The 55695-nt window shown below is 73.5% G+C and carries 52 protein-coding genes (1 of these 52 running past the window's edge); 25 read left to right on the top strand and 27 right to left on the bottom strand.

Annotated elements, in window-relative coordinates:
• Positions 1–309, bottom strand: the beginning of a protein-coding gene (locus tag AC1UE5_RS14110; RefSeq protein ID WP_482924460.1) for a Na+/H+ antiporter. The gene continues 1272 nt to the left of window position 1, outside the view; the window shows 309 of its 1581 coding nt (coding positions 1–309); the start codon lies at positions 307–309; its stop codon lies off the left edge, out of view.
• Positions 288–1244 carry a COX15/CtaA family protein gene (locus AC1UE5_RS14115; protein ID WP_482924462.1) on the bottom strand — a complete coding sequence of 319 codons (957 nt, stop codon included), beginning with the start codon at positions 1242–1244 and terminating at the stop codon, positions 288–290. Before AC1UE5_RS14115 ends, AC1UE5_RS14110 begins: the two co-directional genes overlap by 22 nt.
• Positions 1245–1318: 74 nt before the next feature.
• On the opposite strand from AC1UE5_RS14115, the gene AC1UE5_RS14120 reads away from it, so the two are divergent.
• Positions 1319–1867 (top strand): hypothetical protein, encoded by a 549-nt coding sequence (locus AC1UE5_RS14120; RefSeq protein WP_482924464.1) that lies wholly within the window; start codon positions 1319–1321, stop codon positions 1865–1867.
• A 263-nt stretch (positions 1868–2130) separates the two neighbouring features.
• On the top strand, positions 2131–4077 hold the full coding sequence (locus AC1UE5_RS14125; protein ID WP_482924466.1) for a hypothetical protein: 1947 nt from the start codon (positions 2131–2133) through the stop codon (positions 4075–4077).
• 69 nt (positions 4078–4146) lie between these two features.
• Here AC1UE5_RS14125 and AC1UE5_RS14130 read toward each other — a convergent pair whose 3' ends face one another.
• From AC1UE5_RS14130 to AC1UE5_RS14160, 7 genes are read right to left on the bottom strand one after another with little or no spacing between them, the layout of a single operon-like run.
• Positions 4147–4884 carry a nucleotidyltransferase family protein gene (locus tag AC1UE5_RS14130; protein WP_482924468.1) on the bottom strand — a complete coding sequence of 246 codons (738 nt, stop codon included), beginning with the start codon at positions 4882–4884 and terminating at the stop codon, positions 4147–4149.
• 4 nt (positions 4885–4888) lie between these two features.
• Positions 4889–5962: a non-hydrolyzing UDP-N-acetylglucosamine 2-epimerase gene (gene wecB, locus AC1UE5_RS14135; protein ID WP_482925048.1), complete on the bottom strand. Its 1074-nt coding sequence runs from the start codon at positions 5960–5962 to the stop codon at positions 4889–4891.
• Positions 5963–5967: 5 nt separating this feature from the next.
• Complete coding sequence (locus tag AC1UE5_RS14140) at positions 5968–7023, bottom strand: polysaccharide biosynthesis protein (protein ID WP_482924470.1); 1056 nt, start codon at positions 7021–7023, stop codon at positions 5968–5970.
• Positions 7004–7903: a dTDP-4-dehydrorhamnose reductase family protein gene (locus AC1UE5_RS14145; RefSeq protein WP_482924472.1), complete on the bottom strand. Its 900-nt coding sequence runs from the start codon at positions 7901–7903 to the stop codon at positions 7004–7006. Before AC1UE5_RS14145 ends, AC1UE5_RS14140 begins: the two co-directional genes overlap by 20 nt.
• On the bottom strand, positions 7900–9102 hold the full coding sequence (locus AC1UE5_RS14150) for a glycosyltransferase (protein ID WP_482924474.1): 1203 nt from the start codon (positions 9100–9102) through the stop codon (positions 7900–7902). Before AC1UE5_RS14150 ends, AC1UE5_RS14145 begins: the two co-directional genes overlap by 4 nt.
• Positions 9099–10115: a hypothetical protein gene (locus AC1UE5_RS14155; protein WP_482924476.1), complete on the bottom strand. Its 1017-nt coding sequence runs from the start codon at positions 10113–10115 to the stop codon at positions 9099–9101. Before AC1UE5_RS14155 ends, AC1UE5_RS14150 begins: the two co-directional genes overlap by 4 nt.
• A 3-nt stretch (positions 10116–10118) precedes the next feature.
• Entirely contained in the window at positions 10119–11288 is a 1170-nt protein-coding gene (locus AC1UE5_RS14160; RefSeq protein ID WP_482924478.1) for a glycosyltransferase family 4 protein, read from the bottom strand.
• A gap of 81 nt (positions 11289–11369) precedes the next feature.
• Between AC1UE5_RS14160 and AC1UE5_RS14165 the strand changes: the two genes are divergently transcribed.
• Positions 11370–12389, top strand: a complete 1020-nt coding sequence (locus AC1UE5_RS14165; protein WP_482924480.1) for an SDR family NAD(P)-dependent oxidoreductase — start codon at positions 11370–11372, stop codon at positions 12387–12389.
• Positions 12390–12396: 7 nt separating this feature from the next.
• Positions 12397–14127, top strand: a complete 1731-nt coding sequence (locus AC1UE5_RS14170) for a class I SAM-dependent methyltransferase (protein ID WP_482924482.1) — start codon at positions 12397–12399, stop codon at positions 14125–14127.
• Here AC1UE5_RS14170 and AC1UE5_RS14175 read toward each other — a convergent pair.
• Entirely contained in the window at positions 14124–15248 is a 1125-nt protein-coding gene (locus tag AC1UE5_RS14175) for a glycosyltransferase family 4 protein (RefSeq protein WP_482924483.1), read from the bottom strand. The two genes, AC1UE5_RS14170 and AC1UE5_RS14175, sit on opposite strands and share 4 nt — an antisense overlap.
• Before the next feature lie 84 nt (positions 15249–15332).
• Here AC1UE5_RS14175 and AC1UE5_RS14180 point away from each other — a divergent pair, with 84 nt between their 5' ends.
• The gene (locus tag AC1UE5_RS14180; protein WP_482924485.1) at positions 15333–16214 is read left to right on the top strand and encodes a decaprenyl-phosphate phosphoribosyltransferase; all 882 of its coding nucleotides are present in this window, start codon (positions 15333–15335) and stop codon (positions 16212–16214) included.
• Here AC1UE5_RS14180 and AC1UE5_RS14185 read toward each other — a convergent pair.
• Both AC1UE5_RS14185 and AC1UE5_RS14190 read right to left on the bottom strand, forming a co-directional pair.
• Complete coding sequence (locus AC1UE5_RS14185) at positions 16211–16942, bottom strand: class I SAM-dependent methyltransferase (RefSeq protein ID WP_482924487.1); 732 nt, start codon at positions 16940–16942, stop codon at positions 16211–16213. The two genes, AC1UE5_RS14180 and AC1UE5_RS14185, sit on opposite strands and share 4 nt — an antisense overlap.
• Before the next feature lie 10 nt (positions 16943–16952).
• Complete coding sequence (locus AC1UE5_RS14190) at positions 16953–17915, bottom strand: lysylphosphatidylglycerol synthase domain-containing protein (RefSeq protein WP_482924489.1); 963 nt, start codon at positions 17913–17915, stop codon at positions 16953–16955.
• Positions 17916–18052: 137 nt separating this feature from the next.
• Between AC1UE5_RS14190 and AC1UE5_RS14195 the strand changes: the two genes are divergently transcribed.
• A complete protein-coding gene (locus AC1UE5_RS14195; RefSeq protein ID WP_482924491.1) occupies positions 18053–19717 on the top strand; it encodes a hypothetical protein in 1665 nt (554 codons plus the stop codon).
• 2 nt (positions 19718–19719) lie between these two features.
• Here the strand turns inward: AC1UE5_RS14195 and rfbC are convergent, their stop codons facing one another.
• Positions 19720–20289, bottom strand: a complete 570-nt coding sequence (gene rfbC, locus AC1UE5_RS14200) for a dTDP-4-dehydrorhamnose 3,5-epimerase (RefSeq protein ID WP_482924493.1) — start codon at positions 20287–20289, stop codon at positions 19720–19722.
• Positions 20290–20337: 48 nt separating this feature from the next.
• On the opposite strand from rfbC, the gene AC1UE5_RS14205 reads away from it, so the two are divergent.
• Positions 20338–21273, top strand: a complete 936-nt coding sequence (locus AC1UE5_RS14205) for a sulfotransferase family protein (protein ID WP_482924495.1) — start codon at positions 20338–20340, stop codon at positions 21271–21273.
• Positions 21274–21282: 9 nt separating this feature from the next.
• Here the strand turns inward: AC1UE5_RS14205 and AC1UE5_RS14210 are convergent, their stop codons facing one another.
• From AC1UE5_RS14210 to AC1UE5_RS14225, 4 genes are read right to left on the bottom strand one after another with little or no spacing between them, the layout of a single operon-like run.
• Positions 21283–22164: an ABC transporter permease gene (locus tag AC1UE5_RS14210; RefSeq protein WP_482924497.1), complete on the bottom strand. Its 882-nt coding sequence runs from the start codon at positions 22162–22164 to the stop codon at positions 21283–21285.
• The gene (locus AC1UE5_RS14215; protein WP_482924499.1) at positions 22161–23462 is read right to left on the bottom strand and encodes an ABC transporter ATP-binding protein; all 1302 of its coding nucleotides are present in this window, start codon (positions 23460–23462) and stop codon (positions 22161–22163) included. Before AC1UE5_RS14215 ends, AC1UE5_RS14210 begins: the two co-directional genes overlap by 4 nt.
• Positions 23463–23498: 36 nt before the next feature.
• Positions 23499–24368 (bottom strand): DUF1698 domain-containing protein, encoded by an 870-nt coding sequence (locus AC1UE5_RS14220; protein ID WP_482924501.1) that lies wholly within the window; start codon positions 24366–24368, stop codon positions 23499–23501.
• A complete protein-coding gene (locus AC1UE5_RS14225; RefSeq protein ID WP_482924503.1) occupies positions 24365–28015 on the bottom strand; it encodes a glycosyltransferase in 3651 nt (1216 codons plus the stop codon). The genes AC1UE5_RS14220 and AC1UE5_RS14225 overlap by 4 nt, the downstream gene beginning before the upstream one ends.
• An 81-nt stretch (positions 28016–28096) precedes the next feature.
• Between AC1UE5_RS14225 and AC1UE5_RS14230 the strand changes: the two genes are divergently transcribed.
• Positions 28097–28366, top strand: coding sequence for a hypothetical protein (locus AC1UE5_RS14230; RefSeq protein ID WP_482924505.1), 270 nt, complete (start codon positions 28097–28099; stop codon positions 28364–28366).
• Entirely contained in the window at positions 28363–30567 is a 2205-nt protein-coding gene (locus tag AC1UE5_RS14235) for a rhamnosyltransferase WsaF family glycosyltransferase (protein WP_482924507.1), read from the top strand. Before AC1UE5_RS14230 ends, AC1UE5_RS14235 begins: the two co-directional genes overlap by 4 nt.
• Here AC1UE5_RS14235 and cysC read toward each other — a convergent pair.
• Positions 30564–31166 carry an adenylyl-sulfate kinase gene (gene cysC / locus AC1UE5_RS14240; RefSeq protein WP_482924509.1) on the bottom strand — a complete coding sequence of 201 codons (603 nt, stop codon included), beginning with the start codon at positions 31164–31166 and terminating at the stop codon, positions 30564–30566. The two genes, AC1UE5_RS14235 and cysC, sit on opposite strands and share 4 nt — an antisense overlap.
• Positions 31167–31191: 25 nt before the next feature.
• Positions 31192–32271 carry a class I SAM-dependent methyltransferase gene (locus AC1UE5_RS14245; RefSeq protein ID WP_482924511.1) on the bottom strand — a complete coding sequence of 360 codons (1080 nt, stop codon included), beginning with the start codon at positions 32269–32271 and terminating at the stop codon, positions 31192–31194.
• 117 nt (positions 32272–32388) lie between these two features.
• Here AC1UE5_RS14245 and AC1UE5_RS14250 point away from each other — a divergent pair, with 117 nt between their 5' ends.
• Genes AC1UE5_RS14250 through AC1UE5_RS14260 form a run of 3 tightly spaced genes read left to right on the top strand, consistent with a single transcriptional unit; the run spans position 32389 to position 36984 of the window.
• Positions 32389–34809, top strand: a complete 2421-nt coding sequence (locus tag AC1UE5_RS14250) for a hypothetical protein (protein WP_482924513.1) — start codon at positions 32389–32391, stop codon at positions 34807–34809.
• Entirely contained in the window at positions 34806–36260 is a 1455-nt protein-coding gene (locus AC1UE5_RS14255; RefSeq protein ID WP_482924515.1) for a DUF2142 domain-containing protein, read from the top strand. Before AC1UE5_RS14250 ends, AC1UE5_RS14255 begins: the two co-directional genes overlap by 4 nt.
• A 13-nt stretch (positions 36261–36273) precedes the next feature.
• Entirely contained in the window at positions 36274–36984 is a 711-nt protein-coding gene (locus AC1UE5_RS14260) for a hypothetical protein (protein WP_482924517.1), read from the top strand.
• Here the strand turns inward: AC1UE5_RS14260 and AC1UE5_RS14265 are convergent.
• Positions 36981–38111 carry a glycosyltransferase family 4 protein gene (locus tag AC1UE5_RS14265; RefSeq protein ID WP_482924519.1) on the bottom strand — a complete coding sequence of 377 codons (1131 nt, stop codon included), beginning with the start codon at positions 38109–38111 and terminating at the stop codon, positions 36981–36983. The genes AC1UE5_RS14260 and AC1UE5_RS14265 overlap by 4 nt on opposite strands.
• Before the next feature lie 47 nt (positions 38112–38158).
• Between AC1UE5_RS14265 and AC1UE5_RS14270 the strand changes: the two genes are divergently transcribed.
• Positions 38159–39193, top strand: coding sequence for a glycosyltransferase family 2 protein (locus AC1UE5_RS14270; protein WP_482924521.1), 1035 nt, complete (start codon positions 38159–38161; stop codon positions 39191–39193).
• A gap of 3 nt (positions 39194–39196) precedes the next feature.
• On the opposite strand, the gene AC1UE5_RS14275 is transcribed toward AC1UE5_RS14270, so the two are convergent.
• Positions 39197–39595, bottom strand: a complete 399-nt coding sequence (locus AC1UE5_RS14275; protein ID WP_482924523.1) for a DUF2304 domain-containing protein — start codon at positions 39593–39595, stop codon at positions 39197–39199.
• Entirely contained in the window at positions 39595–40350 is a 756-nt protein-coding gene (locus AC1UE5_RS14280; protein ID WP_482924525.1) for a glycosyltransferase family 2 protein, read from the bottom strand. Before AC1UE5_RS14280 ends, AC1UE5_RS14275 begins: the two co-directional genes overlap by 1 nt.
• Before the next feature lie 104 nt (positions 40351–40454).
• Here AC1UE5_RS14280 and gmd point away from each other — a divergent pair, with 104 nt between their 5' ends.
• Both gmd and glf read left to right on the top strand, forming a co-directional pair.
• Complete coding sequence (gene gmd, locus AC1UE5_RS14285; protein WP_482924527.1) at positions 40455–41465, top strand: GDP-mannose 4,6-dehydratase; 1011 nt, start codon at positions 40455–40457, stop codon at positions 41463–41465.
• A gap of 67 nt (positions 41466–41532) precedes the next feature.
• Complete coding sequence (gene glf, locus AC1UE5_RS14290) at positions 41533–42681, top strand: UDP-galactopyranose mutase (protein WP_482924529.1); 1149 nt, start codon at positions 41533–41535, stop codon at positions 42679–42681.
• Between the two features lie 207 nt (positions 42682–42888).
• Here the strand turns inward: glf and AC1UE5_RS14295 are convergent, their stop codons facing one another.
• Positions 42889–43629 carry a DsbA family protein gene (locus tag AC1UE5_RS14295; protein WP_482924531.1) on the bottom strand — a complete coding sequence of 247 codons (741 nt, stop codon included), beginning with the start codon at positions 43627–43629 and terminating at the stop codon, positions 42889–42891.
• Positions 43630–43714: 85 nt separating this feature from the next.
• A complete protein-coding gene (locus tag AC1UE5_RS14300; protein ID WP_482924533.1) occupies positions 43715–44095 on the bottom strand; it encodes a cupin domain-containing protein in 381 nt (126 codons plus the stop codon).
• A 49-nt stretch (positions 44096–44144) separates the two neighbouring features.
• Here AC1UE5_RS14300 and AC1UE5_RS14305 point away from each other — a divergent pair, with 49 nt between their 5' ends.
• From AC1UE5_RS14305 to AC1UE5_RS14315, 3 genes are all read left to right on the top strand, one after another.
• Positions 44145–45092 carry a UDP-glucuronic acid decarboxylase family protein gene (locus AC1UE5_RS14305; RefSeq protein ID WP_482924535.1) on the top strand — a complete coding sequence of 316 codons (948 nt, stop codon included), beginning with the start codon at positions 44145–44147 and terminating at the stop codon, positions 45090–45092.
• A 186-nt stretch (positions 45093–45278) separates the two neighbouring features.
• Positions 45279–46346 carry a hypothetical protein gene (locus AC1UE5_RS14310; RefSeq protein ID WP_482924537.1) on the top strand — a complete coding sequence of 356 codons (1068 nt, stop codon included), beginning with the start codon at positions 45279–45281 and terminating at the stop codon, positions 46344–46346.
• 112 nt (positions 46347–46458) lie between these two features.
• The gene (locus AC1UE5_RS14315; RefSeq protein WP_482924539.1) at positions 46459–46617 is read left to right on the top strand and encodes a hypothetical protein; all 159 of its coding nucleotides are present in this window, start codon (positions 46459–46461) and stop codon (positions 46615–46617) included.
• Here AC1UE5_RS14315 and AC1UE5_RS14320 read toward each other — a convergent pair.
• Positions 46571–47266 (bottom strand): phosphatase PAP2 family protein, encoded by a 696-nt coding sequence (locus AC1UE5_RS14320; RefSeq protein WP_482924541.1) that lies wholly within the window; start codon positions 47264–47266, stop codon positions 46571–46573. The genes AC1UE5_RS14315 and AC1UE5_RS14320 overlap by 47 nt on opposite strands.
• Entirely contained in the window at positions 47263–48330 is a 1068-nt protein-coding gene (rfbG, locus tag AC1UE5_RS14325; protein WP_482924543.1) for a CDP-glucose 4,6-dehydratase, read from the bottom strand. The genes AC1UE5_RS14320 and rfbG overlap by 4 nt, the downstream gene beginning before the upstream one ends.
• 151 nt (positions 48331–48481) lie before the next feature.
• On the opposite strand from rfbG, the gene AC1UE5_RS14330 reads away from it, so the two are divergent.
• The 6 genes from AC1UE5_RS14330 to AC1UE5_RS14355 all read left to right on the top strand — a co-directional run bounded on the left by AC1UE5_RS14330 (position 48482) and on the right by AC1UE5_RS14355 (position 54336).
• Complete coding sequence (locus AC1UE5_RS14330; protein ID WP_482924545.1) at positions 48482–49300, top strand: WecB/TagA/CpsF family glycosyltransferase; 819 nt, start codon at positions 48482–48484, stop codon at positions 49298–49300.
• A 10-nt stretch (positions 49301–49310) separates the two neighbouring features.
• Complete coding sequence (locus AC1UE5_RS14335; RefSeq protein WP_482924547.1) at positions 49311–50582, top strand: nucleotide sugar dehydrogenase; 1272 nt, start codon at positions 49311–49313, stop codon at positions 50580–50582.
• Entirely contained in the window at positions 50579–51544 is a 966-nt protein-coding gene (locus tag AC1UE5_RS14340; protein WP_482924549.1) for an NAD-dependent epimerase/dehydratase family protein, read from the top strand. Before AC1UE5_RS14335 ends, AC1UE5_RS14340 begins: the two co-directional genes overlap by 4 nt.
• A 24-nt stretch (positions 51545–51568) precedes the next feature.
• Positions 51569–52513: an NAD-dependent epimerase/dehydratase family protein gene (locus AC1UE5_RS14345; RefSeq protein WP_482924551.1), complete on the top strand. Its 945-nt coding sequence runs from the start codon at positions 51569–51571 to the stop codon at positions 52511–52513.
• Positions 52510–53481, top strand: a complete 972-nt coding sequence (locus tag AC1UE5_RS14350) for a GDP-mannose 4,6-dehydratase (protein WP_482924553.1) — start codon at positions 52510–52512, stop codon at positions 53479–53481. The genes AC1UE5_RS14345 and AC1UE5_RS14350 overlap by 4 nt, the downstream gene beginning before the upstream one ends.
• Positions 53482–53577: 96 nt before the next feature.
• Complete coding sequence (locus AC1UE5_RS14355; RefSeq protein WP_482924555.1) at positions 53578–54336, top strand: matrixin family metalloprotease; 759 nt, start codon at positions 53578–53580, stop codon at positions 54334–54336.
• Here the strand turns inward: AC1UE5_RS14355 and AC1UE5_RS14360 are convergent.
• Positions 54333–55439 carry a glycosyltransferase family 4 protein gene (locus tag AC1UE5_RS14360; protein ID WP_482924557.1) on the bottom strand — a complete coding sequence of 369 codons (1107 nt, stop codon included), beginning with the start codon at positions 55437–55439 and terminating at the stop codon, positions 54333–54335. The two genes, AC1UE5_RS14355 and AC1UE5_RS14360, sit on opposite strands and share 4 nt — an antisense overlap.
• Positions 55440–55490: 51 nt before the next feature.
• Between AC1UE5_RS14360 and AC1UE5_RS14365 the strand changes: the two genes are divergently transcribed.
• Positions 55491–55688 carry a hypothetical protein gene (locus AC1UE5_RS14365; protein WP_482924559.1) on the top strand — a complete coding sequence of 66 codons (198 nt, stop codon included), beginning with the start codon at positions 55491–55493 and terminating at the stop codon, positions 55686–55688.
• Positions 55689–55695 lie beyond the last annotated feature (7 nt).

Raw genomic sequence — 55695 nt, forward strand, 5'->3', positions numbered from 1 at the left:
GTGGGCGGCGACCGCGACGGCCCCGATCGTCAGGCCGACGAGGACGACGGCGGCGAGGCTGATCGGCCGCCAGTCGCGCGCGAGGAGCTTCGGCGAGGCCTGGTACCCCGCCGCGTGCACGAGCGGCGGGATGAAGACGAGGAAGACGACGTGCGGGTCGAGCTCCAGGTCCGGCAGGCCCGGCAGCGCCCCGAGGCCGAGGCCGCCGAAGACGAGGACGATCGGGTACGGGATCTGCAGCTGCCGCGCCACCCACACGAGGAGGGCGACGCAGGCCAGCAGCAGGATCAGGAACTCGAGGTCGCCCACTGCCGCTGCTGCTCGGGCTCGCCCGCGCGCGGCGCGGGTGCCTCGGCGGGCACCAGCCGCCCGGCGGCGGCGACCGCGAACAGCAGCGCGATCCACGCCGCCGAGGCGACCACGATGTGGACCCACACCAGCCCGGCCGGGAGGTCGAGCGTGTACTGCGCGAAGCCGATGAAGCCCTGCGACGCGACGAGCAGGCAGAGGATCGTCAGCCACCGCATGAGCGCGGGGTCGCCGCCCCGCCTGCGGGCGATCAGCCACGCGCCGACCGCGGCCAGCCCGAGGAGCGTGCCCGTCCGGCCGTGCCAGTGGATCATCGTGTCGAGCGCGAGCCAGTCGAGCCGCTCCACCACCTCGCCGGTGCCGGCGCTGCCGGGGTGCGGGCCGGCGGCGGTCGCGAGCGTGCCCGCGAAGAGCGCGAGGCCGCCGACCGGGATGAGCGCCCGCGTGGCGAGCACGACCTTGCGGTCGTGGACGGGGCGCGTGTCGGGCTCGTGCCGCGCGCGCCAGTAGAGCGCGACGGCGCAGGCGAGGATGACCATCGACAGCAGGAAGTGGGCCATGACGAAGCCCGGCTGGAGCTCGAAGATGACCGTCAGGCCGCCGAGGATCGCCTGCCCGAGGACGCCGAGCGGGAGCAGCGCGGAGAGGATCGTCAGGTCGCGGCGGCGTGGGGTGCGGCGGAAGCTCGCGAAGAACGCGACCAGGCACGGGATGCCGACGATGCCGGTGACCACGCGGTTGCCGAACTCGATCATCGCGTGGGTCTCCAGCGGCGCGACGACGGTCTCGCCGCAGCGCGGCCAGTGCTCACACCCGAGCCCGGAGCCCGTGAGGCGGACCGCCGCGCCGGACAGGACGATCGCGAAGAGCAGGATCAGCGCCGTGAGCGTGATCAGCTCGTACTGGCGCGGCGAGAGCAGGGGGAGACGGCTCATCTGACCCGTGAAGAGTAGGGCGATCGGTAGTCTGGCCCGCTCGTCCGCATCTGCACCCGATTCTGGGAGGTCACATGCTGCCCCCGACGATCGGACGCGTGCTGAGCGCCGCCGGCGCCGTCATCACCGTCCTTGCACTGCTGATGGTCTGGTACCACGTCGACCGACCAGGAGCCACGCCGGACTCCGACTCCACCGGCTGGGACACGTTCACCCGCCTGCGCTGGGTGGTGGTGGGCGGCGCCGCGCTGACGCTCCTCAGCGCCGTGGTCGCGCAGACCCGCCCCGTGCTGATCGCGCGGACGGTGCTCGGCCTGGTCGTCGCCGCGCTGATGTTCCGCCGCATCGTCTCGCCGCCCGACCTCGACGCGAGCCTGGAGCCGCAGCTGGGGCTGTGGATCGGCGTCGGCGGCGCGCTGCTGGTCGCGCTCGGCGGCCTGGTCGACACCGGCCGCAAGGTCGTCGAGACGTACCCCGACTTCCCGCTCTGGCGGCGCCCGGTCGGGGAGCTGCCCTCGGGCGCCGAGCACGAGCCCGCGCGCTTCTCGCGGGAGCCCGCGCCGGACGGCGAGGGCCCGGTCAAGGTCGAGGGCGAGTACGAGGTGCTGCCGCCCAAGCAGTGAGCTGCGGGCGTGTGGCGGGGTGTCGTCGCGCCGACACTCCGCCGCGTCGCGCCTCGTACGGGTGTCGAGCTGGCGCGCCACCACTCGCGCGTCTTCGCGCAGGGAGTGCGTCGATTTGCAGGGCTTCTGCGGAGTTTCGGCACGCTTGAGCCTCAGAGACACGCAGATCTCCAGTACTCAACAGGGGCGAAGCTCCAGCCGAGCAGCCCTCTCGCCGGACCCCACCGACCCGACGAGAGGACGTGCTCATGAGACTGCGAACGATGCGGCGCGCGGCTGCCCTGGCGGCGCTCGCCGCGCTCGGCGGCCTGCCGCCCGCGCCGGCCACCGCCGGCGAGTACCCGATCCGCGCCTGCGCGGTGCCGGGGAAGGAGTCGACGTCGCAAGGCCCGTGGGTGGCGCATCACAGCGGCGACCCAGCCTTCGTCGGCATGCCTACGACGACGTGCGCCGCCGGTGGGTTCTTCGGCCGCAGTGATGTCACCTCGGGCTTCAACACCTACCCGTTCTTCGGTGGCTTCGCAGGGTTTCAGGTCATCGTGCCGGCGAGCAAAGACATCGAGTTGCGGCAGCTGCAGGTCCGCGGCACGGTCGCGTACGTCAAGCCGGCCGACAGCGCGGGCTCTCTCCGGACGACCGTGACGCCGGGCGAGTTCGTCGTCTGCGGCGCGCTTTCCCTCTGCGATGCCACATGGACCATCAATTTCGCGGCCGGAACGCGAGAGGCACTGCTCGGCGTCGCGTGCACGTCCGGCGGCGACTGCAAGTCCGGCAACACGTACCGGCAGGAGTGGAAGTGGGCGATCCTCACCGCCGAGGAGGACGAGCCGCCCTCGCCCGGGCCCGTGGGCGGGCCGCTGATGGGCGCGGGCGGGCAGGGCGGGGTGCGGACCCTGACCTACACCGCGGCGGACGCGGAGAGCGGGGTTGCGCGGGTCGTGGCGCGGCTCGGTGGGACGGTCGTCGGAGAGGACGACGCGACCGACGATCCGGCCCGATGCGCGTACCACGACTGGGCGGCGTGCCCGGTCTCCTCCGTGGGGACGATCCCGGTGGACACGCGGCTGGTCCCGGACGGCGAGCACGCGCTGACCGTCACCGTCACCGACGCGGCCGGCAACACCAGCGCGGAGACGCCCGCGGGCAAGGTCGTGGTGGACAACGTCAAGGCGCCGGCAGTCACCCGGACGCCCGCCATCACCGGCGCGGCCAGCGTCGGGGAGGTGCTCGCGGGCGATCCGGGCGCGTTCTCCGGCGCGACGAACGCCGCGCCCGCGACCCGGTTCCTGCGGTGCGACGCGACGACCTGCACGCCGATCGCCGGCGCGACCTCGACCGCGTACCGGCTCACGGACGCGGACCTCGGGAAGCGGATCGTGTTCACCTCGACGGCCGAGAACAGCATCGGCGAGACGACGACCGCGGAGTCAGCACCGACCGGGGTCGTCACCGCCGCGAAGCCGCCCGCGCCCGGCGGCGGCGGCCCGAGCGGTGGGGGTGACAAGCCGAGCGGCGGCACGACCCCGACCGCCACCCCGCGCGGCGAGGGCGCGCCTAACGGCACGAACGCCAGCCCGAACGCCAAGCTCGTCGTCCGCCTAACCGACGACCGCACCACCCGCCGCGTCGCCTACGGAAAGCCCGCCACCATCCGCGGCACCCTCGCGGACGAGACCGGCAAGCCGGTCGCGGGCGCGACGGTCAGCGTCGCCACCCGCGTCCGCCGCGCCGGCGCGAAGCCCAAGGCGGGCCGCCCGCTCACCACGAACGCCCGCGGCGAGTTCACGCTCACCGTCCCGAAGGGCCCGAGCCGCGAGCTCACCTTCGGCTACCGCGCGTACACCGCGGACACGGACCTCACCGCGACCAAGACCGTGACGCTGCTCGTGGCCGCCAAGCTGCGCCTGACCGCCACGCCGCGCCGCCTGCGCAACGGCAGCCGCGTCCGCTTCACCGGCACGGTCAAGGGCAGGCCGACCGCCAAGCACGGCCCGCTCGTCGACCTCCAGGTCCTCGTCGACGGCCGCTGGCGCAGCTTCCTCAAGGGCGCCGTCCGTGCCGACCGCCAGGGCCGCTTCAAGGCGTCCTACCGGTTCCTGCGCACGACCCGCCCGGCGACCTACCGGTTCCGCGCGGTCGCCCGCCAGGACGCGGCGTACCCGTACACCGCGGCCGCGTCGCCCCGCATCGCCGTCCGCGTCAGGCCGTAGCCCGCCACTCGGCGTCGGCTGCCCAGCGCAGCCGACGCCTGTCCGTACGGCGCTCGAGCCGCCTCCGGACTACGCGTCGGCCGGCGAGGTCGTGCTCTCGCGGAGGTACTGCTCCGGACGCTCCAGCGCGTCTTGCGCAGCGATCTCGTGATCGCTCAGCGTGCCGATGTCGTACCACGCACCGTCGAACTGGTACGCGTTCACGAGCTCGCCGGCCGCGAGAAGCCGCTCGACGAGGTCCGGCACGTCGACTCGCCCCTCAGGAAGCAGCGCAAGCGCGCGCGGCGCGATGGCGTAGATGCCCAGGCTGACGCGGTGCGTCAGCACCGGCTTCTCGACCCACGCCGTCACACGGTCGCCGTCCAGGTCGAGGACACCGGAGCCGATCTCCGTGCGCTGGGACTTGACCGCGACGGTCAGCGCCGCGTCCGTCGCGCGGTGATGGCCCATCACCGCCGCGAAGTCGAGGGAGGTCAGGACATCGCCGTTGAGCGACAGGAAGGAGCTGCCCTCGCCCAGGCCGGGGAGGTCGCGGAGCGCTCCTGCCGTGCCGCGCGGCTCGGCCTCGGTGTGGAAGGCGATCTCCATGTCGCCGATGTCCAGGTCCGTCTCGGTCAGGAACGCACGGATCAGCGAGCTGAGGTAGCCGACGCACAGGTCCACGTGCGTCGTGCCCGCCGCCGCGAGCTGCTCGAGGAGGATCTGGAGGATCGGGCGATCGCCGACCGGCAGGAGCGGCTTCGGAAGCACGGTCGTGTAGGGGCGCATGCGCATCCCCTGACCGCCGGCCATGACCACGGCGCGCATCGGCTCAGCGCCCCAGCACGATCCGGGCGACCGTCGTGCTCACGTTGTCGACGAGGTACTCGGGCGGGGCCATCCAGTGCGCGGCCGGGTCGAGCGCGAGCCGCATCGCCCGCGCGATGTCGTCCGGCTCGACCCCGCTGAGGACGTTGCTCCCGCACTCGATCGTCTCCGGCCGCTCGGTGGTGTCCCGGAGGGTCACGGTGGGCACGCCGAAGATGCAGCACTCCTCCTGCACCGTGCCGCTGTCGCTCAGGACGCACCGGGCGTGGCGCTCGAGCGCGACGAACTCGAAGAACCCGAAGGTGCCGCCGCCGAGCAGCCGCCCGTCGTCGAACGGGATCCCGAACGCCTCGAGCCGGCTGCGCGTGCGCGGGTGGATGCTCGCGACCACGGGCAGGTCGTGCTCCTCCGCCACGCGCAGGATGCCCGTGACGAGCGACCGCAGCCGCGCCTCGACGTCGACCGTCTCCTGCCGGTGCGCGGTGAGCAGGAGGTACCGGCCCGGCTCGACGCCGAGCTCCCGATGGACCTGCTCGGCCACCGCGTCGACCTGCGGCTCGAAGTGGCGCAGCACCTCGTTGATCGGGTTCCCCGTGACGAGCACCCGGTCCGACCCGATCCCCTCCCGGAGCAGGTTCCGCCGGCTGCCCTCCGTGTACGGCAGGAGCACGTCGCTGCTGTGGTCGATGATGCGGCGGTTCACCTCCTCGGGGACGCGGTCGTCGTAGCAGCGGTTCCCGGCCTCCATGTGGAAGACACGGACGCCGAGCCGCTTGGCCGCGATCGCGGACAGGCCGCTGTCGGTGTCGCCGAGGATGAGCAGGCGGTCGGGCCGCTCGGAGCGCAGCAGCGCCTCGGTCCGCTCGATGATCTGCCCGACGCGCCCGCCGAAGCTCGTCCCGGACACGCCGAGATGGTGGTCGGGCGCACGCACGCCGAGCTGCTCGAAGAACACGTCGCTGAGCCCGGCGTCGTAGTTCTGGCCGGTGTGCACGAGCACGTGGTCGGCGGCGGCGTCGAGGCGCTCGATCACGCGGCACAGCCGGATGATCTCCGGCCGCGTGCCGAGCACGGTCATGACCTTCACGTGTAGAAGGAGGGCTCGTCCTCGAACCGGAGCCCGTTGCGGGTGAGCAGGTCGCTGACGCCGTCGAGGTCCAGCAGGTCGGTGCCGGAGCTGTACTCGGGGCCCTCGAACGGCACGTCGGCCGGGTCGTCCTGCCGCAGCTCGGGCAGGATCGGCCCGATCGCCAGGAAGTCCCCGCGCACGACCGCGCGCTGAGCCTCCTCCTCGGACACGAGGATCTCGTGCGTCTTCTCCCCGGGGCGCACGCCCGTCACCTCGATGGGGATGTCGCGGTCGCCGATGAGCGCCTGCGCGAGGTCGGGGATCCGGACCGCGGGCGCCCGCGGGATGTACGTCTCGCCCGGGCGTCCCTCGCGCAGCGCGGCGAAGACCGTGTCGACCGCGTCGTCGAGGCTGAGGAGGAACCGCGTCATCGCGGTCGTCGTGATGGTGAGCGGCCCACCGCGGCGGATCTGGTCGTGGAAGAGCGGGATGACGGAGCCGCGCGACGCCAGGACGTTGCCGTACCGCGCGGTGAGGAACCGCGTCCGCGGGCTGTCGAGGTTCGCGTGCGCGAGGATGCGCTCCTGCAGCGCCTTCGTCATGCCCATCACGTTGACCGGCTTGCACGCCTTGTCGGTGGTGACGCCGATGACGGCCTCGATCGGCAGCTGGTGATCGCGGATGGCGCGGACGATGTTCTCGGCGCCGAGGACGTTCGTCTTGACCGCCTCGAACGGCTGGTACTCGCAGGCGGGGACCTGCTTCATCGCCGCAGCGTGGAAGACGAAGTCGGCCCCGCGCATCGCGTTCGAGATCGACGCCAGGTCGGTCACGTCGCCGATGCGGAAGTGCAGCTTGCTGCGGCTCTCGCCGTAGAGGACGTCGTCGGTGGCGGTGACGCGGTGCTGGAAGTCCAGCCGCATCGCGTGCTGCTTGGCCTCGTCGCGGGAGAACACGACGACCTCGGCGGGCATGCCGAGCTCGCCGGTCAGCAGGCGCCCGACCAGCACGCGCCCGAGTGAGCCGGTGCCTCCGGTCACCAGGACGCGCTTACCGAGCAGGATCGACATCACGGAGCTCCTCGTACGGGGTAGGGTCGGCCGCCAGCTCGGCGAGCATGTCGTCCCACGAAGGGGGCCGCCAGCCGGTGGCTTCCCGGAAACGGGTGCTGTCGAGGCTGCGGTCGATCACCAGGCGCTCGTCCGGCTCGATCTCGATCGGCGCGTCCAGGGCGTCGCGCAGCTTCTCCAGGAGGGTGAGCTTGTCTATCGGCGCCGCGCTGACGTGCCAGAGCCCGGTCAGCTCGCCGTGGTGCTCGATCACATCGCCCATCAGGTCCGCGAGCGCCGCCGTGGTGAGCCCGCTGAAGATCGCCTTCGAGAACCCCCGCACGCGGTTGCCGCGCTCGGACAGGAACCACTCGAACAGCCCGAGCGCGCCGATCAGCTCGCGTCCGACGATCGACGTCCGCAGCGTGACGGCCGTGGGGCTCTCAGTCACCTCGCCCAGCAGCTTCGAGCGGCCGTAGAGGTCGCGAGCGTCCGGGAGGTCGTCCTCGACGTAGCCGCCGCGCGCGCCGGAGAACACGCAGTCCGTCGAAACGTGGATCAGGCGGGCGCCGGCGTCGGCGCACAGCTCCGCCAGCTCGTGCGGGAACAGCGAGTTCACCCGGATCGAGGGCACGGCGGCCTTCGCCGCGTCGGCCTGCTTGATGATGCCGACCGCGTTGATCACGGCTGAGGCGCCGCTCCGCTCGAGCGCGTCCCGGACGGTCGTCAGGTCCTCCGCGCGGACCCCGGTGATCGTCCGCGCCGGGTCGAGCAGCGGCGCGACCTGCGGCGCCGGCCGCTCACCGCGGACGGTGGCCCACGTCTCCATGCGCGTGCCGAGGCGCTGGACGACCTTGTGCCCGAGCATGCCCGAGGCACCGACGACGAGGACCCGCGTCATCCGCGCCGCAGCCGCCTCACCCGATGCCATGCGGCACCGACCCGCGGGCGGACCGCCTGCGGCACCGCGTGCCGCACCGCGCGCAGCCACAGCGGCCGCGCCGCCGCCCGGCGGAACACGGCCAGCTCCGCGTCAGCGGCCTCTCGACCGGCCGTCGCCTCGCGAAGCCGGGCGTCGAGAAGGTCGGCGCGCTCGGTCGCGAGCCGGGCCGTCTCCTCGAGCGTCTCGATCGTCGAGCGCAGCTGGCCGATCTCGTAGGTCGCGGCGTCGGCGCGCTGCTCGTGGAACCGGGCCATGTTCCGGCTCCAGAGGATGCCCTCCTCGTAGACCCGGCGGGTCCGCTCCGACGTCTGGGACGCCACGCGGTCCTCGATGCCCCAGCGGCGGTCGGGCGCGTTGATGTGGCCCTGGTCGAGCAGGGCGCCCATCTCGATCAGCATCGCGGAGTACGCCTGCTCGCGGACGTCGCGAACCGCCGCCGGCAGGTCGTCACGCGCGAAGACCTCACCGAGCATGGTCAGCCGCTCGTCCAGCCGCGCGAGGACGTTCTCGACGTCGAAGTCGTTCATCGTGATGGATCCGCCGTGCGTCCGCCAGGCGCCGGCGAACACGGGGACGCGGAGGAACCGGACGTCGCCGCAGCGCAGCCACCACTCGAAGTCGGGCACGAAGTGGTACCGGCTGTCCCAGCCGCCGACACGCTCGAAGCAGCGCCGCCGCATCAGAGCCCCGACGCCGGGGATGCAGATCGACCAGCGCAGCGCGTCCGCCAGGGTGTGCTGGACCGTCTCCACCCGGTCCGTGACCGCGTCGGACTCGTCCACGACCAGGAAGTCGGGATAGACGACGTCGGCGTCGGGGTGCTCCTCGGCGGCGGCGACCAGCGTCGTCAACGCCCCCGGGAGCAGGTAGTCGTCCGAGCTGAGGTACCCGAGGAGCTCGCCACCGGCCATGTCGAACCCACGGTTGATGGTCTCGGCCTGCCCGACGTTGTCGTGGCGCCCCCAGCGGAAGCGCTCGTCGCCGACGCGCTCCGCGATGCGCTCGAGGACCGCCGGCGTCTCGTCCGACGAGCCGTCGTCGAGCGCGATGACCTCGACGTTGTCGTACTCCTGCTCGAGGACGCTCATGACCGCGGTCTCCACGAAGCCCGCGCGGTCGTACGTGGGCACGACGATGGAGACCAGGGGCCGACTCACGTGGCCTCCGTCCCCTGCCGCCGCGCGTCGAGGAGCGCGATGCGCGCGTCCCGCTCGGCGAGCTCGGCCTTCAACCGGGCGATCTCCGTGTCGCGGACGCCCATCTCGTTCCAGAAGTACTCCGCCTTGAGCCGCCAGTCGGTGAGCTCCTCGTCGCCCATCACGGGGAGCGCCTCCTCCGGCCGGACCTCGCCGCGCACCCACCCGACGCGCTCCGCGGCAAGCGCGTCGCGCTGCCGCTCGAGCGCCCACTGCAGGTCCTCGACCACGGCGCGGCCGACGCTGCTGGCGCTCCCGCCCGCGGTCAAGGTGTCGAAGAGGTCGATGCCGGCCAGCGCGGCGCCCGGGTCGGGCTCGATGAACAGGCGGCGGAGCAGCTCGCGCCGCACCGTCGCCGCCCCGTGCGCGTCGGGATCGCGCTGCCCGCGGACGGACGCGACGATCGCCTCGGCCCGGGCCTCGGGAGCGAACCCGTGGCGCGCCGGGTCGAGGGCGACTTCCGCCGCCAGCTCCCAGGAGGGGAGCAGGCCGTGCTCGGCCACCAGCGCGCTCCAGACCACCGAGTCGCCGTGCGGCCGCAGCAGGCACTCGAGCGCCGCCGCGTCGAGCACGCCGGCCCGCACGATGACCGCGGCCGGCTCGATGACCGTGCGCAGGAGCAGGTCCTGCGCGTCGAACGGCGGCCGGGGCGGTCGCACCTCGAGCAGCCGCGTACCGGCGGCGTCCACCAGCGCGTACGACGCCGCGGAGAGCACAGCGGTCGGGTGAGCGTCGAACGGCCGCCGCCATGCGGCGAACGATCCCGGCACCCACCGGTCTCCTGCGCGCAGGAAGGTGAGGACGGGCGCGGCGGCGAGCGCCTCCTCGGCCGTCGCCCGTGGCAGGTCCGCAGCGACGTCGGTGCCGAGGGCGAGCACACGGGCGTCGTCGCCGGCCTCCGCGCGCACCGACGCCACCGTGGCGGATGCGTCGCCGGGTCCCGGCAGGATGATCGTGGCGAACGGCTCGGGCATGCGTCAGGCGGCCTCGAGGGCGACGTCGGACATGATGCGATCGTAGGCGTCGAGGACGCGCGCCCGGGTCCGCCGGCGGTCGAGGTGCTCGCGCACCGCGCGCGCGTTGACCTCGGCGCCGGAGTCCACCAGCTCGTCGTCGGTGAGCGCCCGGCGCAGCGCCGCGGTGACATCGTCGGGGTCGGACGGCGACACGAACAGGGCGCCACGCCCCGGGGGCGTGATCTCGCCACCGCAGCTGCTGTTGCCCTGGACCGGGAACGACCCCATGGCGATCGCCTCCAGGAAGGACGTGCTGAGCGCATCGGTGAGGTTGAGGCCGACCGACACGCGCGAGCGTCCGTGCATGGCGAGGAGGTCGTCGTGCTTCGACCGGCGGGAGTCGAGGCCGGACAGCTCCGTGTAGGTGAAGCCGGCGTCGTCGGCGAGCTGCTCGTAGCGCTCTCCCAGCTCGCGCTCCATCTGGTACCCGCACACCTCCCAACCGGCGAGGAGATCGGCACAGCGGGTGACCGCTTCGAAGGCGACGGCGCCCTGCCCGTTCCTGCTCACCGCGCCCTTGACCGAGATCGCCCGCCGTCGCGACGTCGGACCGGGCGCACGCAGCGTCCGGGCGTGATCGAGATCCACCCCGCCCGCGACCGGCCAGACGCCGACGACCCTGCCGCGGAACCCGAACGCGCGCCCGAGCGCGATGTCACGGTGGCACTCGCCCCCGTAGTAGTCGCATCCGCGCATGACCTCGCGGATGCGCGCCGAGTACAGGGGCTCCCGGCCCCACCACAGGATGTCGCTGCCCCAGTTCGTGACGAGCCACGGGACGCGCGGCAGGCCGTCGCGGCGGCGGACCGCCTCCACGAGCGCCCCCGCGTGCTGGATCTCGTGGCTGTGCACGATGTCCGGCCGGATCTCGTGGATCACGCGCTCCAGGTGGTCGACGCGCTCGGCGAACGACATCGGGTCCTGCTCGGGCCCAGGGGCCAGGCGCACGTGCTCGTTCGCCTTCCGCATGCCCGGCTCGGACACGTGCAGCGTGACCGCCGGCAGCTCCGGATGCGGGGCGCCGCCTGGCCGCGACTGGAACAGGTGCACGTCCCACGGGGTGTCGCGGAGGAGCTCCAGGTACCGCGCGATGTGGACGCTGTCCGCGAATCCGACGACGAGGAGGCGCATCAGCGGCGTGAGGATATCCGCGCGATGGGGACGGCCCGCCGGTCGCCGCGTGACGCGAGGGCGACAACTAGACTCGCGTCGGTGAGCCCCTCCGCGTCGTCCTCGCCCATCTCCGACTGGTCAGGCGTCCCCGTCGCCGTCACGGGCGCCGGCGGCTTCATCGGGAGCCATCTCGTGGAGCAGCTCGTGCGCTCCGGCGCGCAGGTCCGTGCCCTGGCGAGCTACCGCGCGCAGCGCGACGACGGCGCCTTGCGGTGGGCCTCGCCGGAGATCGTGGACGAGGTCGAGCTGCAGCGCTCGGACGTGCGCGACTCCGAGGCGATGGAGCGGCTGGTCGCGGGGCGCGAGGTCGTCTTCCATCTTGCGGCGCTCATCGCGATCCCGTACTCGTACCAGCAGCCGCGGCACGTGTTCGACGTCAACGTGACCGGGACCCTCAACATCGCCCTTGCGGCGCGGGACGCGGGTGTCGGCCGGCTCGTCCACACGTCGACCTCCGAGGTGTACGGCACCGCGCAGCAGGTGCCGATCACCGAGGAGCACCCGATCGTCGCTCAGTCGCCGTACGCCGCGAGCAAGGCGGCCGCCGACCAGCTCGTGATGAGCTTCCATCGCTCGTACGAGCTGCCCGCCACGATCGTGCGGCCGTTCAACACGTACGGCCCGCGGCAGTCGATGCGCGCCGTCCTGCCCACGATCATGGTGCAGGCGCTCGCGGGCGGCCCGGTCCGGCTCGGCTCGCTCGACCCGCGCCGCGACATGACGTACGTGGCCGACACCGTCAGCGGCTTCCTCGCGGCGGCGCGGGCGCCGGCGGCGAACGGCGAGACCCTGCAGCTCGGCACCGGCGTGGACCACTCGATCGCCGACATGGTCGAATCGGTCGGCCGCGCGGTCGGGCGTGAGCTCGTCGTCGAGCAGGACCCCGCGCGCACGCGCCCGAGCGCGAGCGAGGTGATGCGGCTGATCTCCGGGCCGGAGAAGATGCGCCGCGTGACCGGCTGGGAGCCGCGCTACAGCCTCGACGACGGGATCGCCGAGATGGTCGAGTGGGTCCGCGACCACCTGGACGCGTTCGACCCCACCGAGTACGCGGTCTGACCTGGCCGTGGCCCGGATCACCTGGCTCGCCGGCCACGAGGGCGCTGCGGCGTGCCCGGTCTGCGACCACCGTGGGCCCAAGCCGGCGCGGCTGGAGATGGAGCACCGCGACAGCGTCCACCGGCTGCTCGCCTGTCCCGAGTGCGGGCTCCACGTCTTCCCGGAGCTGGAGCCGGAGCGGTATGCCACGTGGTCGGACGCCGAGGCGGTCCGCGGCTTCGAGCTGGCCTTCGGGCTGATCGCCGGAGTGGAGTGCCTCGGCCGGGTCGACGCCGGCCCGGACGTGCGTTTCCTCGACGTCGGCTGCGGAACCGGGTTCGCGCTCGACTTCGCGCAGCACGCGCTGGGGTGGGAGGTGCTTGGCGTCGACGCGGGTGCGTGGTCGCGCGCCGCGACAGCCGAGCTCGGCGTTCCCGTCATCCGGGCGCTCCTGGGCGAGACGGACGAGATCCCGGCGGCGGCCTGGGACGTCGTGCTGGCGAACGAGGTGATCGAGCACGTCGCGGACCCGCACGCGTTCGTCGCATCGCTGGCGGGGGCCGCCGGCGAGGGTGGCGTCGTGATCCTGTGCACGCCGAACGCCGGCCATCTCTCGCCCGAGCGCGACCCGAGCCTCGTGCGGACGATGCTCTCACCCGGCTTCCACACGATGCTCCACACCCGGGACTCGCTCGAACGCGTGCTCCGCGGCGCCGGGTACGGGCACGTGGAGCTGCTCGAGGACGGCCCGTCGCTCCATGCCGCCGCGAGCCGCCGCCCCTTCGGCTGGTCGGCCGACCCCGCGATCTCCGACGAGGTCGTCGTGCGGTACCTCCGAGAGCGCGCCGCCGCGCTGGCGCCAGACGCGCCTGCCCGGCTCGGGCTGTACCAGCAGCTGGCCTACCGGGGCCTCGCCCGCGGTGACCTGGCGCTGGCCGAGAGCGCCCTGGACGCCGTGGACGCCTGCCTCCGGGAGCGGTACGGCCACGTCGCCGACCCGGCGGCCGCGTCCCTCCCCGTCGACGGGGGGCACGCCTTCTGCTTCGCGCTCGTGACACGCGGCCAGCTGGCGCTGGCGCGCGGCAACCGTGCGGTCGCGGCGGCCGCGTTCGGCGCCGCCGTCCGAGCGGGCGAACGGCGGCTGGACGACCTCGACGCGACCACGTACGCGCTCGAGCTCGCCGTCCGCCATGCACGGCGGCAGGAGGCGGTGCTCGGAGGCGACGCGGACCGTGTCGCGCGCGCGCTGGAAGAGGCCGGGCCGGGGCGCTCCGAGGTCGCACGCGAGATCCTCGTCCAGGCGGTCGTCTCTGGGAGCTTCGAGCTCGCCGATCGGGTGGCCGACGAGGCCGCGGCCGATCTCGACGCCGGTCACCGGCCGGATGGCTGGGGCGACGCGAGCTGGGCGCTCGGCATGGTCGAGCTGCTGCACCGCGGCGCGCCCGAGGAGGCTGCGCGGCGCTTCGCCCCGATGTGGCAGGACGACAGCCTGCCGTGGCACCTGCGGTGGTCCTCGCGGTTCCACGAGGGCTACGCGTGGGACCAGGCCGGGCGGCCGGAGCTCGCGACCGCGCCCCTGCAGGACGTCGTCACCGGCGCCTCCGCGCTCCACCCGCCGCAGCCGGAGGACCTCGCCCGCGCGCGCGAGATCCTCGCGCGTCTGCGGGCTGCGCACGACCAGGGCGAGGCGGCGGTCCCGCAGCCCGCCACCAAGGCCGCCACGACCACGCGGCTCGCGCGCTGGCTGCGCCGCAGCTAGCGGGCCAGCGCGAGCAGCGTCTCGACGTGGTCGCCGACGACCGTGTCGAGGCCGAGCGACCGGATGACCTGGTCGCGCGGCCGCACGTGCTCTGACGGCGCGCGCAGGACCTGCTCGAGGCCTCGGGCGAGCGCCTCGACGTCGCCCGGCGGCACGGTCAAGCCCATCCCCGCGCGCTGCATGACCTCGCGCACACCGGGGAGCGCTGAGCACACGACCGGCGTGCCGCACAGCATCGACTCGACCTGCACCATCCCCCACGCCTCGAGCGAGTTGACGCTCGGGAGCGCGAACACGTCGAGCGAGCGGTAGAAGCCCGGCAGCTCCTCGTCGTCCAGCCGGCCGAGCAGCCGCAGCGTCACGCCGAGGTCGGCCGCGAGCCGCCGCAACGCCGCCGCCTCGCCGCCCCCGGCGACGCCGTCGCTGTCACCGGCGAGGACGAGCTCGGGCTGCGGCTCCATCTGCGCGGCGGCGCGGATCAGCCGGTCGAGGCCCTTCTCGAACGTCAGCCGGCCGAGGAAGCCGACCCGCGGGCGCGAGCCGCCCTCGCGCGGGGCCGCACCGTCGCGGTGGAACGCGTCGAGTTCGATCGGCGGCGGGAGCGCCGCGACCTCGCGACTGCGGGCCCGGAGGATGCGCGAGTGCGCCGCGTAGTCGGCGGAGGACGCGACGACGCGGTCGGCGAGCCGGACAGCCGTTCGCGCGGACGCGTCCGCCACGCGCATGATCGCGCCGGACAGCGGCGACGGCTGAAGCTCCGCGTCGCAGATGTGGTAGACGCAGAGCTTGGCCTGCGGGCGCACGGCGAGCGCGAGGGGCGCGGCCTCGGCCATCGGGGTGACGGCGACCACGACGTCCGATCGGCGCGCGGCGGCCGCGACGGCGGGCAGCAGGCCCGGCGCGATCACGGCGCGGTCGAACCGCGCGCGGACGGGCACGCGCCGCACGTCGACGCCCGCGATGCGCTCGCGCGCGGGAAGCTCGGGCTGGTGGCGTGCGACGACCGCCTCGACCTCGGCGCCGGCGGCCGCCAGGCCTTCGGCGACCCGGCTGACGTGGAGCGTGAGGCCGCTGACGTACGGATGCCAGTAGTACGTGACGAACGTGAACCGCGCAGGCACCGCAGCCAGGCTACTGCGAGCCGCAGTAGCCTCTCGTCGGTGGTCGTGACGGAGAAGCAGCGCGTTCCTGCGCCGGGCCCGCCCGTGGAACGCGAGGCCGGCCGACTCGCAGTCGTGCTGGAGACGATGCGCCCGAAGCAGTGGACGAAGAACGCCTTCGTCCTCGCCGGCGTCCTGTTCTCCGGCCAGGCGACCGAGCTGTGGGCGGCCGGCAACGCGCTGCTCGCGCTGGTCGCGTTCTGCCTCGTCAGCGGCGCGACGTACCTGCTCAACGACGCGCGCGACGCGGAGGGCGACCGCACCAACCCGCGCACCGCCAACCGCCCGATCGCGCGCGGGGACCTCAGCGTCGGAGCCGCGTACGCCTGGTCGGCCGGGACCGCCGCGGTCGGGCTCGGGATCGCCGCGCTCATCAACGGGTGGACGCTGCTCGCCTGCGCCGGCTACCTCGTGCTGCAGCTCGGCTACTCCAACGGGCTCAAGCACGTCCTGTTCATCGACGTGATGGTCATCAGCGCGGGCTTCGTCCTGCGCGCGCTGGCCGGCACGCTCGCGGTCGACACGGTCCTCTCGCAGTGGCTGCTCATGTGCACGGCCCTGCTCGCGCTCTTCCTCGGCCTGGCCAAGCGGCGCGGCGAAGCGGTCGCGCTGGGCGGCGCGTCCTCACCGCGGCGTCCGGTGCTCGACTACTACTCGGTATCGCTGCTCGACGAGCTGATCGCCGTGGTGACGCCCGCGATCCTCGTGGTCTACACGCTGTACGCGGCGCTCGGCGCGCGGACGGACTGGATGCTGCTCACGGTGCCGTTCGTCCTCTACGGCATCTTCCGCGGCCTCTTCCTCATCCACCACAGGTCGGCGGAGGTCGAGGACCCGTCCGTCGCGGTCGTCCGCGACGTCCCGCTTCTGGCGTGCGTCGTCCTGTGGGGCGCCGCGTCGGGGCTGATCGTGCTGATCGCCGGCTAGCGGCGCACGACGTACGTGAAGGAGCGCCAGTGCGGCCCGGCGGCGTCGTCGGGCTGCACGTGGACGACGCGTCCGCCGTGGCGCGCGACGAGCGCTTCCACGTCCGCGCGGCGCGTCCCGTGCATCTCCATCGTCGACGACGAGCGCTGATAGGCCCGGCGCAGCGCGTTGACCGCCGGCTGCGGGAGGATGCGCATCGCCAGCCCCGGCAGCGTCGTCGACGGCCGCTCGGGGATCTGGAACACGAGCACGCCGTCGGGACGGAGGACGCGGACCAGCTCCGCGATGTAGCCGTGCGCGGCCTGCGGCGGGATGTGCTGCAGCACGCGGCAGGTGTAGGCCATGGCGAAGCGGTCGTCCGCCAGGCCCTCGAGGCGCCCGCTCGTGTTCTGGACGAAGACGCAGCGCTCGCCCTGCCGGTTCATGCGGCGGGCGGTCTCCACCATGGACGCCGCGCCGTCGACGCCGACGGCCAGGTCGAACCGGGCGGCGAGGGCCTGCGTCAGCCGGCCGGCGCCGCAGCCGAAGTCCACGGCCTCGCCCGACGGCGGGAGATGGCCGATGCGCTCGAGCATGGCGAACACCGCGTCGATCTCCTCGCGGCCGCTCTGGAGGAACTCCTCCTCGGTCCAGCGGCGGCCGCGCCGCCCCGGCTCGGTGAGCACGGCCCAGAGCGGATCCTCGGCCCCGAGGGTCTCCCAGTGCGCGCGCGCCTGCTCCAGTTCCATGCGCAAGACCCTAGCGCCGGTCGCCCGCGGGAGCCGCGGGCGCCGGCGGCTCCGGCGCCGGCTCGCGGGGCCCCTCCGGCGGGACGTACGGGCTGCGCCGGTCCAGCAGCGACACGACGCCGGCGTACGCCAGCTCGACCCCGGTCTGCACCAGCCGGCTGAGCACCGCGACGGCGAGCGCGAGCGGCGACGGCATGATGAGCGCGAGCCCGCCGGTGAGGCCCAGCTCGCGCGCGCCGAGCCCGCCCGGAAGCGCGAAGCCCACCATGCTCGTGACGAAGCCGAGCGCGAACGCCCCGACCGCGACGGGGACGTCGTCCAGCGCCACGGGAGTGACCGCGCGCGCAAGGCACAGCACGCCGAAGCCCGCGGCCACGAAGCTCAGCGCGAAGACCCCTACGAGCACGACGACGTCGCGCGTGCTCAGGATCTGCCCAGGCGCCTCGTACCCGGCGCGCTGCAGCGCGACGGCGGCGAGCCGGCGGAACACCGGCGGGGCGATCGCGACGACCGACCCGGCCGCCATGGCAGCGACGGCCGCGGCGACGACCGGCTCGACCTCGGTGATGACCAGGACGCAGAGCAGGCACGCCGAGGCGATCGCGCCTGCGACCTCGTAGACCAGGCCTATGGCACTGAGCCGCTTCGGCACGCCGATGTCGCTGGCCAGCTTGACGCGGACGACGGGCGCGAGGACCCCGCTGGGCACGTAGCGCGCGAGCAGGCCGGCGGCGAAGATCGCCCGTCCCCGGCCCGTCGGCAGCGGCGCCCCCAGCCGGCGCATGATCATCAGCGCGGCGTCGCCCTGCAGCGCCTGGAACGTGAGCAGCAGCAGCGCCGCGGGCACGAGCCAGAGCGGCTCGACGTGGACGTCCGCGTCGGCGAGGTCCGACCATTGGGACGCGACCGTCGCGACCAGCGCCGCGATGACGAGGACGCCGACGACGCCCTTCAGCAGGCGCGCTCGCGTCATGCACGGGCGCGGGCCGGGCACGCGCGGATCCGAGAGGGGACGCTCACCGGCACGAGGCTACGGCGTCGTCCTGCGCCACGGCCGGCCGCGGGCCGTGACGGGCCGCCCGGCGGCCGCTCGCTCTAGGGTGTAGCGCGATGTCGATCGTCGATCCCGCCCCCACGGCGGCGAAGCCCGGTGCCCGTCGCGCGGGCGGCGTCACCGCAGGCCTCGCGCGGTTCGCCGAAGGGCTCCTGACCCCGTTCCAGGCCGGCCGGCGCGCGCCGGGCCGGCGTGAGGCCCTGGTGGCGCTGCTGCTCGCCGTCGTCGGCGCGGTCGCGCTGTACGGCCCGCACGCCGTCAACGGCGGCTGGTACATGGACGACTACGCGTTGATCTCCCAAGCCGAGTACGCCGGCGGCGGGTTCGACGCGCTCGGGGAGCTGCTGGACGTCGGCTACCGCCCGATGTTCTCGTTCACGATCTGGGTGCTGTACATGATCGGCGGCACCGGCCAGTCGGCGTATCTGGCGGCGGGCGTCGCGCTCATCGCGATCCAGGTCTGGTCGCTGTACCTCGCGCTGCGGGTCGTCGGCCTGGCGGGCGTCGTCGCCGCGGGCGTCGCGCTCGTGCACCTGACGATCCCGTCGATCGACGGCAGCCGCTTGTGGATGACCGCGCTGCCGGCGTGGGTCGCAGTGACGCTCTACCTGTGGGGCCTCATCGTCGCGATCCGCGGCTCGCAGAGCGCGTCGGTCGGGCGGCGCCGCGGGGCGCACGCGGCCGCGCTCGTCCTCTACGCCCTGGCGATCCTCTGCTACGAGCTCATCTCTCCGCTGATCGCGCTCTCCGCGCTGCTGTACCTGCCGACGACCGGGGTACGGCCCGCGCTGCGCCGCTGGGTGGCGGACGTCGTGGTCGTGGGCGTCGTCCTCGCAGCGATGTCGTCGCGGCAGAACCGCGTCATCGAGCTGACCGTCGACTACCTGCGCGGGCGCATCGAGGAGGTCTGGGGCGCCTCGGTCGACGTCTTCCGCCTCACGCTGCCCGCAGAGAGCCTCCTGTGGGGACCGCTCGGGCTCGCGCTCGTGCTGGGTGGCGCGGTCGGCGTCGGCCTGGCGATCGGGCGCAGAGGCGAGTGGGCGCGGACCGCGCGGACCTGGTGCGCGATCACCGGCGCCGGCCTGCTCTTCGGCCTCGCGGGCCTGCTCTTCCTCGTGCCCGCCGAGCCGTACTACCACCCGCGCTGGACCGGCATCGGCAACCGCGTCGCTTCGATGTCGTCGATGGGCGAGGCGGTCCTGATCGTCGGACTCGCGGTGCTCGTCGTGCTGGGCCTCCTGACGCTCGCGCGGCAGGCTCGCTGGACGGTGGCCGTCTCGGTGATCGCGGTGCTCATGTGGACCGCCAGCCTGGCGCGGCAGGAGATGCGCAACCAGGATCCGTGGGCGGAGAGCTGGAAGCAGTCGCAGCGGGTGCTCGCCGCGGTGCGCCAGGCGGTTCCCGACCCGCCGCCGGACGCGACGATCGTGACCTTCCGCCACACGCGCAACATCCTCCCGGCCGACGTGCCCGTCTTCAACACGACGTGGGACCTCGACGGCGCGGTGAAGCTCGCGTACGACGACCCGACGCTGCACGGCCAGCCGGGCGGCCCGGCGACGCGCTGCGACGCGACGGGCATCGCGGCCGTCGAGGACGCGCCGGCGTTGACCGTCCCGTACGGGACCACGTACTTCGTCGACGCCGCCGGCTACACCGGCTGGCGCGTGACGTCGCGCCGCCAGTGCGACCGGCTGCTGGCGCAGCTGCGCGCCGGCTGACGTCAGGCGCCGGCCGGCGCGTACCGGAAGGGCAGGCTGTCCGCGACGTCGGCGAGCGTCGGCGCCGTCGCGTCGCGCTCGGAGACGATCAGCTCGAAGCCGGTCGGCCACTCGACGCCCACCTGGGGGTCGTCGTAGCGGATGCCGCGCTCGACCTCGGACGAGTAGTAGTTGCTCTGCTTGTAGATGACATCGGCGACGTCCGAGAGCACGCAGAAGCCGTGCGCGAAGCCGATCGGCACGTAGACGACGTGCATGTTCTCGTCGCTGAGCTCGAACGCCTCCCACTCGGCATAGGTCGGCGAGCCGGCGCGGAGGTCGACGACGACGTCGAGGATCCGCCCGCGGCCGCAGCGGACGAGCTTGGAGGCGCCCGCGCCGATCTGGAAGTGGAGGCCGCGGAGGACCCCCTGGGACGAGCGGGAATGGTTGTCCTGGACCATCGGCTCGGTGATCCCGGCGTCGCGGAACGCGTCTGCGCGGAACGTCTCGGAGAAGAACCCGCGGTGGTCTCCGTGGACGGCGGGCGCGATCAGCTTCGGGCCGTCCAGGCGCGTCTTGAGCAGCTGCACGGGGCGACAGGCTAGTGCGGAGCCGCGCAGCGTAGTCTCCGCTGGCCGATGGCGACCGCGCGCGCGTTCCCGACCACGCTGGACTTCGTCGTGCTGGGAGCGCAGAAGGCCGGCACCACGACGCTGTGGCACCTGCTCCGCGGCCACCCGGAGCTGGCCTTCCCGCCCGCCAAGGAGGCGCCGTTCTTCACGGAGCCTGCCTTCGCGGAGGGCCTCGACGCGTTCCTGCGGGCGAGCTTCCCCGGGTACCGGCCGGGCGCCCGCGCCGGCACGGTCTCTCCGCAGTACATGATGGGCGTGCCGGAGGCCCCGGTGCCGGTGGTCGCGCAGCGGATCGGCGCGACCATCCCGGACGTCCGCCTCGTCGCGCTCCTCCGCGACCCAGTGGCACGGGCGGTCTCGCAGCACCGGATGACGACCCGCTGGGGCGCGGAGTCGCGGCCGGTCGAGCAGGCGCTCGCCGAGTCGCTCGACCCCGCTGCGCTCGCCGACGCGCGCGGGCGCCCGACCGCGACCAACACCTACGTCGTCCAGGGCGAGTACGGCCGCTCGCTGGGCGCGTACGTCGAGCACGTCGGCCGTGACCGGCTGCACGTCGAGCTCACCGCGGACCTCGAGCGGCGGCCCGAAGAGGTCGTGCGGCGGGTCCTGTCCTTCCTCGGCGTCGACGCCGGCTGGCAGCCCGAGCAGGTGGGCGGACGCTGGTTCGAGGGCGGCGACCGCACGCGCGTGCCGCAGGCGGATGCCGACGCCCTCGCGGCGCGACTCGAGCGCGAGGTGTTCCCGCTCGCCGGCCCCGCGGCCCGCCACGTCACCGAGGCGTTCTGGCTGACGTTCCAGCAGTGGAACGTCGTCCCGAGCCCGCCGCCCGAGCTCAGCGCCGGGCTGCGCGCCCGGCTCGCCGAGCACTACGCGGCGGACGCGCGGGTGCTCGAGCGCCTGCTCGGCCTGGACCTCCCGTGGGCGCGAGCGCCCGGGACGTGAGGCGCGGGCTCAGAGCTCCTCGGCGATCTTCGGCGCCTCGCGGTTGAACGTCCAGAGGCCGAGCAGGATCAGCCCGAGCCCGATCCCGATCGGGATCGCGAGCCGCCACGTGCCGCCGATCGCCTCGGCGGCCGAGGGCGCGTCGGGGTCGAAGAGCAGGTGCCGGGTCTCCTGCACCAGCGCCGCGAACGGCGAGCACATCATCACGTGGGCGACCCGCGGGTAGTCGTCCATCACGGTCTCGATCGGGTAGAGGATCGGCGACGCGTAGAACGTCACCTGCGTGATCACGTCCCAGATCGGCCGGACGTCGCGGAACCGGACGTACAGCGCCGACAGCAGCGCCGCGATGCCGGCGGCGAGCAGGATCAGCGCGGCGAGCAGGAGCGGGATCGCGAACCACGTCCAGCGGGGCTCCACGCCGTTGATCGCCGCGAACACCGCGACCGCCGTGAGGTTCACCGCGAGGTTGAACGTCGCCGTCGTGACGGTCGCCACCGGGATCACGAGGCGCGGGAAGTGGATCTTGCGGACGAGGTTCTCGCGATCGATCACGGACGTCACCGCGGCGCCGGTGGCCTCGGTGAAGAACGTGAAGAGCACGATCGACGTGAGGAGAATGACCGGGTAGTTCGGGACCTGGTCGCCGAGCCGCACGATGAGGCTGAAGACGACGTACAGGACGCCGAACAGCAGCAGCGGCCGCATGAGCTGCCACGCGTAGCCCAGCACCGAGCCGAAGAACTTGAGCTTGAACTCCTGGACGGCGAGCGTCCGCGAGAGGGCGAAGAACCGGCCCCAACCGCCGCTGAGCGCCGACGGGCCGCCCACGACGCGGCCGCCGGCCGGCATCTCGACGCGCTCGTCGGGGTCGACCGCGATCCCGCTCACGCGCGGTTCTCCCCGGCCACGGCCGGCTGCGCCAGGCGCTCGACCGCGATCGGCTGGGTCTGGTCGATCACGCCGCCGAGCGCATGCATGCCGGTGACGACCACCGAGAGCGCCTCGTCCCAGCGTTCGATGAGCTCCTGCCCCTCGTGCTGGTGGGCGGCGATGACCGTGCAGCCGTAGCGCGCCGGGCGGAACAGGACGTCGACGTCGACCGAGACGCGCGCGACCGAGCCTGCGGTCCACAGCCCGCCCTTGTCCGCGTCGAACGCCGTCGTCGTGACCGACATGTCCTGGTGCGCCTCGTCGCGGAAGATGAACGTGAAGGCGGGGTTCTCGACGTCGGTGCGGAAGCGGACATCGAAGTGGAACCGGTGGCGGCGCTGCTGCGTGACCGAGCCCACGCGGACCCCCGCGTCGTCCTCGACCCAGACGTCGAGCAGCTCCATCGTGGCCCGGCGGCGGCCGGGCTCCTGCGGCTGGTCGTCGTCCGCGGCCGTCTCCTCGGCCTCCTCGGCCTCGGCCGGCGGCAGCTCGCCGACCGGGAAGTTGAGCTCCATGTAGCGCTGCGCGACGTCCGGCGCGGCGCCGTGCGCGACCATCTCGCCCTGCTCGAGCAGGATCACGCGGTCGCACATGCGGGAGACCGTCGTCATGTCGTGGCTCACGAAGAGCACCGTGCGGCCCTCGTCGCGCATGCGGTTGAAGACGTCGAAGCACTTCTGCTGGAACGCCGCGTCGCCGACGGCGAGCACCTCGTCGACGAGCAGGATGTCCGTCTCGACCTGGACCGCGACCGAGAAGGCCAGGCGCACCTGCATGCCGGACGAGTAGTTCTTGAGCTTGAGCTCGGCGTAGTCCTCGAGCTCGGCGAACTCCAGGATCTCCTGGTAGCGGGCGCGGGCCTCCCGCGGCGTCAGCCCCAGCATGATCCCGTTCGTGATGACGTTGTCCTCGGCCGCGAGGTCCGGGTTGAAGCCCACGCCGAGCTCGATGAACGTCGACATGCTGCCGTCGATGACGATCCGGCCGCGGTCCAGGCCGTAGATCCCGGCCAGGCACTTGAGCAGCGTGCTCTTGCCGGAGCCGTTGCGTCCGACGATGCCGAAGAACTCGCCCTTGCGGACGTTGAACGACACGTCCTTGACGGCGACGAACTCGTCGTCGCCGCTGCGCCGCGACGGGCGCAGGACGCGCTCCTTGAGCGTGTGCCGGCGCTCGTGCGGCACGCGGAAGCTCTTCCACGCGTGCTCGACGCCGACGACAGGCGGAGCCTTCTGGATGTTCGATCGTCTGGCCAAGGTCCTGGATGCGGGAACGGAGCCCGCCTCGCGGGGTTACGCGGTGATGTACGTGGCTTCGGGCGCCGGGTCGGCCAGACGGCAGTCGAAGTAGCCGTTGATCGTCGCGAACTCGCCGGGAGGGCCACCGTGGATGCCGAACTCGGCCGTGACCTCGAAGCCGACCGCCTCGAGCATCCAGCGCATCGCCAGCCGCCCGGGGACCCACCACCACGTCCTGTCACCGTAGTACGCGTTGGGCACGAACCGCGCGTACTCGGCCAGCTCTGGGTCGGCCAGCATCATCGAGCCGAAGAGCAGCCGGCCGCCGTCGGCGACCATCGGCCGCAGCTTCTGGAGGAGCGCCGCCGGGTGCAGGTCGTGGTAGAGGACGCCGTGGCAGTGGACGAGGTCGAACCGGCCGTGCTGCGCGGGGTCCAGGGCCTGCCAGGAGAGCGGCTGCAGCTCGATGCCCGTCTGGTAGACGCTCTCGAGGAAGCGCGCCTGCTCGATGAACTCGAACGGCTCGCAGGCGACGACGCGGCCGGCGCCGCGCAGCTTGAACATGAACGGGTCGTAGCCCGCGTTCGAGCCGACGTCGAGCACGCTCGCGCCGCCGAGGTCCTCCGGGATCTCGCGCCCCAGCCCCGCCCAGCGCGCGTCGTTGCGCCAGGCGCCGCCGACGACCAGGTCGCCGCCGAGGTAGAACGGGCCCTGCAGCCACGGGTCCAGCTCGCGGGCGCGCTGGACCAGCTCGGCGCGACGCTCGGCGCTCAGCTCCTCCGGCAGGTCGGGCGAGAAGCGGGGCAGCCCGGCGACGTCGACGACGGCATCCGCGGGACGCTCCACCCCGAGCTGCGCGTGGACCGCGCGGCGAAGGCCCGCCATCGCGTCCTGCTCGGGGTTCTGGTGCTCGTCTGTCGTCATCCCACTCGTACCTTCTGACCGAATTTCGCCGCCCAAGGTATCGCCTTGCGATGCAGCGCCAGGGAGCCTGTCACTGGCGCGCGCTCCCGCAGATGGCCGAGCAGGCGCGGCTCGCCGTAGCCGAGGTCGACGGCCTCGAACCGGCTCGTGCTGAGGAGCTGGTCCCCCGTCACCGGATGGTCGACGGCGAAGAGGGGCAGCCGCCCGATGCCGGGCTCGAGGTGCAGGTACCCGGCGGGCCGCTCGGGGACCGCGCCGTTCGGCCGGCCGGCGAGGAGGAAGCGCGGGACGTCCACGGCGCGCCGCGCGACGGACCGTGCGCGCGGGACGAGCGGGATGTCGCGCCATGCGGCGGGCGCGACCGCCCAGCGCGCCAGCGTCCGGGGCTCAGGGCGCGCCGCGGGCGCCGCCTCACGCTCCGTGCGCAGGCGGCCCTCCGGCGTGAGCCAGACCGGGACGGTGTCCTCCTGCGGGACGCGCAGGAGCGCGCCGAGCTCGCCGACACGGGTCGCGTCCGGTCCGGCGTCGCCCACCGTGTACGAGTGGCGGCGCGCGGCAGGATCCAGGTGACGCACGAGCCCGACCACGCCGTAATCGGGGATCGCCGCCGGCCCGCGGTGCAGCGGCCTGATGGGGAAGCCGTCGATGAACCCGAGCGTCGCGTGGACGTCGCACTCGCCCAGCAGGGGGTCCCCGTCGCCGCACAGCAGGAGCTGCTCGCCGGTCGGCCGGTGCGTCCCCAGCAGCAGCGGGACGAGCATCGGGAACGCCGCGGCATCCAGGTGGCCGAGCACGCGCGTCTCGCCGCCCGGCTCCGGCCACTTCGCCTCGCGGTCGACGGCGCGGTAGACGCCGTCCTCGACCTCCAGCCGGACCGTGCCCGGCGGGCTGAAGCGATGCACGACGCCGAGGTCCATCTCGATGACGTGCCCGGGGGGCGGCGCATGGTCGTTCGTCACCGTCCGCCGCCCGGTCCGCTCGTCGCGGTGGCGGACCAGCGGCCACGTCTCCGGCGGCAGCCAGGCCAGGTCCAGCAGCCAGCGCCTGGGCCGCGGGACGTCCCACCCCGGCGTCCGGACCCCCTCGCGTTCGCGCGAGACCCGCAGGTGCTCCTCGCCGCTCGTGCGCACCCGCGGACGGCGCAGCCGGATCGTGCTCGGGGCGGTGAGGACGCGCGCCGCCTCCGCCGCAGGCAGGTGGTGGAACGAGAGCAGGCCGTCGGCCGCCTCGATCGCGCGCAGCACGTCCTCGAGCTCCTGCCCGGGACCGACCACGACCCTCTCCGGCCACGTCGCCTCACGGTCGAGGAACAGGGCGGCGCCGAGCACGGGCCGCTCCACCGCCGACGGCTCCTGCACCGGCGCGAACGGGGGCCGTGCGTCGCCGACGTCGATCAGCGCGAGCGCCGAGATGCCGCGAACCGGCCGCGCCCCGCGGACGACCTTCTCCAGGCCGGCGGGATCGTCGAGCAGGCTCAGCCCGGCACCGGTGAGGAAGAGCACGCGCGGCGCCCGCGCCGCGGTGAAGGCGTGCTCGACGATCTCCGAGCGCGTCAGCCCGAGCGCCGGCGGGAGGCGCCGGACGTGCCGGACGGGATCGCGCCAGTGCCCGTCGAACGCGGCGAGGACCTCGACGTCCTCCAGCGTCTGGCGCTCCAGCGCGGCGGCCAGCGCCGTGACGCGCTCGTCGCCGTCGACCGGATCGAGCAGGACGACCGACAGGCCGGCCGACCAGCGTGGCTTGATCGTGGGGTCGTCGCCCAGCTCGACGTGGCGCTCGGCGATCTCCTCGTGGAACGCGACGCTCGCGTACTCCACGGTGTCGGCGCGCGTGAAGCCGTGCTTGCGATAGCCGAGGACCGGGTCGTGGGCAGGCTCGCCGTAGACGCCGCGCTCGGCCAGCTGCAGGGCGAGGTCCCAGTCCTCGTGGCCCAGCTCGATGTCCTCCGCGAAGCGGATCCCGGCGTCGAAGATCGCGCGGTCGAAGAGCGAGCAGGTGTCGCAGAAGTTGCCGCGGCGCAGCGCGTGGAGGTCGTAGGGCGGCGGCTTGAACAGGTCGGTCCGCGTGCCGAAGTACTGCACGGTCGGGTAGACGAAGCCGACCCGGGCCGAGCTCGACTGCAGCTGCTCGACCAGCGACGCGATCGCGCCGGGCAGCAGGAGGTTGTCGGAGTCGACCGGGAGGACGTACCGGCCCTTGGCCTCGTCGATCGCCGCGTTCCGCGCCCGACTCGGGCCGCCGTTGACCTCGCGGCGCAGCACGCGCGCCCGGCCGGCCGCCTCGATCTCGTCCAGCACGGCGATCGTCCCCGGATCGGTCGAGGCGTCGTCCACGACGATGACCTCGAGCGCCGGGTACTCCTGCGCCTCGATCGCGCTGAGGCAGTCGTCGAGGAAGAGCCCGTGGTTGAAGCACGGGATCACCACCGAGACGAGCGGGCGGCCGCGGCTGGGACGCGCCAGCGGGATCGGCTCGACCGCGAGCTCCTTGCCGCGCTCCGGGAGCTCGGGGAGCGGAGGACGGCCGCGCGCGGCGCGGCGCTCGAGGAGCTCCTCGTACAGCGCCTCGTGCTTGCGCGCCATCGTGTCGAGGCGGAACTCCGACCGCATCCGCGCGCGGGCCTCGCCGCCGACCCTCCGGCGGTGCGCGTCGTCCGCGGCCAGGGCGAGCAGCGCGTCGGCGTAGCCGGAGACGTCGTCGCGCGGCGTGACGAGCGTGCCGCCGACGCCGTCGAGCAGCTCGACGTTGCCGGGCAGCGCCGGGACGACGACCGGAAGGCCCATCGCCATCGCCTCGTAGACGGTGTAGGGCACGCCCTCGAAGCGGCTCGTCATGAGCAGCGCGTCCGCCGCGCCGTACCACGGCGCGAGCACGTTCGAGGGGCCGTGGAAGACGACGTTGCCCGCGATCCCCGCGGCGTCGACCGCGGCGCGGACGTCCGGCTCGAGCACCCCGTCGCCGACCACGTGGAAGAGCGCGTCCGGGCGCGCGGCGGCGACGGCCCGTGCCACCTCGACCATCAGCAGCGGGTCCTTCTGCTCGACGAGCCGCCCCGGGTACAGGACGTTGAAGCGCTCCGTGGGGAGGCGGTGCGGCGTGACGTGGTCGGGCGAGAACTCCGCCTCGGCGTCGACGCCGGTGTGGATCACGCGCAGCTTGTCGCGCGGCACGTCGTAGTCGTGCATCGCCCGCGCGAGGTGGTGGCTCGTGACCGAGTACGCGTCGACGAGGTTGCCGTACCGCGTGGTGACGTACCGGACGTAGCCCGAGCGGTCCTCCTCCTCGACGTGGAGCTGGACCACCACGACGGGCGGCCGCTCCAGCGCGGCGATGTCCGGCAGCAGGTCGTACGCGAGCCGGCTGTTCATGATGTGGAGGACCTGGATCCCACGCGTCTGGAGGAGCTCCAGGACGAAGTGGGGCATGTCGTCCCCGGGCATGAGGTCGGGCAGGTTCCAGACCTCCTCCGCGTACGGCGCGACCTCGGTCACGCGACGGTTGGCGGACGGCTGCGTCGTGACGAGCGAGGCGGCGAAGCGCTCCCGGTCGAGGCACCGGAACCAGTCGATCGTGCCCTTGTCGGAGCCTCCGAGATCGACCCACGGCGCGAGGTAGGCGATGCGTGTTCGCTTCTCGGACGTCGGCATGCGGGGGCGGCAGTATAGGTGCGGATGCCCTGCGCGGTGGTGGGCGATCCGACCCCCGGCGGACCGCTACAGTCAACCGCCATGACGCCAGCGGACGTCGATCCCAGCGACCGCGCGCGGGCTCTGGAGGCCGCGCTTGCGGAGGCCAACGCCGAGCGCACGGAGCTGTGGGACGAGCGCAACCGCCGGGTGGCCGCGGAGGCGGAGCTCGCCTCGACCCGCAAGCAGATCGCGATGATGGAGGCGTCCCCGTCGTGGCGCGTCACCGCACCGCTGCGCCAGGTCAAGGCGAAGGTCGTCCGCGTCCGCACGCTCGCGAAGACGGCGCAGGCCAGGCTCCGCGGCGGATGACGCGCGTCGTCACCGTCGCGATCCCCGTCTACAACGGGGCGCGGTACCTCGACGAGGTGCTCACCGCGGTGCGCGGCCAGCAGGTCGACCGCGAGGTGGAGCTACTCATCGTCGACTCGGGCTCGACCGACGGCTCGCTCGAGATCGCCGAGCGCTACGGCGCGACGATCCACCGGATCGACAAGTCGGAGTTCTCGCACGGCGGCACGCGCAACCGGATGGTGCAGATGGCGCGCGGCGAGCACGTCGCGTTCCTCACCCAGGACGCCACGCCGGCGACCGACCGCTGGCTCGCCTCGCTGCTGGCGGGCTTCGACGCCGCGCCGGACGTCGCGGCGGTGTTCGGCCCGCACGATCCGCGGCCGGACGCGAGCCACATGATCAAGTGCGAGATGGAGCGCCACTTCGCGACGTGGGGCGACGGCGGCCGCGAGCTCGACGTCCAGCGCCTCGACCGCTCGCCCGAGGGCATCGCCGCGTACCGCGCGTTCCCTGGCAGGTGGACCTTCCTCTCGGACGTCAACTGCTGCATCGCCCGGTGGGCGTGGGAGCAGGTCCACTACCGCGAGGTGCCGTACGCGGAGGACCAGCTGCTGGGCCGCGAGCTCGTCGAAGCCGGGTTCGCGAAGGTCTACCAGCCCGAGGCGGCGGTCGTCCATTCGCACGACTACCCGCCGGTGCAGTTCCTCCAGCGGTACTTCGACGAGTTCCGCTCGCTCCGCGAGGTGCTCGGCTTCGTGCAGCCCTGGGGCCCGAAGATGACGCTGTGGGACGTCCGCGGGCTCGTCGGCGCGGACAAGCGCTGGCTGCGCGCGCGGGGCGTCCGCGGCTTGGCGCTCGTGGGCCCGCTCGCGGTCTCGGCCCGCCACCACGCCATCCGCATGCTCGGCGCGATCGTCGGCACGCGCGCCGACAAGCTGCCGGCGCCGGCGCGCAAGCGGCTGTCGCTCGAGGGCCGCGGGACGTTCGTCCCCTACGACGTGCCCGACAGCGCGCTGCTGCAGGACAGCGGGACGCCGGCCGGCGTCAAGCCCGCCCTGGTCACGCCCGGCTGGACGTGGGAGTTCGTACGTCGCTCGTACCCGGCGCGGCCGATCGCGCTGGAGCCTCACGCGGGCGACGCGAGCGGCCCGATGACGATCGCCTGGGTGGTGCCGCCGTGGAAGATCGGCTCGGGCGGCCACACGACGATCTTCCGCCTGATCCAGCAGATGGAGGCGCGCGGCCACCGGTGCTCCATCCACCACTTCGACCCGTTCGGGATGGATCCGCGCCCCGCACACCAGCTGCGGTGGGAGATCCGCAACCACTTCATCCCGGTCGAGGCGCAGGTCTTCAAGGGCTTCGACGACTTCGCGGGCGCCGACGTGTGCCTCGCCACGAACTGGTGGACCGCCTTCCCGGTGCGCGACCTGCCCGGCTGCAAGGAGAAGGTCTACCTCGTCCAAGACGACGAGCCGCAGTTCTACGCGACGTCGGCCGAGTCCATCTGGGCCACCGAGACCTACCGGATGGGCTACCGCTGCCTGGCCTTCACGCCGTGGATGGCGGACATCCTGCGCGACGACTATGGGCTCGAGGCGCGCTACTTCGAGTGCGGCACCGACCTCGACACGTACACCTTCGGCGGCCCGGAGCCGCGTGAGGACGGCGTCGTCGCGGTCTACGCGCGCAGGGAGACCGACCGCCGCGCCGTCGACCTGGCGCTCGCGGGGCTGGCCACGCTGTTCGAGCGGCGGCCCGGCATCCGCCCGGTGCTGTTCGGCTCGAACACGCAGCCGGTCGTGCCGATCCCTGCGCAGAACCTCGGCGTCCAGCCGCCACGCGAGCTGGCGAAGCTCTACCACCGCGCCAGCGCCGGCATCGTCTTCTCGCTCACGACGCACTCCCTCGTGGCGCAGGAGATGATGGCGGCGGGCCTCCCGCTCGTGGAGCTCAACGGTGTCAACGTCACGTCCGAGCTCGGCGAGCCGGGCGACCGCGCGATGCTCGTCGACCCGCGGCCCGACGCGATCGCCGACGCGCTGGAGCGCATCCTCGACGATCCGCAGGCGGCCGCCGCGATGGCGCGCCGCGCGCGGGCGTTCGTCGAGGAGCGCACGTGGAAGCGCGCGGGCGACCAGGTCGAGGACGCGCTGAAGGCGTTCCTGGCGGACCCGCGCCGCCCTTCCGTGCCGGCGCCGGCGCGAGCGGGCGACTAGCGGCGCCGCGGGGCGGGCAGCGTCGTCCCTCCGTCGCGCGAGTAGCGCGCGGTGTCGCCGCGATCCTGCGGCAGCGCGCCGCGCTCGGCCAGCAGCGCCACGACCAGGGCCGCCGACTCCGCGGGCGTCTGCCGCGAGGTGTCGACCCGCAGGTGCGGCGCGGTGGGCGGCTCGAAGGGCGCCGAGACGCCGGTGAAGTGCTCCAGCTCCCCTTCGCGCGCCCGTCGGTACATCCCCTTGACATCGCGCGCCTCGCAGACCTCCAGCGGGGCGTCGACGTGGATCTCCAGGTACGCGCTGCCGAGCACGGCGCGAGCCAGGTCACGCGAGGTCCGGTAGGGCGTCACCACGGCGACCAGCGGCACGACCCCCTGCGCCAGGAGCCGGCGCGCGGCGATTGCGACGCGTCGTGCCTGCTCGGTCCGGTCGGCCGGGGAGAACCCCAGGTCCGCGGACGACGTGCGGCGGAGCCGGTCCCCGTCGAGGATCTGCACCCGCTGCCCTTGCGCGGCGAGCGCCTCGCCCACGAGCAGGGCGATCGTCGTCTTCCCAGAGCACGGCAGCCCCGAGAACCAGGGCGCCAGCAGTCCGCCTCCCATCCCATCTGGAGCGTACCGTCCGCAATCAGGACGCGGCGAGCGCGCAGGCGCCATCCCGCAAGCGCAGCACCGTGAGGTCCTGGCTGCTCTCGACGACGCCCTCGCGATGCAGCGCGACCGACCACCGCGGCGTGGCGTGCGCCGCGAGCCAGGAGTGCGTCATGAAGCTCCAGCCCCAGTCCTCGCGCACGATCCCGTGATCGCCGCCGTGCGCGGCGAAGACGTCGTGGTAGGCGACGCCCTCGGCGACCAGCTCGACGGCCGTCTCGTGCACGTCCTCGAGGCGCCACAGGCGGTGGCGGCCCACGTGCGACAGGGTCGCCCAGCCCTGGGTCGTCAGCAGGAGCCGGCCGCCGGGGCGGATGACGCGCGCCATCTCGTCGAGCCAGCGCAGCGCGGCGTCGTGCCGGAAGTGCGACCAGACGGAGATCGCGTAGACGACGTCGAAGCTGCCGTCCGCGTAGGGCAGCGGCGGCTCGTGATCGCTCTGCGCGAACGTGGCCATCGGGAGGTGCTCGGTCGCCCAACCCACCGCGTCCGCGAGCGGGTCGCAACCGTGCCACGCGAGCTGGGGATGGACCGCGGCGAGCACGCGCACGACGCGCCCGGACGAGCAGCCGAAGTCCAGCGCCGCGCCATCCGCAGGGACGCCGCCGGTGTCCTCCAGCGCGGCGGTCACGAGGTCGGCGTAGTAGGTCGAGCCGCCGGTCGCCCACGGCTCGGCGCCGAGGACGTGGACGCCGTCGGGCGGCATCGCCCGGAGCAGGCCGGTGCGCTCCTCGACCTCCGGGCCGCCCGCGTGCAGGGCGAGCCCGATCTCGAGGCGGCGGCGATCGGCGGGCGACGCGCCGGCGAGCATCGGCCCGGTCGTCTCGTCCTGGCGCGCGCGCACGCGCGCCAGGTCGTCGGGGATGAGCCGCGCGTGCAGCACGTCGGTGACCGGCGTCCCGCACTCCGAGCCCGCCTCCGGGTGCCGGAGGAGGGCGTCGAGCCAGGGCTCGAGCAGCGCGCGCTCACGTGGTGGGGGCGTCCGGCCCTGGGTCAGTCCGTGCAGCAGGTGGGCGACGGGGTTCCCGCGTCGCCGCCTGGGCAGCGATTCGAGCATCGGGCCAGCATCCAAGCAGGTCCCGGAGCGCAGAGCCGGGTGTTCTAGGGTGGCGCGGGTGCAATTGCGGTCCCATCTCGTGCGACTCGTCACGTGCGCGCGCCGAGGACGCCTGCCATGGAGCTGACGGACAAGGTCACGCTCCTCACGGCGTGGGTGATCGTCCCGGCGCTGATCGCGCTCGCGTCGGGCGGCCTCGGCCTCCTCGTCGCCCGCGCCGCCCGGCTGCCGCTCGGGGCCCTCACGCTGCCGGCCGGCTTCCTCACCGGCGTCGTCGTCATCATGCTGCCGATCCAGCTCGGGCTGCCCGCGGTCGCGGCGACGGTCCTGTGCGCCGCGATCGCCGTCGTGGGCTACGGGCTGGAGCTGCGCGAGCCGGGCCGCGCCCTGCTGCGTCGCCCGCCGGCGTCGGCCACGGTCGCCGGCCTCTCGGGCCTCGCCGCCTACGCGATCGGGATGGCGCCGGTGGTGCTCAGCGGGCGGTCGGTGGTCCTCGGGTACATCCTCAACAACGACCCGAGCGTCCACATCGCGACGACCGAGCTGCTCGTCGACCAGGGCGACGAGCCCAAGGACCTCACCGCGTCGTCGTACGACTGGGTCAGCGGCCAGTTCGGCAACGGGTACCCGCTCGGCAGCTACGCCTGGCCCGTCTTCGGACGCGTGCTTGGGTCGATCGACGCGTTCCACATCTGGGCGCCGATCGGCGCGGTCGCCGCGGCGATGGTCGCGCTGACGACCTTCGCCATCCTCCGCGAGTTCGGGATGCGCCCGGCGCTGGCCGGCATCGCGGGCGCGACCATCGCCTCCGGCTTCCTGCCCTTCTCGTACCTCCTGCAGGGCGGCGCGAAGGAGATCGAGCTCATCGTCGGCGTCTACGCGACCGTCGCGTTGCTCGTGCTCGCCGCCCGCCACCGGCTCGACGCCCGCGCGCTCGTGCCCGCGGCGCTCACCGCGTGCGGCGTCGCGTACGTCTTCGGCGGCGGCGTCGCGGCGTGGCTCGGCCCGGCGGGGCTCGTGTTCGCGATCGCCGTCCTCGTCCGCGCGCCCGACCGCGACGCGCGCGTGCGCATCGGCCTCGCGCTCGCCTCCGCGCTCGGCCTGGCGCTGCTCCTCGCGCTCCCGTCCATCCTCGACACGATCAAGCTCGTCCCGGGCAACCGCGCCCTCAACGACCCGAACGAGACCGGCAACCTCCTCGGCCCCGTCCCGTGGATCGAGGCGTTCAACGTCTGGTGGGGAACGGACTACCGGTTCGAGAAGCCGATCGAGGAGTGGCCGACGTACCTGTACGTCGGCGTGGCCGCCGCGCTCGGCATCGCGGGCCTGGTCGCGGCCATCCGCCGGCGCGAGCTCGGCGTGCCGCTCGCGTTCGTGGCCGGCGCCGGCGGCGCGCTGCTCATCGCGCCGCGCTACCCGATCTACCTCGACGCCAAGGCCTACGTCGCGCTCGCCCCGGCGCTCGGCATCGCGACCGCGGCCGGCATCGCGTGGCTCACGGACGCCGCGCGACCGGGCCTCCAGCGGGCCGGCACGGTCCTCGGCGTGCTCTTCGTCGCGGGCGTCTTCGTGTCGGTCGTGTTCGTCCACCGCGGCGCGTGGCTCACGCCGAAGGAGCGCTTCTCCGAGCTCATCCAGATCGACGAGCGGCTCGGCGGCGCCGACACGCCGGTGCTCCTGCACGACCGCGAGCAGTACGGCTACACCCTCCTGCGCGACCACAAGCCATGGGAGTCGTGGGGCAACTGGCAGCCCGACGACGGCCTGCGGCCGGGAGCGGAGCGCGCGCTGCCGCACACGCCGGACCTCGACGACTACCGCGACGACTTCCTGGCGCGGTTCCCCGCGATCGTCGAGCGCAAGCGGCCGGCCGGCAGCCGCCCGCCCGGCAACTACGCCGTCGCCTTCGAGACCCCGCACTACCGCGTGTGGCGGCGCACCGGCCCGCCGCCGGCCAAGCACATCCCGCTGCCAACGACGCACAGCGGCGCGGCGGAGGCGCTGAGCTGCCGCAGCGACGAGGGCCGCGAGATCCTGCGCGCGGCGCGCGGCGCGACGACCGTCCGGGCCGCCCTCGGCGTCGAGCACGTCGAGCTGTCGTGGCCGGCCGGCTGGCAGTGGGTCGGCGGGATGGTCATCGGCTCGCACATGCGCGGCTTCCAGCTGCGCTCGGAGGGCTTCGGCGTCGCGGCCGAGCGGCTCGAGCCGGGCGAGTACGAGGTGTGGGCCCAGGGCAGCTTCGGCCCGGGCCTGCGCGTGTACTACCGCGACAAGATCGTCGGCGAGGCGTTCGGCGACTACGGGCTGCCCAGCCAGTGGCAGCGGGTCGGCACCGTGCGCGTCCGCGGGGAGGACCAGGAGTTCCTCATGTACGGCCTGCACCGCCGCTCCTGGCAGCCCGGCAGCGCGCAGCAGGACATCACCGGACCGGTCGCGTTCGTCCCGGCCGACTCGCGCGCCGGCGAGATCATCGAGCTGCCGGCGAGCCGCGTCCGCGAGCTCTGCGGCCAGCCGCTCGACTGGGTCGAGGTCCTGTGATCCGACGGCTGCGGCGCGTCCCGCCCCAGCTGGCCGCGCTGCTCGCCGTCGCGGGGATCCTGTGCACCGCCTGGGCGGTGCTGCTGCCGCCGTTCCAGACCCCGGACGCCAACTCGCACTTCGCGTACCTGCAGTCGCTCGCCGAGCGGGGTGAGCTGCCGGGCGACGAGGAGCGCAAGTTCATGTCGACCGAGCAGAACACCGCCGCCGACACGGCCAACGCGGACCAGACCGCGGCGCGCTCGGTCACCAAGCCCGAGTGGAGCGCGGCCGCCCAGGAGCGGTGGAGCACGGAGGTCGAGCCGGAGCTCCCGGCCAGCGCGCGCGAGGACGGCGGCGGCCCGAACCCGGCGGCGACCAACCCGCCGCTCTACTACCTGTACGCGGTCGTCCCGTACACGGTGGGCCGGGTCAGCGACGTGTTCGGCACCGAGATCGCCGCGCGACTCGGATCGGTGCTCTGCTTCCTCGTCACCGTCCTCGCGACGTGGCTCCTGGCCGGCGAGGTCTTCCGCCGCGACCGGCTGCTGCAGACCGCCGCGACGGGCGTCGTGACGCTCCTGCCGATGGTCGCCTTCATGTCGTCGGCGGTGAGCCCCGACACGCTGATGTACGCGCTGTGGACGCTCGCCCTGTGGCTCGGCGTCAAGGTGCTCCGGGCGGGCCCGAGCCCCGGCGTGGTCGCCGCGCTCGCGGGCGTGACCGGGCTCGCGATCGTCACCAAGGCGACGAGCTACGCGCTGCTCCCCGCGGTGGTCGTGGCGATCGTCCTGGCGATCCGGCACCTGCCGCGCCGGCGCATGACCGTGCTCGCGGGCGCGGCCCTGCTCGCGCTGGTGGCGACCGTCGGCGTGTGGTTCGTGGCGGCCGGCCTGCTCGACCGGCCGGCGGCGGCGCAGGTGAGCGCGACGGGCTCGCAGTCGGGCGCGCTCGACGTGCGCGAGCTGATCAGCTACGTGTGGCAGTACTACCTGCCCCGGCTGCCGTTCATGAACGACGCGACGTCCGGCGCGTGGCCGCCGCCCGCGTACGACGTGTGGGTCACCCAGGGCTGGGGCGCGTTCGGCTGGCTCGAGGTCGAGTTCCCCGGCTGGCTGTACCTCCTCCTGTTCGTCCTCAGCTCCGGCGTGATCGTGGCCGCCGCCGTCGCGCTGAGGCGCCGGCGCGCCGTGCTCTCCGCGCCCGTCCTGGTCTTCCTCGGGCTCGCGGGCATCGGCCTCGTCGCCGGCCTCCACTGGGCCGAGTACCGGTCGGCCTCCGCGGGCTCCGGCGCGATCAACCAGGGGCGCTACCTCTTCCCCGTCGTCGCGCTCGCCGGCCTGACCGCCGCGCAGGCCCTGACCGTCGTGCGCCCGGAGCGCCGGCAGGCGTGGATGGCCGGGGGCGCCGCGACCCTCCTGGCGCTCCACCTGCTCGCCTTCGGCCTCGTCGCAGTGAGGTTCTATGCGTAGCGGCGCGGCGCGCGTGTTCACCGCCGTCCTGGCCGTCGGCGTCGTGGTCCTGCTCATCGTGGCGGCGACGAGCCGGACCGACCTCGCCTTCACGCTGGGCGTCGACCCCTGGCGCCCGGTCGCCGACCTCGGGCCGGGCGACGAGGTCTGCCAGACGCCGATCGACGTGCCGGCGGATTTCGAGCAGGTCGCCTTCTTCCCCTCGCACGGCGGTGCCGCCAGCGCGCTGACGGTGCGGATCGAGGACTCGCGAAGCGGGCGCGAGCTCTCCCGCTCGCAGCCGGTGCGCGACTACGCGTCCAACCGGCTGGTCGCGGTCGACGTGCCGCGCGTCGAGGAGGGGCAGCGGGTCGCGGTGTGCATCCGCAACACCGGGCGGCTCGGGGCGGCGATCGTCGGCAACCACCCGCTCTCGACGCGTCCGAACACCGCCGAGGTCGACGGCAAGCCGATCGACGCCGACATCGTCCTGGAGTTCCGCCGCGCCGAGTCGGTCAGCCGCCTCGCGCAGGTCGGCGAGATCGTCGCGCGAGCCGGCCGGTTCAAGGGCTGGGTGGGCGCGTGGGCCGTGTGGCTCGCCGGCGTGCTGGTGCTCGTCGCGGTGCCCGCGCTCCTGCTGCGCGTCCTGCGGACGCCGATCGCGCCCGCGACCCCCGGGCCGAGCCCGCTCCCTGCGCAGGAGCCGCCGGCGCAGCTGGACGCCGGCGACGACCCGGACCGCTAGGCCACGCCGGCGCGCGCGTACGCGGCGAGCATGCCGTCGGCGCAGCGCTCCCACGTGAAGTGCGCGACGCGCTCGCGCCCGAGGCGGACGAGCTCGGCGGCGCGCTCCGGATCGGTGAGCAGCCGCCGCATCGCCGCGGTGATCGCCGCGGTGTCGTGCGGGTCGAACGGCTCGGCCGCGTCGCCGGCGACCTCGGGCAGCGACGTCGCGGTCGAGACCGCCAGCGGCCGGTCACGCGCCATCGCCTCCAGCACGGGCAGGCCGAAGCCCTCGTGCAGCGACGGGTACACGCAGCAGCGGGCGAGCGCGTAGAGGCCCTCGAGGTCCTCGGCCGTCACCCAGCCGGTGAGCACGACGCGGTCGCCCACGCCCGCGGCGGCCGCCCGCCCGCGCAGCCGCTCCTGCTCCAGGCCGCTGTGGCCGGCGAGCACGAGGCGCACGTCCGGGACGTCGAGCGCGGCGAACGCGTCGATCAGCCGGTCGAGGTTCTTGTGCGCGAGCGCGGCGGAGACGCAGAGCACGACCGGCGCGTCGCCGAGCCCGAACCGCTCGCGCAGCTCCGGCTCGGGCGTCAGGTGCTCCGGCCGCCGCATCCCGAACCCGAGGTGGACGACGTCCACGCGGTCGGCGGGGACGCGCAGGCGCTCCACGACGTCGCGCTTGACGGCGTGGGAGATCGCGACGACGCGCGTGGAGTGGCGCGCGCCGGGTCCGACGAGCGCCTTGAGGCCCAGCCGGGCGGCGGTCGGGAACGTGTCGGGGTAGTGCTCGTAGATGAGGTCGAGCACGGTCGCGACGCTCGGCCCCGCGACGACCGGCGGCGACGTCGTGCCGAGCGAGTGCAGCACGTCGACGCGGTCGCGCCGGGCCGCGGCGGGCAGCAGCGTCAGCTCAGCGGCGGCGCGCAGCGGCTTGTTGCGGGCCGAGACCGGCAGCTCGCGCACGCGGACGTTCGCGGGCCAGCCCTCGGCGCGCAGCGACGGCGCGGCCTCGCGCCCGCAGTAGGCCAGCCACTCGACCTCGGGGCGCCGGCGCGCGAGCGCGTCGACGAGGCGCCGCGCGAAGATCTCGCTGCCGCCGACCTCGCCCGGGACGAGGTACAGCAGGTTCAGGCCGACGCGACGCACGGCCCCCAAACCTAGCGTCGAGCAGGCGCGGCCTAAGCTGGGCCGCCGTGTCTCGCTCGCTGCCCCCCATCGCGGTCGTCGTCGTCGCCCACGACAGCGCCGCCGAGCTGCCCACGACGCTCGGCGCGCTGGCCGAGCAGCTCGGCCCGGACGACGAGGTCGTCGTCGTCGACAACGCCTCGAGCGACGGCAGCGCGGACGCCGCGCGCCAGGCCCTCCCCTCCGCGACCGTCGTCGAGACCGGCGCGAACCTCGGCTTCGCGACCGGCTGCCACCGCGGCGTCGCGGCCTCCACCGCGCCGCTGGTCCTGCTCCTCAACCCCGACTGCGCTCCCGCGCCCGGCTGCCTCGACGCGCTGCGCGAGGCCGCGACCTCGCAGCCCGGCTGGGACGCGTGGCAGGCGCTCGTGACGCTGCCCGGCGGCACGACCGTCAACAGCGCCGGCAACGTCGTCCACTACCTCGGCTTCGGCTGGGCGGGCGGGCTCGACGAGCCGGTCGCCGACGTACCGCCGGCGCCGGCCGAGATCGGCTTCGGCTCGGGCGCCGCGCTCGTCGTGCGGCGCGCCGCATGGGAGCGCGTCGGCGGGTTCGACGAGCGCTACTTCATGTACGGCGAGGACCTCGACCTGTCGCTGCGGCTGCGGCTCTCGGGCGGCGGCATCGGGCTCGTGCCGGCGGCGCGCGTCGAGCACGAGTACGAGTTCACCAAGGGCGACTACAAGTGGTTCTACCTGGAGCGCAACCGGCTGTGGACCGTCCTCGGCGTCTACCCCCGCCCGTTGCTGCTCGCCCTCGCGCCCGCGCTGCTCGCGTTCGAGCTGGCCCTCCTGCCGGCCGCGTGGCGCGGCGGCTGGCTGCGGGCGAAGCTGCGCGCGCAGGCGGCCGTGCTGCGCGAGCTGGGGCCGATCCTGCGCCGCCGGCGCGCGATCCAGCGCTCTGCCACCGTGTCGCCGCGCGCGTTCGCCGCGCACCTGGACGCCGGGCTCGACTCGCCCAACCTGGCGGCGGCGCAGGCGCTGCCCGGCGCGAGCACCGCGCTCGGGGCCTACTGGCGCCTGGTCCTGCGCACGCTGCGCTGACGCTCAGCCGCTGACGTACTCGTCGCTGCGCTGCTGCTCGGCGCGTGCCTGCTCGGCGGCTTCGAGGTCGTCGATGCGCTGCTGCATGAGGCTCACCCGTTGGGCCAGCACCTTGCTCTGCTCGGCCAATCGCGAGATGACGAGCGAGAAGTGCAGCAGCATGATCAGCACGAAGCCGAACGCCACGGCGAACAGCGCCGACGGCGCGTAGTAGATCCCGACGCCCTCGGCCAGCTCCTCGAGCAGGTGCTTCCAGACCGACAGGCCGAGGAGCACGATCATCGAGAACATCCACAGCAGCGCGTAGCGCTCCATGAGGCGCCGGCGGCGGACGAGCTCGAAGACCGTGAGGAAGAGGGCGAGCGACGCGAGGATCGCGACGATCTGGATGCGGGTCTCCATCAGATCGAGTGCTCCGCGGTGACGGGGGCGGGGCTGCCAGGCTCGACCGCGGGACGCGCCCGCAGGAGGCCGACGAAGATCGCGAGCAGCACCTTGATCATGTAGTAGACCGACTTGGTCGCGTTGATCGACGAGACGCCGGACGTGCGCGGCCGCATGCGGACCGGCACCTCCTCGCTGCGCAGCCGATGGTGGTGCAGCAGCAGGACGGCCTCGACCTCCGGGTAGTCGTGCGGGTAGTCGCGCGCGAACAGCGCGATGCCGCTGCGGTCGGTCATCCGCAGGCCCGAGGTGGGATCGGTGACCGGGCGGCCGACGACCATCGACAGGACCTTCCCGAAGATGCGGATGCCCAGCCGCCGTGAGGCGGACGAGCGGTAGCCCTCGCCGTCGTCGTCGAGGAAGCGCGAGCCCGTGACCATGTTCAGCCGCGGGTCGGCGTGCAGATGGTCGAGCAGCACCGGCAGGCTGCGCGCGTCGTGCTGACCGTCGCCGTCGACCTGCACGGCGACGTCGTAGTCGTTCTCGAGCGCGTAGACGTAGCCGGCCTGGACCGCGCCGCCGATGCCGACGTTGAACGGGAGCCGCAGGACGGCGACGCCGGCGTCCTTGGCGATGTCCGCGGTCTGGTCGGTCGAGCCGTCGTCGATCACGACCACGTCGAACGACGGCGCGTGCTGGCGCAGGTCGGCGATGGTGTCGGCGATGGCCCCGGCCTCGTTGTACGCGGGGACGATGGCGAGGTGCTTGCTCATGCGGTCAGAGGTGGCAACGGAAGGAGGGAAGGATAGTTGCGGCCCTTCGCACGGCGTTCGGGGCACACGGATCGCCCAGCCCGTGCCGCTAGGGTGCGCGGCCCATGCCGAAGTCTGCGCTCATCACCGGGATCACCGGGCAGGACGGCTCCTACCTGGCCGAGCTCCTGCTCGAACAGGGCTACGAGGTGCACGGGATGGTGCGCCGCTCGTCCACGGAGAAGTTCGACCGCATCGAGCACCTGCGCGACAGGATCACCCTGCACCAGGGCGACCTGCTCGACCAGCGCTCGCTCGTCGACGCCCTCAAGGCGTCCAAGCCCGACGAGATCTACAACCTCGCCGCCATGTCGTTCGTCGCCGTCTCGTGGATCCAGCCCACGCTGACCGCCGAGTTCACGGGCGTCGGCGTCACGCGGATGCTCGAGGCGATGCGCGAGGTCTGCCCCGAGGCGCGCTTCTACCAGGCGTCGTCGTCGGAGATGTTCGGCAAGGTGCTCCAGGTCCCACAGACCGAGGAGACGCCGTTCTACCCCCGCTCGCCGTACGGCGTGGCGAAGGCGTACGGCCACTTCATCACGGTCAACTACCGCGAGTCGTACGACCTGCACGCCACGAGCGGCATCCTCTTCAACCACGAGAGCCCGCGCCGCGGCCTGGAGTTCGTGACGCGCAAGATCACGTGGCATGCCGCGGCGATCAAGCTCGGCCAGCTCGACAAGATCAAGCTCGGCAACCTCGACGCCCAGCGCGACTGGGGCTACGCCAAGGACTACGTCGAGGCGATGTGGCTGATGCTCCAGCAGGACAAGGCCGAGGACTACGTCATCGCGACCGGCCAGACGCACACGGTCCGCGAGTGCGTGGAGGTCGCGTTCGACCAGGCCGGCCTGCCGAACTGGGAGCAGTACGTCGAGATCGACCCGGCGTTCGTGCGCCCGGCGGAGGTCGACCTGCTGATCGGCTCGCCCGAGAAGGCCAAGCGCGACCTCGGCTGGGAGCCGAAGACGAGCTTCGAGGAGCTCATCCGCCTGATGGTCGACGCCGACCTCGAGCTGCTCTCCGGCGCCTCCCACGCGCAGGCCGCGCGCGGCGCGCAGGACGCTCCCGCCTGAGCGGCCGCTGAGCTGACCAGCGCCGGCGGGGCAAGTTCCGCGCCGGCGCTGCGTTGTGGCGGTCGAGATGAGCGATCGCTACGACACCGTGGTCGTGGGCGCCGGGTTCGCCGGCGCCATCATGGCCGAGCGCCTGACCAACGACCTCGGCCAGCGCGTGCTGGTCGTCGACCGGCGCGACCACGTCGCGGGCAACGCCTACGACCACCTCGACGAGCACGGAGTGCTCGTCCACCGGTACGGGCCGCACATCTTCCACACGAACGCCGAGACGGTCGTGGACTACCTGTCGCGCTTCACCGAGTGGCGGCCGTACGAGCACCGCGTGCTGGCGCGGGTCGGCGGGCGCCTGTTCCCGGTCCCCATCAACCGCACGACCCTCAACGCGCTGTACGGGCTGGAGCTGCACACCGACGCGCAGGCCGAGGCGTTCTACGCGTCCCGGCGAGAGCCGCGGCGCCTGCTCAAGACCTCCGAGGACGCGGTCGTCGCGAAGGTCGGCCGCGAGCTGTACGAGCTGTTCTTCCGCGGCTACACCCGCAAGCAGTGGGAACGCGACCCGTCCGAGCTGCACGCGTCGGTCTGCGCGCGCATCCCGACGCGGACGTCCACCGACGACCGCTACTTCGGCGACGCGTTCCAGCAGATGCCCAAGCACGGCTACACCGCGATGTTCGACGCGATCCTGGAGGGGATCGAGGTGCGGACGTCGACCGCGTGGGCCGACGTGCGCGACGAGGTCGCCTACGACCACGTCGTGTGGACGGGGCCGGTCGACGAGCTGTTCGGCCACCGGTTCGGCCGGCTCCCGTACCGCTCGCTGGAGTTCGAGGCGCGAACCGTCGAGACGCCGGGCGGCGGGCTCGTGCAGCCGGTGGCGACGATCAACGAGCCCGACGCGGACGTGCCGTACACCCGCACGACCGAGTACCGCCACCTCACCGGCCAGGTCCACGAGCGCTCGACGCTGCACGTCGAGCACCCGCGCAGCGAGGGCGACCCGTACTACCCGGTGCCGACCGAGGAGGCGCGGGCGCTGTACAAGCGCTACGCCGCGCTGGCGGCGGCGACGCCCGACGTGACGTTCGTCGGCCGGCTGGCCCGCTACCAGTACCTCAACATGGACCAGGTCGTCGGCCAGGCGCTGGCCACGTACGCGCGGCTGGCAGGATCGGTCCGGGCCGGCGCGAAGACCGCCGGTGCCGTGCAGCAATAGAGCCGGGGCGGCTTGCGCCGCCCCGGCCAGCGGTCGCCTGTCCTCACGAAAGGCGCGAGAGAAGGCGAGAGACCCGACTGTGGCCGGTCGCTGCCCACCGATCAAGAGGCGTCAAGCGCGCTCAGCGGATGTACGACCGTCCCCAGGCGTGGAGTGCGCCAGGCGCCGTGCGCGTGGGAGGTCGGTGACGGCTTCGGCGCGGCGCCTTCAGGGCGTCGCGAGCGCCTTCTCGACCGCCGCGAGGAGCCGCTCGGGCGACTGCCGCGCGAGGCGCACCGGGGCGTGGCCGTCGCGGGTGAGGATCAGGTGCGCGTCCGGGCCCGCGCCCGCCTCCTCGGCCAGCGCGTCGGCGCGGGCGATGGCGGCGGCCACGCGGGACGAGCCGGCGTCGCGGCGCACGCGGGCGCGGTCGAGCCGCGGCACGCGCGTGAGCGCCTCGTCGAGCAGCTCGTCGTCCACGTAGCCGGGCGAGCCGTCGGCCAGTGCCGCGACGAGCGGCCACAGCCGGTCCTGCAGGCCCGCGGCCTGGGCGGAGCGGGCGACGAGCGCGGCGTCGCCGTCCTCGGGCGCGAGCCCCTCGACGTCGCGCGACGTCGTGCGCAGCTCGAGCTTCAGCCGCCCGCTGGGCAGCAGCTCCCGCGTCAGCGCGGGGAGCGCCGCCGCGATGCCGCGCGAGGGGACGTCGAGCGAGCCGAACACGGTGAGCGTGGCGGGCGCGTCGGCGCGGCCGAGCGTGATGCCGTCCTGCGGGAGCCGGTCGATCGCGGTGATGACCGTGCGCAGATCGCTCGGGGCCTCGGCCTCGGCGGGCCGGTTCGACGAGCCCAGCAGCGAGAGCAGGAGCAGGACGACGAGCGCGAGGACGCCGCCGCCCGCGGCGACCACGACGGTCCGCGAGCGGGTCTCGACCTCGGTCCAGTGGCGGGTGTCCGGCGCGCGCAGCAGCATCGGGACACCCTTCGGCGTTTGGCGCGTTCGACCTTAGCCCTGACCGATCACTGCCTCGGCGGACGTACGAGCGGCGGGGCGCCGCTCAGGGGGCGCTGGTGCCCTGCCGGCCGTAGCTGTCGGAGAGCCGGACGACGTCGTCCAGGTGCGGCGTCGAGACCTCGAGCACCTGCGCGTCCTCGACCGCCTCGATGGTGTGGATCTCGCCGGGGAGGTTGCGCCACTGCGCGCCGGCGGCGACCGGCGTCTCGGTCAGCGCGTCGGCGCTCGCGCCCTTGAACAGGAGCAGGCGGCCGCTCAGGACGTAGCTCGTCTCGTCCTTGCGCTCGTGGTACTGCACCGACAGGCGGTGGCCGGCCTTCACGTGCAGGATCTTGCCGACGTAGTCGTCCGTCCACGCCCACCAGAGCTCGTGGCCCCACGGCTTGTCGACGCGGACCGGGATGTCCTCGCGCGTCACGTTCATCAAGTGGACCGTAGCCAGGCCGCCTGGCGCAGGGCTAGTCTGGGCGGCTATGCCCACGTCTCTCGTGACCGGGGGCGCCGGCTTCCTGGGCTCCCACCTGTGCGACGCGCTCCTCGAGCGCGGCCATCGCGTGATCTGCGTGGACAACCTGGAGACCGGCACCCTGGCGAACGTCGCGCACATCCGGCGGCCGGAGTTCACCCTCCTCAACGTCGACATCATCGAGCCGTACTTCGTCGACGAGCCGGTGGACTTCGTCTACCACCTCGCGTCGCCGGCCTCGCCGATCGACTACCTGCGCATCCCGCTGCACACGCTGAAGGTGGGCTCGTACGGCACGCACCACACGCTGGGGCTGGCCAAGAAGCACCGCGCGCGGTTCCTCATCGCCTCCACGTCCGAGGTGTACGGCGACCCGCAGGTCCACCCGCAGCCCGAGACGTACTGGGGTCACGTCAACCCGATCGGCCCGCGCGGCGTCTACGACGAGGCGAAGCGGTACGCCGAGGCGCTCACGATGGCCTACCACCGGGCGCAGGGCGTGGACACCGCGATCATGCGGATCTTCAACACGTACGGCCCGCGGATGCGTCCGCACGACGGCCGCGCGATCCCGACCTTCCTGCGCCAGGCGCTGACCGACCAGAACATCACGGTGTTCGGCGACGGCTCGCAGACGCGGTCGTTCTGCTTCGTCAGCGACCTGATCGACGGCATGATCCGGCTCGCCGAGTCGGGCTACCACGCGCCGGTCAACATCGGCAACCCGAACGAGTTCACGCTGCTGGAGCTGGCCGAGACGGTGATCGAGATCACCGGCTCGAAGTCGCAGATCGTGCACGAGGCGCTGCCGACCGACGACCCGCAGGTCCGCCAGCCGAACATCTCGCTGGCCAAGGAGATCCTCGGCTGGGAGCCGCAGGTGCAGCTCCGCGAGGGCCTGCAGCGGACGATCGACCAGGCCGGGGCCGAGCAGCTCATCGGCGCGGGCGCGTAGCCCGCCCCGCGCCGGTCCGGCGCGCCCCAGGGAGTTGAGACTCCACGTACGTTCCTGGACGGGTGTTCTATAGCCGTCCTCTGAACGGACATGTTCTGATGAGCGGTGACACCGCGTCGCTCGGTGCCGATGGCCGCACTGCCTGCGGCCACGTCGCCCTGCCCGGAGAACCCAGGAGGCCCCGCAGTGAGGAAGACCATCGTCGCCTGCGCCGTCACGGCGCTTGTCGCCAGCGCCGGATCAGCGACCGCCGCGTCGCTCATCACGAGCGCCGAGATCAAGGACGGCACGATCCAGAACCGCGACATCGCCAAGAACACCGTGTCGCTCAACCGCCTTTCGCCGGGCCTGCAGCGCGCGATCCGGCGCGCCACCGGCGTCCAGCAGACGGCCGCGTCCCAGAACGCCCCCGTCGCCGGCCCTGCGGGCGCGGCCGGCGCGAAGGGCGACACCGGCGCGGCCGGCAAGGACGGCACGAACGGCGTCGACGGCAAGAACGGCAAGGACGGCGTCAATGGCGAGGACGGCGCCGACGGCCTGGACGGCGCGCCCGGCGCCCCCGGCGCCCCGGGCGCCCCGGGCGCCCCGGGCACCCCGGGCGCTCCCGGCCAGAACGGCGACGGCAGCACGACCGTGAAGGTCTCGTCGATCACCGCGCCGTGGGCCCCGGGCCTCACGCGCGACACGGGCACTGGCACGTTCGAGAACGGCGCGTTCCGGCTGCACACCCCGCTCGGGAGCACCGACCCGAAGTTCGCCAAGGTCCAGCTCCTCACCACGGCCCTCGCCGGCCGCAAGCTCAGCGACATCACCGAGCTGAGCTACCGGACGTTCAAGCACGACACGGCACCCGGCGTCGAGATGGTGCTCCCGGCGATCAACATCCGCGTCGACTACACGGGCGACGGCAAGGCCGACTCGTACCTGGTCTTCGAGCCGTACCAGGACCAGGGGAACGCCGCGGTCAAGCAGGGCCAGTGGCAGACCTGGGACGCCGTGCGCGGCGGGGAGGCCAAGTGGTGGTTCAGCGCTCCGCCGGCCGGCTTCGAGTGCACTCAGAACGACGACTGCACGTGGGACGACATCGAGGCTCAGCTGCCTGACGCGACCATCGCCGAGGGGGACGTCGCGGGCGGCGACAAGCCGGGGTCCTTCGGTATCAACCAGGGCAGCAACAACATCGGCGCCGACACGTCCGTCGACTGGCTGACCGTGCGCATCGGCGGCACGCACGAGCGGTACGACTTCGGCTAGTCCGGAGCGTCTGACGAACGTCGTGCGAGCGGCCCGCTTCGGCGGGCCGTTCGCCGTTCAACGGATGTCCTATGGCGCCGCGACGGCGCGGGGGCGGAGGCTTGCGCCAACCATGATCCCCCTGCATCTGCGCACGACGACGATCCACGTCACCGAGCAGCAGGCCGAGCGGCTCGTGGCCGCCGCGGCGGCGACGTGGCTGCCGGGCGTGCGGGCGCTGCTGCTCACCCCGCGGGCAAGCGAGCACGAGGCGCTCGCGGTCCTCGCGTGAGCGGGTCCGGCGACCCCGAGGACGGCGACGGCAGGCCGACCGCGAGCACGGTCAGCAGCCAGGCCAGCCCGAGCGCGTAGCCGGCGATCACGTCGCTCGGCCAGTGCGCGCCGCTCGCCACGCGCGCCGGGCCCATCGCGACGACCACCAGCAGCGTGAGCAGCGCCACCGGCCAGCGGCCCTGGCGCCACAGCAGGAACGTCGCGAAGCCGTAGACCGCGGTCGCGTACGCGGTGTGGCCCGACGGCAGGGAACCGTAGGCGTCCGGGTAGTACTGGAGCGTCAGCGGCGACGGCCCGAACACGAGCTTGAGCGCGGTCGACGCGACCACCACCGCGGACGCGGCGCAGGCCATCGCCGCGTAGCGCAGGCCGGCGGTCACCCACGCGTAGAGCGCGAGCAGCGACACCGTCACGACCGCGACCCACGGCAGCCCGAGGTGGCCGATCTCGTCCCCGAGCCGCTGCAGCCGGTACGTGCGCGGGTGGTCGAACAGCCACTTGGCGAACCGGTCGCCCGGCACCCAGCCGTGGATCTCGACGATCACCTGCAGCGCGACGACCGCGAGCGCCAGGACGGCCGCGACCGCGGTCGCCGCACGCGGGCTCCAGCCCGGCGGCGCGGGGAGCGGACGCGGCCCGCGGCTCACGCCGCCGCCGGCGCTCGCCCGTACGCGTCGATCTGCCCCAGCGTCACCACGCGCAGGTCCTCGCCGGCGGCGTACGCCCGCGCCCAGGCGACGATCGCCCGGAGCCCGTCGTCGAGGTCCCACCCCGGCCGCCAGCCCAGCTCCGCGCGCGCCTTCGCCGAGTCGAGCCGCAGCGTCGGCGCCTCGGGCGGGTGCTCGCCCGGCTGCGGGGCGATCTGGACGCCGCCGTCCCACAGCTCGCCGATCCGCTCGACGAGGGCCTGCACCGGCAGCTCGTCCCCGGGCGCGGGGCCGAAGTTCCACCCGCCGGCGAACGCGTCGGGCTCCGCGAAGACGGCCTCGGCGAGCAGCAGGTAGCCGGCGAGCGGGTTGAGGACGTGCTGCCACGGCCGCACCGCGCCCGGGTTGCGCAGCTCCACCGGCCGCCCGGCGAGCGCCGCCGCGAGGATGTCCGGCACGAGCCGGTCCGCGCCCCAGTCGCCGCCGCCGATCACGTTGCCGGCGCGGCCGGTCGCGAGCGGCAGCCCGTACGAGTCGCGGTACGCCGCGCACACGAGCTCCGCCGCCGCCTTCGACGCGGAGTACGGGTCGTCACCGCCCAGCGGGTCGGTCTCCGGGTGCGCGCCCGGCCCCGGCGCGTAGCACTTGTCCGACGTCACCACGACGACGCTGCGCACCGCGTCGCCGAGCTCGCGCACCGCGTCGAGCACGTGCGCCGTCCCCGTCACGTTGACGTCGAACGTCTCGGCCGGCGCGGCGAACGAGCGGCGCACGATCGGCTGCGCGGCGAGGTGGAGCACGACCTCGGGCCGCGCCTCCCGCACCGCCGCAGCCACGCCCGCGGCGTCGCGGACATCGCATCGGACGTCATGCAAGTTCTCGTGCACGCGGGCAAGCTCGTACAGCGACGGCGACGTCGGAACCGCGTCCGAGAGGCCGGTCACCTCGGCGCCGAGCGCCTGCAGCCAGAGCGCCATCCAGCTGCCCTTGAAACCGGTGTGACCGGTCAGGACGACCCTCCGGCCGTTCCAGAAGCTCGCGTCCACGCGTTTGCCGTCCGCCATCTCGGGCTATGCTAGGCGGCGCAGCGCACGCCCCACCCCGCGCGCGCTCACCCGGGTCGCCCATCGTTTTCGAGCAAGGACGCGACTTTCCCGGCGCCCGCCCGTTGAGAGCGCTGGGAGCCCCTCTCCGACGGGGCGCCCTCACCAACACATGAACCAGCCGCTGTTCGACATCGTCCGCGCACCTGCTCCCGCTCCCAGCAGCGTCGCGCCCCGCCCCGAGACCGCCGAGGTCCTCGGCGTGCCGCTCGCGCTCACCGACTACGAGCGCACCATGGACTGGATGGACTCCACCGTCACGACGCGCGAGAAGGTCTCGGTCAGCGCCGCCGCGGTGCACCTCGTCATGGTCGCCCAGGAGGATCCCGCCACCCGCGCCGCCGTCGACGCGACGACGCTCATCGTCCCCGACGGGCAGCCGCTCGTGTGGTCGCTGCGCGCGCTCGGCCACGAGGCGACCCGCGTCTACGGCCCCGACCTGATGGCCAAGTACTGCGAGCGCTCGGCCGGCACCGGCGTGCGCATGTACCTGTACGGCGGCCGCAACCAGGGCGCGCTCGTGGAGCTGGCGCTGCGCCTGCGCCGCCGCTTCCCCGGCCTGCAGATCGTCGGCGGCTACTCGCCCCCGTTCCGCCCCCTCACCGAGGACGAGCAGGACTGGGTCGTCGAGGACATCAACCGCTCGAAGGCGGACGTCGTCTGGTGCGGCATCGGCCAGCCCAAGCAGGAGATCTGGATGCACGAGTACCGCGACCGCCTGGACGCTCCCGTCCTGGTCGGCGTGGGCGCGGCGTTCGACTTCCATGCCGGGCTCGTCCCGCAGGCGCCGTCGTGGATGCAGGGCGTCGGGCTGGAGTGGCTCTACCGCCTCCTGCAGGAGCCGCGCCGCCTCTGGAAGCGGTACCTCAAGTACAACCCGCGCTTCGTCGCGGACTTCGCGCGGCAGTACGCCGCGCAGCGCCGCCGCTAGCCTCGGGCGCATGGATCGCGACGTCTCGGTCATCGGCCTCGGCCGCGTCGGCCTCCCGCTCGCGATGTCGTTCGCCGACCGCGGCCTGAGCGTCGTCGGCGTCGACGTCGACACCACCCGGCTCGACGCGGTCCGCGCGGGCCGGATGCCCTTCGAGGAGACCGACGGCGCGACCGTCATGGAGCGCGTCCACGCCTCCGGCCGCCTCGAGGTCACCGATCGCGTCGCGGAGGCCGCCCGCGCCAAGCAGATCGTCATCACGCTCGGCACGCCGTCGTTCTCGCACATCGAGATCGACATGAGCCAGATCCGCTCGGTGCTCGACGACCTGCTCCCGCACCTGGAGCCGGGCCACTCGCTCATCCTGCGCTCGACGATCGCGCCGAACACGACCGAGTTCGTGGCGGGCTACCTCGCCAAGAAGCGCGGCTTCGAGATCGGCACCGACGTCTTCGTCTCGCACGCGCCCGAGCGCATCGCCGCCGGCCAGTTCTTCGCGGAGATCGACTCGCTCCCGCAGATCGTCGGCGGCATCGGCGAGCGCTCCGGCGAGGTGTGCGCGGCGCTGTTCGACGTCTTCGAGGCGCCGGTCGTGCAGACCACGGCCGTGCAGGCCGAGCTCGCCAAGATCTGGGCGAACATCCTGCGCTACGCGACGTTCTCGCTGCCCAACCTGCTGATGATGGACTGCGAGCAGTACGGCGCGAACGTCTTCGAGGTCATCGAGCTGATCAACCGCGACTACCCCCGCGGCGGCATCAAGATGCCGGGCTTCACCGCCGGCACGTGCCTGCGCAAGGACTTCACCTTCAGCGAGGAGCGGTCGAACGCGCCCGGCATGCTGCTCGCCGTCTCGCGCGTCAACGAGTCGGTCCCCCTCTTCCTCGTCCAGGGCCTCAAGCGCCGCGTCGGCTCGCTCAGCGGCCGCAAGGTCGCGGTCCTCGGGCTCGCCTTCAAGGCCGACACCGACGACGAGCGCGACTCGCTCTCGCACAAGCTCGTCCGGCTGCTCGAGCGCGAGCTGGCCGACGTCGCCATCCACGACCCGCTCGTCCCGACGCCGACGCAGTCCTTCGAGGACGCGGTCTCCGGCGCGGACGCGGTCGTCGTCGCCACCAATCACACCGCGTTCTGCGGCCCGGACAACCTGCGCGAGATCCTTCGCCTGGCCGGCGACGACGCGCTCATCGTCGACCCCTGGAACTGCTTCGGCATCGCGCAGGTCTTCGCCTACGCCGGCGAGGCGGCCGCGCTCGCCGGGACGGAGGCCACCACCGCATGACCCGTGTTCTCGTGACCGGCGGTGCCGGCACCATCGGCACCGCCGTCGTCCGCCGCCTGCTCGCGGACTCCGCGTGGGACGTCCGCGTCAGCGACCAGCGCACCGCCCCGCAGTGGATGCAGGAGCAGTGCGAGGTCCACACCGGCGACCTGCGCGACGCGGCCGTCGCGCGCGAGGCGATGCAGGGCTGCTCGCACGTCATCCACCTCGCGGCGATCGTCGGCGGCATCGGCAACTTCCACAAGCTGCCGTTCACGCTGACGGAGATGAACAACGGCCTCTACAACGGGGTCTTCCGCGCCGCGATCGACGTCGGCACGGAGCGGTTCGTCTACGTCTCCAGCTCGATGGTCTTCGAGCGCGCGACCGTCTACCCGACGCCCGAGTCGTACATCCGCGACACGCCGATCCCCGACAGCGCGTACGGCTACTCCAAGCTCACCGGCGAGATCTGCTGCCGCGCCGCGCACGACGAGTTCGGCCTGCCCTACACGATCTGCCGCCCGTTCAACGCGTACGGCCCCGGCGAGATGCCGGAGGACGAGCCGGGCATCGCGCACATGGTCCCGGACGTCATCAAGAAGGTCCTGGCCGGCCAGAAGCCGCTGCAGATCTTCGGCGACGGAACGCAGACGCGCACGATCACCCACATCGACGACATCGCCGACGGCATCGTCACGGCGATGGCGTCGCCGGCGGGGCTCAACGAGGACTTCAACGTCTCGGCGGGCGACGAGATGACGGTCGCCGAGATCGCCCGCGTCATCTGGGAGGAGTGCGGCGAGGACCCGGCGGAGTTCGCGCTCGAGCACCTGCCGACGTTCAAGGTCGACGTCGTGCGGCGCTGGCCGGACGTGAGCAAGGCCAAGGAGCTGCTCGGCTGGGAGGCGAAGATCGGGGTCCGCGAGGGCATCCGGCAGACCGTCGACTGGCTGCGCGAGGTCGCTCCCAGCAACCGCTGAGGCCCGCCGTCTAGGCTCACGGCCATGCGTTGCCTCGTGACCGGCGGTGCCGGGTTCATCGGATCGAACCTCGTCGACGCCCTCCTCGACCGCGGCGACGAGGTCGTCGTCCTCGACGACCTCTCCAGCGGCAAGGAGTCGAACCTCGCCGGCGCGCTGGAGCGCGGCGCGACGCTCGAGATCGGCGACATCCGCGACGCGGACCAGGTCCAGCGCATCATCGGCGCGGCGAAGCCGGAGGTCGTCTTCCACCTCGCCGCGCAGATCGACGTGCGGGTCTCGATGGCGCGCCCGGGCTTCGACGCGCGCACCAACGTCGAGGGCACCGTCAACGTCCTGGAGGCCGCCCGCCAGGCCGGCGCGCGCCGGGTCGTGTTCTCCTCCACCGGCGGCGCGATGTACGGCGACACCGACGTCGTGCCGACGCCCGAGACCGTCCCGCCGCTCCCCGAGTCCGGCTACGGGCAGTCGAAGTTCTGCGCGGAGAACTACCTCGGCCTGTTCTCCCGCGCGTACGGGCTCTCCGGCGTCTCGCTGCGGTTCGGCAACGTCTACGGCCCGCGGCAGGACCCGCACGGCGAGGCCGGCGTCATCGCGATCTTCGCCGGCAAGTACTTCGAGGGCGGCCGTCCCAAGGTGTTCGGCGACGGCACCCAGACGCGCGACTACATCTTCGTCGGCGACCTGGTGGACGCGATCGTCGCGGCGGGCGACAGCGACGTCGAGGGCGCGATCAACATCGGCACTGCGGAGGAGACCTCCGTGCTCGAGGTCATCGACGCCTTCCGCGCGTCGGGGCTGGCCGACAATCCGTTCGAGCCGGAGTTCGCGCCCGCGCGCCTCGGCGAGCTGGAGCGCAGCTGCCTCGCCGTCGACAAGGCCGCCGAGGTGCTCGGCTGGCGGTCGTCGACCGACGTCCGCGAGGGCATCGCGAAGACGCTCGCCTGGGCCAAGCCCGTCGACGCGTGAGCGCCCGCCGGGTCCTCGTCACCGGCATCACCGGCCAGGACGGGTCGTACCTGGCCGAGCAGCTCCTGGCCGCTGGCCACCACGTGATCGGCGTGGTGCGGCCGCCGCTCGACCGTCCGCTGACCGGCCTCGAGGCGGTGCGCGATCAGCTCGAGCTCGTCCCGGGCGACCTGGCCGACGCGGCCGCGCTGGGCGAGGCCGTGCGCGCCGCGCGGCCCGACGACGTCTACCACCTCGCCGCGCCGACGTTCGTGCCCGCGTCGTGGGACGCGCCGCAGACGACGATGGCCGAGATCGCGGAGGCGACCGCCGCGGTGCTCGTCGCCGCGCGGGATACGGACGCGCGGGTGCTGACCGTCTCGTCGCCGGAGATCTTCGGGGACGCGGGCGGCGAGTCGCCCCAGCGCGAGGGCTCGCCGAAGCTGCCGCGCTCGCCGTACGGCGTCGCCAAGCTCGCGGCGCACGAGCTGGTTCGGGTGCTGCGCGACGGCGCGCAGCTGCACGGTGTCACCGCGATCACGTACAACCACGAGTCGCCGCGCCGGCCCGAGCGGTTCGTGACGCGGAAGATCACGCGCGCCGCGGCGGCGATCAGCCTGGGGGTCGAGTCCGAGGTCGCGCTCGGCTCGCTCGATGCGCGGCGCGACTGGACGCACGCGCGCGACGTGGTCGCCGGGATGGTGCTCGCGCTGGAGCACGACGCGCCGGGCGACTACGTGCTGGCCAGCGGGGAGGCGCGGACGGTGCGGGAGTTCGTCGCCGCGGCGTTCGGCGCGGTCGGTCTGGACCCCGACGCGCACGTGCGGGTCGACCCCGCGTTCGTCCGCCCGCCCGAGCCGACGGTGCTCGTGGGCGATCCCTCCCATGCCCGCAAGGTGCTCGGGTGGCGGCCGACGATCCCGTTCGAGGATCTGGTGGCCGAGATGGTGCAGGCGGACCTCGCCGCGCTGCGCACCGCGGCGAGCTGAAGGGATCTCAGCCGTTCGTCCAGGCGAGATCGGTCGACCGTCCAGAACCCTGGGCGTCCCTGTTGAGCCCTCGCGCAGCCCGCCGATCGGTTGGGCGTGCGCCGGATCCCCTCCCTTCACGTCTTCCCCGCTGTCGCCGTCGCCGCGGCGTCCCTGGCCCTCCCGTTCCTGAGCAAGGACGGCGAGCGCTACACCGCCGCCGACACCAGCGCGATCACCGTGAAGGCGAAGGCGGCCTCCGCCAGTCCGGACCAGCAGTTCCCGGTCGGCGGGTCGGCGATCCAGTCGGCCAAGCAGGTCGCGGCCGCGTTCTGGGGCGCCGACGCGTGCGCCGGCAACGTCCAGATGGCGTGGGTCCCGATGGATCCGGGCACGAACGCGACGGCCTCGTGGCGCAACCCGACCGACGCGTGGAACAACGCGGGCGCCAACTTCGACTGCAAGATCGACATCAACGTCCACGCGGCGTACGACTTCGCGAAGCTCTGCACGGTCCTCACCCACGAGCTCGGCCACCTGAACGGCCAGCAGCACGTCGAGGCGCCGGGCCAGCTCATGTCCGCGTACTACACGGACCCGATCCCGCAGTGCACGGCGGCCGACCCGAACCCGCCGGTCCAGGAGCCGGTGGAGGAGCTCGAGCCGGAGAGCGACGTCGCCTCGACGACGCAGAGCAGCGCCGCGAAGAAGCAGCAGCTGCGCAAGACCGCCGCGAAGAAGAGCACGAAGAAGGCGACGAAGGCCGCCAAGCGCCGCTGCGTCGTCCGCTTCAAGGCCGGCAAGCGCGTCAAGCGCTGCGCGACGGTCAAGGCGACCGCCAAGCGCGCGTCGAAGAAGCCGGCGAAGCGCAGCTAGCGCGCGTAGGCCGCCGCCAGCAGCGGCGCCACGACGTCCGGAGCCGCGTGCGCGCGAATCCGGGCGAGCCCGCCGGCGGCGAGGTCCTCGCGGCCGCGGGTGCGCAGGATCGTCTCCGCCAGCGCGTCCGCGTCGCCGGGCGGCGCGAGCTGCTCGGGCGGGAGCAGCTCGTCGAGCGCGCCCATGCTCGTCGCCGCGACCGGCAGGCCCGCCGCCATCGCCTCGGCCGCGGCCAGTCCGAACGTCTCCGCCGAACGCGACGGGACGACCGCGACGCTCGCCCGCGCCCGCAGCTCCGCCAGCCGCGCCGCGTCGACCCGGCCCGCGAACGTCACGTCGGCGCCCTCCGCGCGCGCCCGCAGCTCGCCCTCCAGCGGCCCGTCGCCGCAGATCACCAGCGGGACGCCCGCGCGGCGGCACGCGTCGATCGCGGTGTCGATGCCCTTCTCGGGCGCCAGCCGCGACGCGATCAGCGCCGGGCCGCGGGGATCGAACGCCGGCGCGTCCGCGAAGGTGCGCACGACGTGCGGGATCACGCGGACGTCGGCGGGCAGCGGCGCGCCCAGCTCGCGCAGGCGGCGCGCGGCGAACGCGCTCGGGACGACGGCGACGTCGGCGTTCGCCGCCATCCGCTCCTGCCACAGCGCGAGCGACGTCGCGTAGACGGCGCCCTCGGCGCGCGACCCGCGGCAGTTGAGACGCAACCCTGGGCGTGTGTCGCGTCCGTGACATCTGATGCAATCTGCGCCGTGGGTGAAGCACGTCCCCACCGCACAGACCAAGCGGTAGTTGTGGAGGTGCAGCACGGTGCGGGCGCCCGTCGCACGGGCGGCGGCGAGCGCCCGCCACCCGAACGCCGGCAGCAGGTTGTGGGCATGGACCACGTCCGCGCCGCGCTCGCGCACCATCGCCGCCACCGCAGCCGCGTCGAGGCCGCCGCGGAGGAGGCCCAGCGCCGCGCGCGCCGCGCCCAGCTCGGCCGAGTCCCGCGTCAGGAGCGTGGTGGTTCGGCCCAGCCTTTCGGCCGCGAGCCACTGCAGATCCTCCAAGACCCGCTCCTCTCCGCCGGTCGTGCGGTACGCGTTGTGCAGGAAGAGGATCATCTGGGTACATGATGGTCTGCACATCTGCCCGGAGGATCGTGCGGCAACGAGATGACGACGCTGATGATCATCGGGCTGATCGTGCTGGGGTGGCTCATCCTGGCAGGCATGACGTGGGCGCTCTGCGTGATGGCAGCGCGCGGTGACGCGGCGCTGAGGCGCGGGCCGGACCGGACCGGCCGCACGCGGTCGGCTCGCTCGTCGCGGGCCGCGGACACCGCGAAGCCGCCGCGCGCCTCCGCCGCCTGAGGCCCGA

The organism is Parviterribacter multiflagellatus, from assembly GCF_056863265.1.

Excerpts from the sequence above, each read along its gene's own strand:
- AC1UE5_RS14115 (WP_482924462.1), bottom strand. The coding sequence starts at position 1,244 with ATGAGCCGTCTCCCCCTGCTCTCGCCGCGCCAGTACGAGCTGATCACG.
- AC1UE5_RS14120 (WP_482924464.1), top strand. The coding sequence starts at position 1,319 with ATGCTGCCCCCGACGATCGGACGCGTGCTGAGCGCCGCCGGCGCCGTC.
- AC1UE5_RS14125 (WP_482924466.1), top strand. The coding sequence starts at position 2,131 with ATGCGGCGCGCGGCTGCCCTGGCGGCGCTCGCCGCGCTCGGCGGCCTG.
- AC1UE5_RS14130 (WP_482924468.1), bottom strand. The coding sequence starts at position 4,884 with ATGCGCGCCGTGGTCATGGCCGGCGGTCAGGGGATGCGCATGCGCCCC.
- wecB (WP_482925048.1), bottom strand. The coding sequence starts at position 5,962 with ATGACCGTGCTCGGCACGCGGCCGGAGATCATCCGGCTGTGCCGCGTG.
- AC1UE5_RS14140 (WP_482924470.1), bottom strand. The coding sequence starts at position 7,023 with ATGTCGATCCTGCTCGGTAAGCGCGTCCTGGTGACCGGAGGCACCGGC.
- AC1UE5_RS14145 (WP_482924472.1), bottom strand. The coding sequence starts at position 7,903 with ATGACGCGGGTCCTCGTCGTCGGTGCCTCGGGCATGCTCGGGCACAAG.
- AC1UE5_RS14155 (WP_482924476.1), bottom strand. The coding sequence starts at position 10,115 with ATGCCCGAGCCGTTCGCCACGATCATCCTGCCGGGACCCGGCGACGCA.
- AC1UE5_RS14160 (WP_482924478.1), bottom strand. The coding sequence starts at position 11,288 with ATGCGCCTCCTCGTCGTCGGATTCGCGGACAGCGTCCACATCGCGCGG.
- AC1UE5_RS14185 (WP_482924487.1), bottom strand. The coding sequence starts at position 16,942 with ATGGAACTGGAGCAGGCGCGCGCGCACTGGGAGACCCTCGGGGCCGAG.
- AC1UE5_RS14190 (WP_482924489.1), bottom strand. The coding sequence starts at position 17,915 with ATGACGCGAGCGCGCCTGCTGAAGGGCGTCGTCGGCGTCCTCGTCATC.
- AC1UE5_RS14195 (WP_482924491.1), top strand. The coding sequence starts at position 18,053 with ATGTCGATCGTCGATCCCGCCCCCACGGCGGCGAAGCCCGGTGCCCGT.
- AC1UE5_RS14205 (WP_482924495.1), top strand. The coding sequence starts at position 20,338 with ATGGCGACCGCGCGCGCGTTCCCGACCACGCTGGACTTCGTCGTGCTG.
- AC1UE5_RS14220 (WP_482924501.1), bottom strand. The coding sequence starts at position 24,368 with ATGACGACAGACGAGCACCAGAACCCCGAGCAGGACGCGATGGCGGGC.
- AC1UE5_RS14225 (WP_482924503.1), bottom strand. The coding sequence starts at position 28,015 with ATGCCGACGTCCGAGAAGCGAACACGCATCGCCTACCTCGCGCCGTGG.
- AC1UE5_RS14230 (WP_482924505.1), top strand. The coding sequence starts at position 28,097 with ATGACGCCAGCGGACGTCGATCCCAGCGACCGCGCGCGGGCTCTGGAG.
- AC1UE5_RS14235 (WP_482924507.1), top strand. The coding sequence starts at position 28,363 with ATGACGCGCGTCGTCACCGTCGCGATCCCCGTCTACAACGGGGCGCGG.
- cysC (WP_482924509.1), bottom strand. The coding sequence starts at position 31,166 with ATGGGAGGCGGACTGCTGGCGCCCTGGTTCTCGGGGCTGCCGTGCTCT.
- AC1UE5_RS14245 (WP_482924511.1), bottom strand. The coding sequence starts at position 32,271 with ATGCTCGAATCGCTGCCCAGGCGGCGACGCGGGAACCCCGTCGCCCAC.
- AC1UE5_RS14250 (WP_482924513.1), top strand. The coding sequence starts at position 32,389 with ATGGAGCTGACGGACAAGGTCACGCTCCTCACGGCGTGGGTGATCGTC.
- AC1UE5_RS14275 (WP_482924523.1), bottom strand. The coding sequence starts at position 39,595 with ATGGAGACCCGCATCCAGATCGTCGCGATCCTCGCGTCGCTCGCCCTC.
- AC1UE5_RS14280 (WP_482924525.1), bottom strand. The coding sequence starts at position 40,350 with ATGAGCAAGCACCTCGCCATCGTCCCCGCGTACAACGAGGCCGGGGCC.
- gmd (WP_482924527.1), top strand. The coding sequence starts at position 40,455 with ATGCCGAAGTCTGCGCTCATCACCGGGATCACCGGGCAGGACGGCTCC.
- glf (WP_482924529.1), top strand. The coding sequence starts at position 41,533 with ATGAGCGATCGCTACGACACCGTGGTCGTGGGCGCCGGGTTCGCCGGC.
- AC1UE5_RS14295 (WP_482924531.1), bottom strand. The coding sequence starts at position 43,629 with ATGCTGCTGCGCGCGCCGGACACCCGCCACTGGACCGAGGTCGAGACC.
- AC1UE5_RS14300 (WP_482924533.1), bottom strand. The coding sequence starts at position 44,095 with ATGAACGTGACGCGCGAGGACATCCCGGTCCGCGTCGACAAGCCGTGG.
- AC1UE5_RS14305 (WP_482924535.1), top strand. The coding sequence starts at position 44,145 with ATGCCCACGTCTCTCGTGACCGGGGGCGCCGGCTTCCTGGGCTCCCAC.
- AC1UE5_RS14315 (WP_482924539.1), top strand. The coding sequence starts at position 46,459 with ATGATCCCCCTGCATCTGCGCACGACGACGATCCACGTCACCGAGCAG.
- rfbG (WP_482924543.1), bottom strand. The coding sequence starts at position 48,330 with ATGGCGGACGGCAAACGCGTGGACGCGAGCTTCTGGAACGGCCGGAGG.
- AC1UE5_RS14330 (WP_482924545.1), top strand. The coding sequence starts at position 48,482 with ATGAACCAGCCGCTGTTCGACATCGTCCGCGCACCTGCTCCCGCTCCC.
- AC1UE5_RS14335 (WP_482924547.1), top strand. The coding sequence starts at position 49,311 with ATGGATCGCGACGTCTCGGTCATCGGCCTCGGCCGCGTCGGCCTCCCG.
- AC1UE5_RS14340 (WP_482924549.1), top strand. The coding sequence starts at position 50,579 with ATGACCCGTGTTCTCGTGACCGGCGGTGCCGGCACCATCGGCACCGCC.
- AC1UE5_RS14345 (WP_482924551.1), top strand. The coding sequence starts at position 51,569 with ATGCGTTGCCTCGTGACCGGCGGTGCCGGGTTCATCGGATCGAACCTC.
- AC1UE5_RS14360 (WP_482924557.1), bottom strand. The coding sequence starts at position 55,439 with ATGATCCTCTTCCTGCACAACGCGTACCGCACGACCGGCGGAGAGGAG.
- AC1UE5_RS14365 (WP_482924559.1), top strand. The coding sequence starts at position 55,491 with ATGACGACGCTGATGATCATCGGGCTGATCGTGCTGGGGTGGCTCATC.